The organism is Fusibacillus kribbianus, from assembly GCF_030053595.1.
Classification (GTDB): Bacteria; Bacillota; Clostridia; order Lachnospirales; family Lachnospiraceae; genus Lientehia; species Lientehia kribbiana.
Genome location: NZ_JASGBQ010000022.1, coordinates 1 through 50,811, shown reverse-complemented (window position 1 = coordinate 50,811; position 50,811 = coordinate 1). Strand labels below are relative to the sequence as shown.

The following is a 50,811-nucleotide window of genomic DNA, read 5'->3' as shown; positions in this document are numbered from 1 at the left end:
ATAGGACAGAGGTGGAAGTACAGTAATGTATGGAGCTGACTGTTACTAATCGGTCGAGGGCTTATCCAGGCGGCAAGGGTTTGTTTTGGAAAAGATGTTGACAATGTGTAGTTTTGAAGGTATAGTGTAGATATCAAATGGGTATCTTAACCTTTGAGAGTATTCCTCGATAGCTCAATGGTAGAGCACTCGGCTGTTAACCGAGTTGTTGTAGGTTCGAGCCCTACTCGGGGAGCTAGTGCAGTAAGCGCTGAAGGCTCCACGGAGTTCTAAAACGGAATAAGGCTCCATGGTCAAGCGGTTAAGACACCGCCCTTTCACGGCGGTAACAGGGGTTCAAATCCCCTTGGAGTCACTTAATTTCATATGGCGACATAGCCAAGTGGTAAGGCAAAGGTCTGCAACACCTCTATCGCCGGTTCAAATCCGGCTGTCGCCTCTTTAACCCCAGGAAATTTTCCTGGGGTTTTTGTGTCCCGGAACAGAAAGCTTTTAGAATTGTTTAGGAAATGTTTCTGGAAAAGAGGGAACAATAGACCTATAATATGTAATAAGGAAAGGGCGGGATTTTATGCTGAGAGAGCAGCTTGCGGTACTGGAGCTTTCGAAAAATCTGATTCGGGGAAATACAAACAATACCAGCCGGGTAACTTACAGCCCACAGAAGCCGGCATTTCCCGGGTGGGATGATCCGGGCTGGCGTTTTCCCAGGAGGACGCCGGAGTCCCAGGGGATTGCATCCGGATATCTGGCGGATTTCATTGAGGAACTGGCCGGAAATGAGCGTACCGATCTTCATCATGTGATCGTTGTCCGCCATGGCAATGTGATCGCTGAGACGTCGGTGGCACCTTATGTGGATGGGATGTGGCATGCATCTTATTCTATGTGCAAGACGATTACCGGGCTTGCGGTGGGGATGCTGATGGAGGAGGGGAAGCTGACTCCGGACGATAAGGTTTTGGCGCTTCTGGACAAAAAATCTTTGTTGACCGTCAAGAAAAATCTGACGGTGGAGCATCTTCTGACAATGACCTCAGGAGTTATGTTCAATGAGACCGGGATCGTTTCAGGTGACGATTGGGTATCTTCCTACCTGCAGGCGGGAATTAAGGGAACGCCGGGAAAACAGTTTGAATATAATAGCATGAATACCTATATTTTGTCTGCAATCGTCACAAAGGTGACGGGAGAAACGCTGATGGAATATTTGAGGCCCAGATTGTGGGAGCCGTTGGGAATAACCAGAGTGTTTTGGGAAACCTGTCCCAAGGGAATTACAAAAGGCGGCTGGGGTCTTTTTATCAATACAGAAGACGCGGCAAAAATCGGGCAGCTTTTCCTGCAGAAGGGAATGTGGCAGGGCAAACAGCTGGTTCCTGAGAAATGGATTCTTGAAAGCGTGGAAAAACATATGGATACGCCGGAAAATATGGGGCCTTATGGCTATGGGTATCAGGTATGGAGGAGCGGGCGGCCGGGAAGTTGTACCTTCAATGGTATGCTGGGACAAAATGTGGTCGTGTATCCGGATCTTGATATGGTGATTGCAACCAATGCCGGGAGCGATGAGCTTTTTCAGAACTGTATCCTGTTAAATATAGTGAGAAAGTATTTCGAGGGGGATTTTGTGCCCGACGCGCTTCTTTCTGAGAATCCATCCGGATACCGGAAGCTTCTTGAGACGGAACGGCGGTTTTCCAGAGATGGCCGCTCGAATATTTCCATGAGTAAGGGCATATGCCGGAGCAATGGTCTTGGAATCAGGGAGAGCAGCAGGAGAGGGCGGCAGCCGGCTTCCGGCGGCTGGGGACGGCGGAGCAGAAGCGGCGCAGCGGTACGGCTGTTGGAGGAAGAGAAGCTTAAGCGTCGGCTTGACGGAAAGGTTTATGAGCTGGAGCAGCAGCATGTAGGACTTTGCCCCCTAGTATTTCAGGTGTTCCACAATAATTATACGGATGGCATTCGAAGGGCGGCATTTTATTATGAGAGGAACCGCTTTTATCTGGTTTTGGAGGAAGGGAATGAGCTTCACCGCATGGAGGTGGGCTTTGGCAGAGCTGCAGTGACGGAGGTCTCCTTTCATGGTGAACCGTATCTTTTGGGAGTGGGAGGAGCATTTGCGAAGGATGAAGAGGGAATTCCGGTTCTGAAGCTGGATATTGCTTTTCTGGAAGAAGCAGTTCGGCGCAGGCTGAAATGTCGTTTCCCGGATTTCGGAGAACGGATCGAGCTTTATTGGGATGAAACGCCCGGCGGAAGGATGATTACCGAGGGCTTGGGAGCGTTGGTCGGGGATTCCCTTCCCACCGGTTTAATGGAAGGAATCAGCAGCAGGCTGGGGGTGGATCTGCCGGCGATCCTGGTAGAAAAAACAGTTCATCCCATTGTCACCGGAAAATGGCTCCGTGAAAATGACGGAGAGGCCATGGCAGAGCAGGAGGCAGCTTCAGAGGATTCGGTGATTTCTACAGATACGGCTTCAGATCCTCCCAGAGACTCTCTTCAAGACGAATGATGTTTTCTGCGATATCGCGGGAAGCTTTATCGGCGCTGGTATACTGATTCAGATAGGAACGGAGGGATTTGATGCCTGTGCTGCAGCCGTCTGCGACCATGGAGGCGATTTTTTTATCGGAATCGTCGAGAATGAGGCGCAGGCCGATCATGAGGCGGGCAGAGAGCTTTTCGACAGGTGTCAGATCCCCGGCAGGCTCATTACCCTTGTTTAAAAGGCTGTGAATCCTGTTTCCAAAGCTTATGTGGGCGTTTCTGTATTTTTCAAGGCTTTCTTTGAATTCGCGGTTTCGAATGGAGGGAAGCAGACGGCTGATGGTTTCGGCAGCCATTTTTGTGCCGGAGTCACATTCCTTCAAGAGTTTTTTCGTATCGTCGTTCATGATTGGCTCCTTTCTGGATTAAGAGTTAAAGTTTTTGTTAGTATATGAAAATGAAGGCGATTTATCCTTGACATAAGTTGCATAGTTCTTTATAATAAAAACAGTACCGATTATTGTTTCTTGTTTGGAGGAGCTGCCATGAAAGCTTTAAAGTATAGCAGACAGCGCGAGAGTATTAAAGAGTTTTTGGCTGACCGTCGGGATCATCCGACAGCAGATACCGTTTATATGAATATTCGTAAGCTTTATCCCAATATCAGCCTTGGAACGGTTTACCGTAATCTTTCTTTGCTGGCGTCCCTGGGGGAGATCCGCAAGGTGTCCTGCGGTGACGGGGTAGAGCGGTTTGATCCCAATATTGTACCTCATTATCACTTTGTGTGCCGCGAATGCGGGTGTGTGCAGGATATTCCCATGGAGCCTCTGGACGGGTTGGAAACGATGGCATCCAAGGGGTTTGCGGGAGCAATCGACGGTCATACGGCCTTGTTTTACGGAGTTTGCAATGCCTGTCGGAACAAAGAGGACCAATGAGGGAAAACAAAAATCCGTCAGGAATTGTATGAAAAACAGCTTGACAACCCGATGGTAATGTGGTAAAATTTCAATAACAGTAATTATTACTGAAATTGACCTGAATAATATTTTTATATAAGAAAAGGAGATTACGGAAATGAAAAAATTTGTATGTAGCGTATGTGGTTATGTGTATGAAGGCGAAGCAGCACCTGAAAAATGTCCTCAGTGCGGAGTTCCCGCAAGCAAGTTTGTAGAGCAGAAGGATGAGATGAGCTGGGCAGCAGAGCACGTAGTAGGCGTAGCTCAGGGCGTTAGCGAAGATATCATTGCAGATCTGAGAGCAAACTTCAACGGTGAGTGCTCCGAGGTTGGTATGTATCTGGCTATGGCAAGAGTTGCCCACAGAGAAGGCTATCCTGAGATCGGTCTGTACTGGGAGAAAGCTGCTTACGAAGAGGCAGAGCATGCTGCTAAGTTCGCAGAGCTCTTAGGTGAGGTTGTTACCGACAGCACCAAGAAGAACCTGGAGATGCGTGTAGAGGCTGAGAACGGCGCTACCGCTGGTAAGACTGACCTGGCTAAGAGAGCAAAAGCAGCTGGTCTTGATGCAATCCATGACACCGTTCATGAGATGGCTCGCGACGAGGCTAGACACGGCAAAGCATTCAAGGGTCTGTTAGAGAGATACTTCGGCTAAGCTTCTGGCTGACAAAATTTGAGACAATAAAGGGCTGGAAGAGGATTTATACCCTTCCGGCCCTTTTTTGTTCAGAAAGCGGCGGACGGTTCCCCGTGAAAAATGACAGAACAGAGTGACATATTATGAAATATGTATGTAATGTATGCGGTTGGGTATTTGATGAAGAAGAGGACGGAGAAAAATAGGAAGAGCTTCCGGATGACTTCACCTGTGAGCTCTGCGGCATGGGAAAAGGACTTTACCAAGGAGGACTAAGCTATGAAGATTCGTATTAATAAAGATATCGTTGAATTTACACCGGAACATGCATCTGAAGCTGCTGAACTGGAAGCCCTGTGGGTGAAGATGGGCAATTGTGTGGGAGGCAATAAGTCTCTGTCCCCTATAGGCGTTTATATCCCCAGCGAGAATAAGACTGCCACGTTCCATATCGAAGGTCTGACTGAGCAGGAGGCCAAGGAGGTTCCCGTGATCCGGGCACCCTATGATACCGACGTTTACTGCGTCACCTGCAACAAGACTCAGCACGTTAAGGCCGGCGAGCCCATCCCCTTCTGCTGCGGCCGCCTGATGGAGATTCTTGACTAAGATAAGATGTCAATGATAAGAGAGGGCTGTAAAAACAGCCATAAAGAAAGAACCCTTGCGGCACAAAAGTGCGGCAGGGGTTCTTTTTACTGCTGTAGTCCTTCTCGCGGAATCTCTTGAATTACCATTTTTGCAATATCTGCCGGATATCAGAAGCGGTGTGCAGAGGAAGCCTTCCTTGCCTTTTTAGAAAGAATCACTGCGTAAGCCACGAGGAAGGAACATGCTGCCAGCAGGCTCCACATCCATAGCAGATTGGTGTCGCCGGTTGCAGGCGAATCTGTTTTTCCGGTATTCGAGCCGGCCGGATCGGCAGGCTTGGTCGGATCCGTGGGGTTGTTGCCATTGTCTTTCCTGGTGATCGTAAAGGATGTTTTTGCCTCACCGTTTGAGGAAACAACGGTAAGTACGTGATTTCCTGCATCCAAAGTCTTCAGGTACGAAGCCTTCAGCGTAACAATGGTGCTTCCTTCCGAAACGGTGTAATGGTCGGAGGAAAGAACACTGCCGTCTATCTTCACTGATTCGAACGTGTTAAAATCTGCATCGGAACGGAAGGATAAGGAATCCTTGCTGCCGACCTGCCAGGTCTGATCGGAACCCTCGATGATAGAATATTGTACAAAGCCGCAGACACTGCATACACCGTTCTCAAAGGTATGATCGGTGACAGAGCCGTACTCAAAGGTTTCTTCTCCCTTGTCTTTGCAGGTACAGGATTTGTGGTACACGGCAGGATGTTTACAGTCTGCCGGTGTTTCCAGATATTCCTTTTCGGCGATCTCCTGATCATAGACATGGACATGTTCCTGAGTCATTGTGAAATCGGAAAAGCTTGTCAGGACGAAATCTGCAAAAAACTTTCCGCCGATTTCATGCACGTACGGATGCAGCAGTTCGTGGCTTCCGTCGGAGTGGTAATGGAAGACTACCAGGAAATCCGGATTAATGCTTTCCGGTACCGGAAGAGTAATTTTAACCGGGACTTCCAGATGCTCCGGATCCGGAACGTTGGTCAGGGTCATTGAGAATTTTACAGCAACTGCACTGTCGTAAAGCTCCGGGATCACATGGTCAGCGACAGGCTTGTCAATGACAAGGGTGATCGGATCACTGTCGGAGGTATTGGTGTTTAAGTTGGCACCGACAATGGAGACATCGGACTTCTGGAAGGCGCTCGCGCCGGAAGTAACGGTGATCTGCGCAGGTCCTCCTACCATGTCTTCGATATTTGCAAGCTTGGCAGTAACAGTTGTATTATCCTGATCAGTCACAAGGGCCGTCTTAAGATCCGTGGGAACCAGCGTTTGTACGGCTGCACGGATATCGGCGGCGGAAGCATTGCCGGCATTGCTGATGATCGTATCCAGAGTACTTTCCACGTTCTGCGATATGGTTTCCACATCCAGGGCAGGAGAGAAGTCGGACCATTCGCTGTTGCAGATTGTTTCCACTTCGAGAGAGATCAGTCGAACCCTGAACTTGTAATATCCAACTCCTTTTTGCTGAAGGAAGTGATCTTCCAGAGGGACGGTATCTTCAACAGTTCCCTCCGGATTGGATGAAAATATTCCGCCGAACGGCTCATAGTCTCCGTTTTCTGTAGGGCTGTAATAGAACTGGACTTCGTATCCCACCTTATTTTCAGTGTCTGAGGGCAGAGTATATTGTGCCCAGCTCACAAACTCGTCATTTTTATTGATCCATGCAGGATCCGTACAGGGGGAAAGCTGTGCGGACGGCTTCACATAGGTATAAGTGTCGGATTTTGCAATATCGCTGTTGCGGTAAGTTTCATAATCTCCCATGGACTGGACCGTAAAATAATAGGTTCCGCTGTCCAGATCGCTTAACAGGAAATCATCCATGGACCGCCATTCCGGCTGAAGCTGGGGATCATAACCAGCCCAGCCTTCATGTACGCAGATGTTGTTTTCATCATAGATCTTGATCTGCGCCTGTGCCTGATCGGGCAAGGCTGTCCTCCAGCTCATGATACCGGGCTGAGAGATCGGATCATAACCGGTGATGACATCCATCCCCGCGGTTTCATCGTAATCGATTATCTCATTATATCTTGTCCCCCAGGAAAGGTCGGTCGGCGTTCCAAGCTTGATCAGTCCGGCGGCATTTGTCAGATTCCAGGTGATATTTCCTTCCGGATCGGTCCAGGTTTCTACATCAAAGTCATCCAGCTTCAGTCCGCTTAAGCAGTCATTCAGCGTACAGGAACTGTTGGAATTGATCTGCAGACCTCCGTTTCCGGCATAGGTTCCGCTGCTGCCGAAGGTCAGAATGCCATTGCTGTAGGTATTATGATCGATGATAACGTTTCCGTTATTATCCAGGGTCCCATTGATGATCATCGGTGAACTGATATGCAGTTCTCCCGCCACCGACATGGTGTATCCCTCGGCAACGGTAAAGGAACCGAGATCGTGGAATTCAATCACCACATGTTTCGGAACAACAACATCCGCCTGCAGCGTCATGGCAGCATTGGGATCCTCTTCGCCCCATATGTTTACCCGGTATTCCACACGGGGGTCATCGATATAGCTGGTATTTAACTGAGTGAGGAGACTGGCAAGAGTACCGGCGTTGGCAGTCGTATCAACATAAATGCGCTGCCATTCCTCTGAGAACTGAATGTTTTCCAGTCCCTGAAGCTGTGCCGGGTAGGATAAGGACGTATAGCTTGATTCGGAACAGATCATGGTACCGGTGACTGTCAAAGCACTTCCGTCGTGGATAAATCCGGAAGAGATCATGGTACCATCTACCGTGAGACTTCCGTAGCTGAGATTCGTATCTTCTTCCAGTGTAAATACAGCGCCGGATGCGATGCGGAGATCCTGACCGCCCAGATCAAGATTCACATTTTGAGGAAGCTGAAGATCTTCCGAAATTACCAGTTCTCCTGTACCGTTATAGACAAAAGTGACATGGCTGCCATCATGATTTCCAATCAGCGTCTTCAGTTCGGAAAGGTCAGAGAAGTCGTAAGAGGTGGTGTCTTGGCTGCCGCCCTCTCCGCCGTTTTCAGTGACCTGAATGGTATAGTCTTTTGTCAGGGTTTTGCTGCCATATGCGGCAGAAACCGTTATTTTAGTTTCGCCCAGCGTCTGAGGGTCAAAGACAGCGCAATAGGATACAGGTCCTTCTGAGGAATTCTCAGAATCCAGGGTAAGGATCTGTGTGTCTTCAATCGTGATATCCCAGTTGATGCCATAGCAGAAGGAATTGCCCGAACAAAACTCGATGGCACCTCCATCAAGCGGGATCGGGATCGGGGCGCTTTCGTCAGTTACTTCGGCTGCATAAAATGAGGTGAATTCTGTTTCGTCTGCTTTTCGGGCGGCACCGACGATGCCGCTGTACCCGCTGTATCCTTCAATTTCTTCATAATCAGAAGGGTAGCGGAATGTGAATGAAACTGTTTCGTCGGCCGCCAGATCCATGATATGCCCCTGGAAATCGGAGTGGGGAAGATGATATTCTGCAGAGCCTGTCGAACAACTCAATCCGATGGGCCACTGACTTATATTTTGAAAGTATAAAATATAGGTGCCGGCCTCGGAGGCGGTAAAACGGAAGGTTTCCGTATCCTCCGCATTGGTCAGGGAAAAGGATTTTTCCTCGCCGAGAGCCAGATCGGTGGTTGATTCTGTTGCAAAGGAAGTCGCCGGAATGAGACCGGCAAGGAGAAGAAAGGCGAGCAGGATGCTCAGAAACTTGCGGATTTTTTGTTTCATACTCGATTGCCTCCTGTGGATAAGATGAGCCCATGTCGTTCAGTACGCACAGACTGGGGACGGAAAAATGTTGTAACTATAAGAATACAACAATAGAAACAGGAAAGCAATTAGCTGGCTGCATAGTGTTGGAAAATTCTGTATTTTTTATTGGAAAACAGCGGTTGATGTGTCAATGGGATATCCAGCCTGATTGTCAATGTCAATTCTGTTTCCGGAAAAGACGCTGTTCAAAAAGTCAATGGTGATCGTTCCTTGGAGGCGTGCAAACTGGACGCCGATGTCATTATCCGCGATGGTGCAGTCCGGGAAGACGCTGTTAAAGGACGAATAGACGGAGGAATCATACTTGAAGCCAATCCCGTTGTATTTAAATACGCAGCGCTCCACGCCGATCATTCCGCCGTCCAGTGCCACAGCTCCGATATCCCAGCCGGTAAAGGAACAGCCGCCCATATAGACGGAGGCGGTGGCGGAAAGGCCGATACCGCCGTTCCCTTCAAAATCCAGGTTAAACAGCATCACATTGGAGGGATAATGGGTGTTGACACTTAAGGAGCCGGCAAAGACGGTGCGTCCGCTGTCCTCGGTATTGCCGTAGAGATTCACTGCCCGCGAGAGTATGGTGAGATTGCCGGTATAGGTGACCGGAGGCAGGTAAATGTCCACGATGGTATCCTCCGGGACCTCCTCATTGATCCGTGCAAGGAGCGCGTTCAGATCCTCCAGGGTGTCAAGTTTTGTGTCCTCCGGGGTATAGACCTGATGAACAAGGGGAATCACCTCAAAGGTCTGCCTGAGCCGGATGGTATCTCCATTTTTCATGTGCAGCGTCCAGCAAAGCTCGTTGGTGCCGCTGGCTCCGGTGTAGGTGATATCGCTCTCCCGGGCTGCCGGGAGAAAGTTGGTATTGTAGGTGGGCTCGGAGAGAATCAGAGCCTCATTTTCATTGGGGCTTGCTTCCAGGGTACAGCTTTCCACTTTTGCAAAGAATTCATCGGGATCTGCGATTTCTCCGTTGTGATAAACCCCCAGCATGACAGTCATATTGGAGGCTTCGTCTGTGGACAGGGAAACACTTTTTTCTCCCACGGGCCTGTTGGCTTCAATGTCGCGGGGGTGGAAGGCGGCCAGAAGCTCATATTCTCCGTCCTTATCCGTGTAGGTAAGGTAAGCGCCGCCTTCATAGGTCTTTGAGCGGTGCGTGAGGACGAAGGCGAGAATCAGGCCAGCGATGAGGACCAGGCACAGTGCGGCTGTCACCGCTTTTTTTCTCCACAGGCGAGGCGGCTTAACGACGGTCTTTTCCGTCTGATTCCCGGTACAGTGGGGGCAAAAGGATGCTTCATCCGGAAGCTGGGCACCGCAGTTTTTACAGGTCTTACTCATATGTTCTCCTTACAGTACTTCCATCAGGTGAAGTACATTATGATATCGCTTTTTCGGATTGATTCGGGTACATTTCTGCACCACATGGCCAAGTTTTCCGCCTGCCAGCTCTTTGGAGGGATGTTTGCCTGTGAGCATGATATTTAAAAGTACACCGATGGAATAAATGTCCGCCCGTTCGTCTGTCTGGGAAATACCGTACTGCTCCGGAGCGGCGTAGCCCATAGTGCCCAGGATCAGTGTGTCGCTGCTGTTTTCGTTTTTGAAGATACGGGCGGCGTCAAAATCAATCAGGACCGCAGTGCTGCCCCGAAGGATCACATTTTCCGGCTTGATATCCCGATGGACCGCACCCATGGAGTGGAGGACCCAGAGGGCACTGCAGAGCTGCCGGATGACTGCTCTTGCCTCCGCAGGGGTGAACAGGGCGCCCTCCAGCAGGTGGGACAGGGAATCACCCTGAATATATTCCTCCAGCACCGCCGCCATTCCGTCCTTTTCTGCCGCCTCCATGATCTGCGGCAGGTTCGGGCAGCTGATGCCAAGGAGCTTTCTGTAAACGTCGCAGTTTCCGTGATAGTGGCGAAAGATGTAGGGAGTTTTGCTCTGTTTGTGACGAAGCAGCAGAACCCTGCCTCGTTTACTTTCCTTAATGATCCGGATCTGCTCATATTCTTCATGCAACGCTTTTATCAAATAGTCGTAAATGATCAACACCGCCTCTGATATGCTGACTGCATATTGTGTTTTTTGTATGAATTATGTAAAATATATAATAAATTGAGCAAAAAGTAAAGGCGGGAAAGTCATGAAGAGTACGGATAATCTGCTGCAGGAGCTGATGAGCGCTTCAGATCTGGATCGGTTTCTGTCTGACAATAAGGAAAGCTTTACCGAAAACAATGTGGGGAAGATCTTAAGCGTCCTGCTTCGGAAGAAGGGAATTTCCAAGGCGACCCTTGCGAAACAGTCCGGTATGAGTGAGGTCTACCTGCATCAGGTATTTGCCGGACGGCGAAACCCCTCCCGCAGCCGCCTGATCTCCCTGTGCTTCGGCCTTTCTGCCACGCTGGAGGAAACCCAGGAGCTTTTAAAGCAATGCAGGATGGCACAGCTCTACTCCAGGGACAAGCGGGATGCCATCGTTATGTTCGGACTGATCAACGGTATAAGTCTGTTTGATGTCAACGACAAGCTGTTTTCGGAGGGAGAAGAAACTCTGTATTAGATATAGGTAGGTTTCCTGTCCGCAGGTTTTTCTTATCTTCCATCCATTGTATTCGACGGAAAAATAAGATACAATGGACCTTAAGGAATGGAGGAGGTAAGGAAACATGAAAATTTTGAATTTCGGTTCTCTGAATGTGGATTATGTGTACACCGTGGATCATATGGTGCAGCCGGGAGAAACGCTGGCGTCTCAGAAAATGGAGGTTTTTCCGGGCGGTAAAGGGTTAAACCAGTCCATTTCCCTGGCAAGGGCAGGTGCGGAAGTTTACCATGCCGGCCAGGTGGGAGAGGATGGCCTTTTCTTAAAGAAGCTCTGCGAGGAAAACGGTGTGGACTGCACGTACCTGAAGGAAATTCCCGGAAAGAACGGGAATGCGGTGATCCAGGTGGACCAGAGCGGACAGAACTGCATTCTGCTCTATGGCGGCAGCAACCGGACGCTGACGAAGGAATTTATCGATGAGGTGATCGGTCATTTTGACAGCGGTGATCTGATCCTTCTGCAGAATGAAGTGAACCTGATGGATTATATCATAGAACGTGCTTATGAGCAGGAGATGATCATTGCGCTGAACCCGTCCCCTTATAATGAAGCCATGGAGGCCTGTGACCTGTCTAAGGTGACGTATTTCCTGATGAATGAGATCGAGGGTGGACAGATCACGGGAAAGACGCAGCCGGAGGACATTCTGGATGTGATGCTTGAACGGTATCCGGATGCGAAGGTCGTCCTGACTCTGGGAAAGGACGGCGTGGTGTACCGGGACAAGGAGGAACAGTGCACCCAGGGCATCTTCAAGGTGAAGGCGGTGGATACCACAGCCGCAGGAGATACCTTTACCGGCTACTTCCTGTCGGGAGTTCTGGGAGGAGATCCCGTAGCGGAGGCTCTGTGCATGGCATCAAAGGCGTCTGCCATCGCGGTTTCCAGGCAGGGGGCGAGCCCGTCCATTCCCTGGAAAAAAGAGGTGGAGGAGACGGAGCTGTAAAATAACAGGAATCAGGGAACTGCAGAGAACGGACGGGATCCGGGCTGCGGTTCCTTTTTTGTTTTGGAATCATTAAAAAAGTATGAACAGGGGGAAATCGGATGAAATTAAAAAAAAGCTATGTTATATTATATCAAGAAGACAACTTGCGGAAGGACGTGAAGATATGGAAGTCAGGCTGATTGCACTGGATCTGGACGGCACGGCACTGAAACATCACAGGGATTTCAGTGAGAGGAATGCAAAGGCAGTTTCTGCGGCCCTTAAGGCCGGCATTCTGGTGGTTCCCGCCACCGGCCGATCCTATATTGATATTCCGAAGGGCATCAGGGAGCTCCCCGGGATCCCCTATTTTGTGACCTCCAACGGTGCCAATATCGTAGACGGGAGAACGGGAGAGAGCAGCTTTCATGATCTGATCCCCTGGGAAACGGCGGTGAAGGCACTTCATATGCTGGAGGATTATGAGGTCCAGCCGTCTGTACATATGAACGGAGCCAGTGTGAATCTGAAGACGGCGGATCCGCGGATCGTGGCAAAATACGGCAATTCGGATTATTTTACGCGGCATAGTGCGGACAGCCTCACCGACTATGTGACGGAACAGAAGCAGGGCGTGGAAAAGATCTATGCGGTTCTGTTTCAGCCGGAGGTGAAGCCGGAGCTGACGGCGCGGATCACCTCGGTGCTTCCGCTTTCGGTATCGGCCTCGGGACCGGACAATGTGGAGCTCAACAGTCTTACCGCCTCCAAGGGGCAGGGCCTTTCCCGGCTTTGTGAATACCTTGGGATCCGGGCGGAGGAGACGGCGGTCATCGGAGACAGCATCAATGACATTTCCATGTTCCGCTTTGCCGGCTGCCGGATCGCCATGGGAAATGCGGAGGCCTGTGTGAAGGAGCTTTCCCGGTATGTGACAGGAGATTGTGAGGAGGACGGTGCGGCTCTGGCCATTGAGCGCATTGTGTCCGGAGAATGGAAATAAAGAGTCAGGAGGAACTTGGTGTGGCTGCATTTGTAGAGCTTAAGGGAGTAAAGAAAATCTACCGAATGGGAGAGGTCGTCATCAAAGCGGTGGACAATATGAACTTTTCCATCGAAAAGGGCGAGTTTGTTGTGATCGTGGGGCCCAGCGGGGCCGGTAAGACCACGGTCTTAAATATTCTCGGCGGAATGGATAAGGCCACGGAGGGGCAGGTCCTGGTGGACGGCGTGGATGTGGCAGGATTTGACAACCGCAGAATGACAAAGTACCGTCGGGAGGATATCGGCTTCGTCTTTCAGTTTTACAATCTGGTGCAGAATCTGACGGCACTGGAGAATGTGGAGCTGGCGATCCAGATCTGCAGGGATCATCTGGATGCGAGGGAGATCCTGGCAGAGGTGGGACTCAAGGACCGGATGGATAATTTCCCGTCCCAGCTTTCCGGAGGGGAACAGCAGCGGGTGTCCATTGCGCGGGCGCTGGCAAAGAATCCGAAGCTGCTGCTCTGCGATGAGCCGACGGGAGCTCTCGATTACCAGACCGGCAAGGCCATTCTCAAGCTGCTTCAGGATACCTGCAGGGAGCGGGGAATGACGGTGGTCGTTATTACCCACAATTCAGCCCTGACGCCCATGGCGGACCGTGTGATCAAAATAAAGAACGGACAGGTGTCATCCATGTCCGTCAATGAAAATCCGACGCCGGTGGAAGGGATCGAATGGTAAAGGCTGACGAAGCAGGCGAGCAGAAAGAAAGCGGCAGGAGTGCAGGGTAAATGAAGAAAGCACAGCGTAAGGATTTTTTTGTTGAAATTAAAAGAAGCTTGAATCGATATCTTTCGATTTTGTTTATCGTGGCTCTGGGAGTGGCGTTTTTTTCGGGTATCCGGGCGGCGGAGCCTGATATGCGGCTCTCCGCAGATGCGGTGGCCGATGAAGCGAATTTTATGGATATCCGTGTGATCTCCACCATGGGACTTACGGAAGGAGATCTGGAGGCCATCGGAAAGATCGAGGGGATCACGGCAGTTGAGGGAGAGTATTCCTCTGATTTCCTGTGCGTCCGCGGAGAGAAGGAGCTGGTGCTCCATGTGGCTTCCCTGTCGTCTGAGCTGAATCAGCTGACGGTGAAGGAAGGACGGCTTCCGGAAAAATCCGGCGAATGTCTGATCGATGAACAGCTTCTTCAGGTGACCGAGTTTGCTCTGGGAGACGAGATCACTTTAAACTCCGGTACAAAAGATCCTGTTTCCGACACCTTAAAGCGGGAGACCTATACGGTGGTCGGCATCGGGACCAGCCCCTATTATCTGAATCTTGACAGGGGAAGCTCCCAGATCGGAAACGGTGATGTCAAGGGCTTTGTGATGGTACCGAAGGAGGATTTTGCTCTGGAGGTCTACACCCAGATCTATGCGGCAGCGGATGGGCTGGATGGATTTGTCACAGCAGGGAAGGATTATAAGGAAGGGGCGGAAGCTCTTACGGAGGCCATTGAGGCTATTGCCGGAGAACGGTGTGAGATCCGTCTGGCTGAGATAAAGAAGGATGCTGAAGAAGAGATCGCCGAGGGCGAGGCAGAGCTTGCCGATGCCAGGAAGGAGGCGGAAACAGAGCTTGCCGACGCCAGGGCAGAGCTTCTGGACGGAGAAGAGGAGCTTTCGGACGGACGAAAAGAAATTGAGGACAATGAAAAGAAGCTGGCGGATGCAAAAGCGGAAATTGCCGACGGGGAAAAAGCCCTGGAGGATGGCAGGATAAAGCTGGCTGACGGAGAACGGGAACTGTCGGACGGCAGGGAGGAGCTTGCAGCGAATGAGAGAAAGGTAACGGAGGCAAGGGCTCTTCTCGAGGAGAAGCGGGCGGAATTTGAACAGGCGCAGACGGCTCTGGCGGAGGCAAGAGCTCAGTATGAAGCGGGAAAAGCAGAAGCGGATGCGGGAAGGCAGAGCCTTTCTGAGGCCAGGACAGAGCTTTCCGGAAAGGCGGAGCAGCTGAATGAAGGCTTTGCCGCTCTGGAAGCAGGCAGGAAGGACCTGGAGTCGTCAAGGGAAACCCTCGAAGTAAAGGAAAAAGAGCTGGCTGCGCTCCGGGAAATGCTTCTTGCAGCAGGGATCGATCCGGAGACGAACCCGGATTATACGGCGGGAATGAAGGCTCTGGAGGCCGGGAAAAAGGAACTTGCGGCTGCAGAAGAGCTCCTTGCCGGGAAGGAAACGGAGCTTCTTGCCGGTCAGGAAGAGTGGAACAGGGCAGATGAGCTCCTTGCAGAGAAGGAAAGGGAGCTTGCGGCTGCAGAGGCAACTCTCGCACAGACAGATGCCCTGCTGACCGAAAAAGAGGCTGAGCTTGAGGCCGGACGAAGCGGTCTTTCACAGCTTGCCGCCGGCGTGGCGGAAGGAGAAAAAGCTCTGGAGGCCGGCAGGAGAGAGCTGGCCGCCGGGGAAACCCGTCTGGAGGCTTCCAGGCAGGAGCTTCTTGACGGCGAGAGAGAGCTCGCCGAGGGCCGACAGGAGATCGCTGACGGGGAGGAGGCCCTTGCAGAGGCAAAGGAAACCCTTGCCGATGGGGAAAAGGAGCTTTCAGACGGATGGGAAGCTTATGAGGAGGCGAAGGCGGAGGCAGACGAAAAGCTTGCCGACGGAGAGCAGGAGCTCGCTGATGCCAGGGCAGAGCTGGAAGACCTGGAGATGCCGGAATGGTATGTTCTTGACCGGGATTCTGTTCAGTCCTATGTGGAATTTGACAGCGATGCCGACCGGATCGGCGCCATCGGAAAGGTATTTCCGGTCGTCTTCTTCCTGGTGGCGGCTCTGGTAAGCCTGACTACCATGACAAGAATGGTGGAGGAGAAGCGGACGGAGATCGGTACCATGAAGGCGCTTGGCTACAGTACTATGTCCATCGCTTCCAAATATATTTTTTACGCCCTGACGGCCACTCTTGCCGGGAGCGTTCTCGGTTTTCTTGTGGGAGAAAAGGCGCTCCCGTGGGTGATCATTACCACCTATAAGATCCTGTATACCAATCTGAATGTGATCCGGATCCCATACAACTGGGGCTATGCGCTGGGCGCAGCGGCGATCTCTCTGATGTGCACGGTGGGGGCAACGCTGGCGGCCTGCTTAAAGGCGACCATGTCGCAGCCGTCGGAGCTTATGCGGCCGGTGGCTCCCTTAAAGGGAAAGAAGATATTCCTGGAGCGGGTCCGTCCCCTGTGGCGTCATCTGAATTTCAGCTGGAAGTCGACACTTCGGAACCTGCTTCGTTACAAAAAGCGGCTCCTGATGACGGTGTTCGGGATCGGAGCCTGTATGGCTCTGCTGATCGTGGGCTTTGGGCTCCGGGATTCCATCTATGTGGTTTCCGATAAGCAGTACGGAGAGCTTTGGCGGTACGATGCGACGGCAACCATTGAAAAGGATGCCGGAGAAGCTGAGAAGGCGGAGCTTAAGGAAGCGCTTCTGTCAGACGAAGCTGTCTCGGAGTCTCTGGCAGCCTACACGGCAGTGATGGATGCGGAGGCCAACGGCGTCACCAAGGAGGTCAATCTGGTGGTGCCGGAGGATCTGGAGCGGTTCCCCGATTTCTTTGTCCTTCGGGACAGAAAAACTAAGAAGGGCTACAGCCTGGATGACAGCGGTGTGATCATCAGTGAAAAGCTGGCGAAGTACCTTGATGTGGAGGAGGGCGACACCTTCACCTTAAAGGAGAGCGATGTGAAGGGCATTTCGGTCCGGGTATCGCATATTACGGAGAACTATGTATATAATTATGTGTATGCATCTGCGAACCTTTACCGGGAGCTTTACGGAAAGGAACCGGAGAGCAATGCAGAATATCTGAAGCTTACGGAAGTCCATAAGGACCGGGAGCAGGAGCTGGTGGCAAGGCTTTTAAAGCAGGATGCCGTGTCGGGCGTGACTCTGGTGTCTGATATGAACCAGTCGATCCTGGATATGCTGGGCAGCCTGGATGCGGTGGTCTGGGTCCTCATCATCTCGGCGGGACTTCTGGCCTTTGTGGTGCTTTATAATCTGAACAATATCAACATCACAGAAAGGCGGCGGGAGCTGGCGACCATACGGCTTCTGGGCTTTTACGACATGGAGCTTGCCATGTATGTATACCGGGAAAATATCCTGCTGACCGGGATCGGTATTGTGGCGGGCGTATTCATGGGAAGCATTCTTCACCGGTTTGTGATCCGGACGGTGGAGGTGGATCTGATCATGTTCGGCAGAACGGTACACCCGGTCAGCTACCTGTACGGAGCCGGACTTACGGCGCTCTTCGCCGTGCTGGTCAATGTGACCATGTTTTATAAGCTGCGGCGGATCGACATGGTGGAATCCTTAAAGAGCGTGGAGTAACAACGGGCGACTTTACATAAAATTTACATAAGCATGGTTTTTTCTTGACATAAATTTTGTATAGTGGAAGCTGTACGAATGGAAAACAGGAGAGGGAAAAATCTATGACGTTAAATGATGTAAAGTTGATCTTTGAATTTGTCGGCGGCCTTGGCATGTTCTTGTATGGTATGAACATCATGGCGGATGGCCTTCAGAAGGCGGCCGGAGGCCGTATGAAGCGGATGCTGGGATATATCACCAACAACCGGATACTGGGAATTCTTCTCGGTGCGCTGATTACAGCCATTATCCAGAGCAGTTCGGCGACCACAGTCATGGTGGTCGGCTTTGTGAATGCGGGCATTCTGACCTTGTCCCAGGCGGTGGGCGTTATCATGGGAGCCAATATTGGTACGACCATCACCGCCTGGATCGTTTCCATGAGCGAGTGGGGCGAGGTCATGAAGCCCGAATTTTTTGCGCCTGTGCTCATCGGCATCGGTGCCTTTATCCTGCTGTTTGCCAAAAAGGAAAAGCGGAGGGAAGCCGGCGGGATCCTGGTGGGCTTCGGCCTTCTCTTCATCGGCCTGAGCTTTATGTCGGGAGCGATCAAGCCTTATCGGGATGCTCCTGTCTTTGCTCAGATATTCACCACACTGGGAAGCAATCCGCTCTTTGGTATTCTTGCCGGTATGGCTGTGACGGCCATTATCCAGAGCTCATCGGCATCGGTAGGTATCCTGCAGACCCTTGCCATGAACGGCGTGGTGACCTGGAATTCGGCGGTCTATATTACCCTCGGCCAGAATATCGGTACCTGTGTGACGGCACTTCTTGCCAGCATGGGCGCCCACAAGACAGCCAAGCGGGCAGCTGTCATCCATCTGATGTTCAATGTCCTTGGTGCGGTGTTGTTTGCTGTACCGATGTTTATCTTGTTCCGGCTGAACGGAGCATGGGCATCCTCTGCCATCTCCAGTACCCAGATCTCCATGTTCCATACAGTATTCAATGTGGCCAATACGGTGATCCTGTTCCCCTTTGCCGGGAAGCTGGTCGCCCTGTCAGAGAAGATCGTTCGGGACAAGGAAGCAGAGGTCGAGGAGACGACGGAGCAGCAGATCCTGTCCCATCTGGACAATCGTATTCTCGAAAACCCGTCCTTTGCCATTGAGACTGCCAAGCGTGAGGTCGTCCATATGGGTGAGCTGGCTCTTGACAGCGTGAAGCTGGGGCTTACGGCGGTGGCTACCAACAGCCGGGAGGCAGTGGATAAGATCCGGGCTCAGGAGAAGACCATCGATTTCATGGCCAGCGCATTGAGCGACTATCTGGTGAAGATCACAAATCTTTCCCTGATGGAGGATCAGTCGGAACAGGTAAAGAATCTTCTTTATACGGTCAATGATCTGGAGCGGATCGGTGACCATGCGGAAAATATTGCCGAGCTGGCGGAAAGCAAGATCAAGGGAGAGATCCATTTTTCACCTATGGGTCAGAAGGATCTGGAGCAGATCTATTCCTATGCGCAGGGGGCTGTGGAAAATGCAGTGCTGGCGCGGAAAAATGAGGATGCAGAGAGCATCCGCAAGGTTATCAAATTTGAGGATCTGGTGGACAATGCCGAGGAGGATATGAGGGATAAGCATATTGCAAGACTGGCCAACCATGAGTGCCGGGCATCCCACGGAGTGATCTTCCTTGACCTCATCGGAAATCTGGAGCGTGTGGCGGATCACGCTTACAACATCGCGGGGTATGTAAAGGATGAAATGTGAAAATAACGAACCTGTTACTTATAAAGGTCTGAGGGAATCGGAGGAGATCCGGGCATATATTGCCCAGGGAGACGCCGCCCTGGGGGCGCTGGGCTATACGGAGCACTCGGAAAAGCATGCGGTAAAAACAGCGGAGACGGCCGGAAAGATCTTAAAGGAGCTGGGCTATCCGAAGAGGACTGTGGAGCTGGCGCGCATCGCCGGATATCTTCACGATATGGGCAACTGCGTCAACCGGAACGATCACGCCCACAACGGCGCACTGATGGCTTTTGGAATCCTCAGGGAGCTGGGAATGGCGCCGGAGGAGGTTGCTGTGGTGGTCAGCGCCATCGGCGAGCATGACGAGCATACGGGAACGGCTGTGGATCCCGTATCGGCGGCCCTGATCCTGGCAGATAAGACAGATGTGCGGCGCAACCGGGTACGCAACAAAAAGAAGGAGACCTTTGACAAGCACGACCGGGTCAATTATGCGGCGAAGACGTCGAAGCTGACGGTCCAGACCGATAAAAAGGTCATAACCCTGAATATTGAGCTGGATGAGACCATCTGCTCCATGATGGACTATTTCGAGATCTTTCTGCAGCGGATGCTCATGTGCCGGAAGGCGGCGGAAATGCTGGGGCTGCGCTTTAAACTGACGGCAAACGGCGGAAAAATTGCATAGATGTTCAAAAGGTGCTGTCCATTGCTGATTTGAAATCAGCAATGAAGCAGCACCTTTTTATTGTGTGCAGCTCAGCGTCAGCGGGAAAGCATGCTGCCCTCCGTGCATTGACGCGGATGCCTACTCATGTCTCAGAGCATCAATGGGATTTAAGTTTGCCGCCTTCACCGACGGGATGATTCCGAAAATGATCCCGATGAGGGTGGAGAAGACCACTGCGATGATGATGGCCGGGACGCTGATGGCTACCGGCGCCTGGGACAGACTGGAGATCACATAGGCCAGGCCGATGCCGCCGCCGATGCCCAGGATGCCGCCCAGTCCGGTCAGAACAGCAGCTTCCGTCAGGAACTGTCCGAGGATCCGGGTCTTTCTGGCGCCCAGAGCCTTCTTTAAGCCGATCTCACGGGTACGTTCGGTGACGGACACCAGCATGATATTCATGACGCCGATGCCGCCCACCAGCAGGGAAATGCTGGCGATCCAGATGAGCTGGCGGTTGGTGGCTGCCGAAAGCTCCTGCAGCTTGGCGGCCTGTTCCAGAAGGTCCTCGCCCTTGTAGCGGATGGAGTCGTCGGCTACGGTTAGCCGGCTGTTGAGAATGTCAGCGGCCTTTTCTCCGGCGGCTGTCATATCGTCGGTGGTCACAGCACGAACCACCAGATTCTGGGGCTCGTCGTAACGGTAAAGAATGGGCCAGGTGCTGTCGGGCACGCAGACCATGCCGCTGGAATAATTGGCGGCGTAGCGGTCATAGTCCTCCAGAGAGTTGATGACGGGCTCAAAGCCGGCCTTTTTCGCCACGGTCCCGACAACGGTGTAGGGCTCTCCCTTGATCTCAATGGTTTTTCCGATGGGATCCTCCCCCTGGAACAGATTGGAGGCAGCGATCTTGTCAAGAAGGGCCACCTTGCGGTAATCGGTGAAGTCCTTTTCCGTAAAGCCTCTTCCCCTGGTGATCTGGTAACCGTAGACGTCCAGATAGTGGGAGTCGATGCCGAGGATATTTCCGCCCTCCAGGGTCAGACTGCCGTTAAAAACGGCGTCGTACTCGTTTCTTGTATAATACAGGGAAGCTTCAGCCACCTCCGGAAGGTCCTGGATCTCCTCCAGGGTGCTGCTGTCAATGGCCGGGACACCGTCGGGCGGGGTCTGATAGGTCAGATCCATGGTCCAGTCGCCCTGATAAAGCTGGATCTTGACTGCGTTGTTGCCGGAACCCACCAGGTTCTGCTTGATCTGCTCATTGGTCCCCTTGATGGTGGACACAATGGCGATGATGGAGCCGATGCCGATGATGATGCCCAGCATGGTCAGAATGGAACGGAGCTTGTGGGCCCATATTCCCTGAAAGGATAATCTGATATTTTCAAGCATGAGTCCACCTCCTAATAGCCGTAGTCGTAAAGAGTATCGGCCTGTTCTGTCCGGGCGCCTTCCTTCACGTCTCTTCCGTAGGGGAAGGCGATCTCGTCGTCCATATCCAGACCGGATCTGATTTCAATGCTTCCGTACATGACCTTTCCGGCTTCCACATACTGTTTGGTGAGACGTCCGTCCTCTCCCTTTTTGTAGACATAATAACGGGTGCCTTCCTCCCGGACAAAAGCCTGGGAAAGGAAAATGGCGTTGGGATCATAGGAGGAGGTGAAGCCGTCCATGGAAAGATCCACGCCCTCCCCGTTGCTCAGGTCCGCGTCTCCGCTGATCACTGCGGTAAAGGGGTAATAGGACATGTTGGGATTGCTGCTGTAGTAATTGCCGGAGAAGGGAGAGCTGCTGATGCTGGTAATGGTCGCCTCGTAGCTCATTCCCATATTCCAGGAGGTGACCGTGACGGTCATGCCGGTCTCCACCTTGCCGAGAGCCGTCTCCGAGACAGCGCCGGTCACGTAGAAGCCCTCCTCGCCGGAGACCTTGATGAGGGGAGAACCCTCCAGCTTGGCTGTTTCCTCGTCGATGACGGATTTTACGGTACCGTTTAAGGTGCTTTCAATGACTCCGTCATCCATTTTTTTCTGAAGCTGCCTGAGCTCCAGCTCGGCTGTTCGCTTATTCAGGTCAAGAGTCTTTAAGAGTTCTTCCTTTTCCCGGATCTCCCGCGCCAGCTCCTCCTTGGTGGGACCGGTGGGGATGTCGATGCCGGGGTCGATGATTCCGGGATCGTCCATGCCGGGGTCCTCCGGAGTTTCCGGTGCTTTGCCGTTTAAGGTCCAGGAATAAAGGATCCTGGAGGGATTTTCTGCATCGTCCACGGCCTCAAACACATAGGTGCTCTGGCTGTCCAGAACCATGGACAGAAACTCTGCATCGGCGGGAGCGCCAGGGATACAGAGGATCCGGAAGGGATTTTCCGGGGAGCCGTCGCCTGCTTCGATGCCGGGAATGGCGGAACCGCCCTCACAGGGAAGGTTGTAGGGAAGCGCGTCTGCCGTGATCTCCCGGTATACGGGCTGATTCCGGAGTGCTTCCGGAAGCTCGGTGCCGGTCATGGTCTTTAAAAGCTCTGAAACCGTGTTCCAGTTCATTTCCCAGCTGCTGACGATCCGGCGGGGCGTCTCAGCCTGGTCCACCGTATCAAACACAGCGGTGGTTTTCTCAGCCAGCGCTTTTTTCAGATAATCGGATCTCACAGTGACCGCAGCCTTATCCTTTGCCGGGCAGACATAATAGCGGAAAGGATCCTCGTTTGTTCCGGACCCCTTGTAAGGGACGGAGTCCGCTGTGATCTCACTGTATACGGTGCCTGCAGGGAGAGGTGGATCTGCAGGGTTAGAGGGATCTGCAGGATCGGACGGACCTGCAGGATCCGAAGATTCTCCGGGGGCAGAGGATTCTGCGGGATCGGCTGCGGTTGCCAGAGCCATTCCGGCCAGACCGTTGGGAGAGGCGGAGGCCACCGGCTTTGTCTTTCGAAGCTGTTCCAGCTCGGCGGTCACATTCTGAATGTTGAGGCCGATTCCCTCCACCTCCATCTGTTTCATTTCCAGTTCCAGAGACACCAGCGTGGTGTCATAGGCGATGAGAGGATCTCCGATCCTGACGGTGTCCCCCTCGCTCACAAAGATCTCCGTGATGACGAGGCTTTCGTCATAGAGAATCTCCTGATTCATGTTGGTGGTCACATTGCCGTAGGGGGCCAGGTCGGTGCTGCTGTTCCAGTAGCCGCCGTTATTCATGGCGCTGACCGGTGCCACCTTGACCGGTTTTCCGCTGTTCTTCACGGCAAACAGAATGCCTCCGCCTGCCAGGGCAATGACGAGAACCACGGAAACAATCATGACTGCAAGCTTTTTTCCGGAGGATTTCATACAGACACCTCCCTTTCCTGTGAGCCGTCTGCCAGGGCCCCGGCGGCGCTTCCTGCACCGGTCAGGATACCGTCACGGATGAGGACGGTACGCTTGGCATGGGCGGCGATCTCGGAATCATGGGTGATCATGATCACGGTCATTCCTTCCTTATTCAGCTGCTCGAAAAGCTCCATGACCTGCCGTCCGGAGGCGGAATCCAGCGCACCGGTCGGTTCGTCGGCAAGAAGAAGATCCGGCTCGCCGACAATGGCACGGGCAATGGCGACTCTCTGCTTCTGGCCGCCGGAAAGCTGGGTGGGTTTAAAGTTCATGCGGTCCTCAAGGCCGACCTTCTGCAGGGCACGGACTGCCCGTTCTCTCCGTTCCTTTCCGGGAACGCCTGCGTAGAGCAGGGGGAGGGCCACATTGTCCAGGGCGGACTGCCTGGGAAGCAGGTTGAAGCTCTGGAATACGAAGCCGATGGACCGGTTCCGTATCCGGGACATTTCTTTGTCCTTATGGTGAAGAAGATCGTTTCCGTTTAAGGTATAGCTGCCGGAGGTGGGAACGTCGAGGCAGCCGATGATATTCATCAGGGTGGTCTTTCCTGAGCCGGAGGGGCCCATGATGGCCACATATTCGCCCTTATCCACATGGAGCGTTACGTCCTTCAGCACGGGAACGGTCATTTTGCCCTGGATATAATCCTTGAAAATGTGATCAAGCTCCAGCATCATGACGCATCCTCCATTTCTTTATCGACGGGAATCTCATCCAGGGGCATCTCATCGACAGGCATCTCATCGATGGGCATTTCGTCCACAGGCATTTCATCCATGAGCATTTCGCCGTCAGCCGGCATCATACCGCCCATCATACCGCCGGTATTCTTATAGACGGGAACGCCCTTTTTGCAGTCCTCGCTGGGCCACACGATGTAGTCGCTGGCCTTTAACCCGTCTGTGATCTCCCAGGTATCTGTCTCCTCATCGTAGGAACCGAGAGTTACCGTCCGCTTCTCCAGCCTGTCGTCTTCGCCGGCGGCCCAGACATAGGGATCTCCGTCATCCTGTACGATGTAGGAGCTCATAAGCCACATGCCTTCCTTTGTCTCCTCCTGTCCCAGGTCGGGTTCCAGGAATACGTGCTGTCCCAGCATGAGGCCGTCGCTGGAATCGAGAGTCACATAGAAGGGATACCGGGAGGCCTGCATGTTTTCCTGCCCCTCCATATAGTAGCCGTTGTTGTTGGAGATGGGCTTTTCCATATCAATGCTGTCCACCGTGCCGGTCCAGACAATGCTTTCGTCCACTCTGGAATGGACCAGGATGGGCATGCCGGGATAAAGGTTCATCATATTCGTCTCACTGACGGTGCCCTTAATGCGGTATTTGCCGACAGCCAGAATGCTCATGAAGGGCTGCTGCTCACCGGTGTAGTTGTCGTAAGAGGGAGTTTCGTTGATCTCCTGGACGATTCCGGCGATGGTGGAGTTCATCTGGGAGGATTCCAGAGACTTTTTCAGCCGGTCGATCTCCAGCTCCTTTACCTTATAGTTATATTCCTCCTGCTTGACGCTCATCTGCGCTTCCTGGATCTGGGTGGTGTAGGAAAGCTGCTCGCTCTGGGGAGCCTTCTTCTTTGCTTTGGTAAGCTCATCGATCTGGGTGTTCAGAGTGTCGATGCTGGAGGTGATCTTCTCCAGCTCCAGGTTTGCCTGCTCCAGCTTAAGCCCCATCTCTTCCGTATCATAGGCGAAAAGCGGGGTGCCGACCTCCACAGACTGGCCCTTTTCCACAAAGATCTCCTTCACTGTCTGGCCTGCTTCCAGCTGGATCTTCAGGGTGTTCTGCGCCTCCACCACGCCGGCGAACCGGTTCTGGGTCCCGAGGCCGGTGCCGGTCAGCATGCCGACGGAATCGGCATACAGGGCAGCTTCCTCGCCTGCGGGTTCCCTGTTCCCGGCTGCGGTCTTCCAGATGACCAGTCCGGCGACGACAGCCACAAGGGCAAGGCAGACACCTGCAATGATTTTTTTCTTCATAATTTCTGTTTACCCTCCGTTTTCATATAATGCACAACTCTGTCTTTATTCTAACAGATAACGTATGGCAAGTCTTGTTAAAAATTATTAAGAATTCCGTAATTCCCTGTTAGTATTTGGGAAAGGCGCACTTTTTGACAGAAAATTACGACAGAACGAAGGTGGGACATTGCCAGAGAAGCAAAAAAATGCTATGATTATCTTATTAATTTTATGAACGGGAGGGGATACCCATGGAAGAACAAGAGGTAATGTTGGAAGAACAGACTGAAACGATGGATGATTACAAAGAAGCGATTGATGCCTCCTTCCGGAGCGTGGAGGAAGGCGATATCCTGACCGGAACCGTCATTGGTGTGGATGAGGATGCGATTACCGTGGACCTTCAGTCCTACACGGAGGGAATCATCACGAAGGAGCATTACAGCAATGATCCGGACTGTGTCCTGAAGGATGAGGTTCAGGTGGGAGCTGAGCTTACGGCCACCGTGCTCAGGGCAGATGACGGCCACGGCCATGTGCTTCTGTCAAGAAAGGCAGCCAATGACGCCATGGCCTGGGACAGAATGGAACAGTGCCTGGAAGACAGGACGCCGATCGCGGTCAGGATAGACGGGATCGTAAAGGGCGGCGCAGTGGCCAATGTGGATGGGATCCGCGGCTTTATCCCGGCCTCCAAGCTGGACACCTCTTATGTGGAGAATCTGGAGGACTGGCTGGGACGGGAGCTTTCCGTTCAGGTGGTGACAGCTGACAGAGAGGCGAAAAAGCTGGTGCTTTCCGCAAGAGAGCTGGCTTATGCCAAGGAGATGGAGGAACGCCAGAGGAAGATTGCGGCCTGCGAGGTGGGCGCTGTTTCCGAGGGCGTGGTGGAAACCATTCAGAATTATGGCGCTTTTGTGAAGCTGGACAACGGAGCCACCGGGCTTCTTCATGTGTCTCAGATCAGCGATAAGAGGATCAAGTCGCCGGCGGCGGTACTGTCCGAGGGACAGAGGATCACGGTAAAGATCATTGCCGTCAAGGACGGGAAGCTGAGCCTCAGCATGAAGGCACTTCTCGATGTGGCAGAGCCGGAGGATACCGAGGAGCATGTGGAATACGTGGAGGAGGGACAGGCAGCCACAAGCCTGGGCGCTCTTTTGAAAGGAATCAAACTGAATTAATACGACATCTGGGGGATGGCTTATGGCAATACCGAATTTACCTGAGGAGTATGACCAGCTGGATCAGTGGACAACCTTGATGATGCTTTACAATTCGGCTCTCAAGGAGGTCCAGACAAGGGTCAATATATTAAGCGATGAATTTCAGCACATCAATCATTATAATCCGATCGAACATGTAAAGGCCAGGATCAAGACGCCGGAAAGCATTGTGAAGAAATTAAAGCGCCTTGGCTTTGAGGCAACTATTGACAATATGTACCGGGAGCTTCATGATATCGCAGGTATCCGGATTGTCTGCTCCTTCACGTCGGATATTTATTATCTGGCTGACGCCATTTCCAGGCAGAATGACGTGGAGGTTCTGATGGTCAAGGATTACATTGCGAATCCCAAGCCCAACGGCTACCGAAGCTATCATATGGTTATTTCTGTGCCGATTTATCTGTCCAGTGGACAGGTGGAGATGAAGGTGGAGATTCAGATACGCACCATTGCCATGGATTTCTGGGCCAGTCTGGAGCATAAGATTCAGTATAAGTTTGAGGGGGCGGCTCCCGAGCATATGCGGGAAAGTCTGAAGGAGTGCGCTGATATGGCAGCTGTTCTGGATGAACGGATGCTGGCGCTCAATGAGTCCCTTCAGAGAGAGGAGAAAAAAGTATGAATGGAATGAGCGTATGGATCGCAGGGGCCAGGGGACAGCTTGGCTCTGCAATCTATAAGATTCTTCATGAGAATGTCAATGTGGAGGTTCTGACCTCCGATCTGGATGTGGATGTGAGGAATATGGTGGATGTGGATTCCTTTGCCTCCATGAATCATCCGGATGTGATCATCAACTGCGCGGGAATGACAGATCTTGCCATGTGTGAGAGAAATGTGGAGGAGGCATACCGGGTCAATGCACTGGGAGCAAGGAATCTTTCCATTGCGGCCCGCAAGGTCAATGCAAAGCTGATCCACATTTCCACTGATGATGTTTTTGATGGTACGGCCAAGCAGCCCCTGAACGAGTTTGACAGGACCAATCCGCTGACGGTTTACGGAAAGTCCAAGCTGGCCGGTGAAATGTTTGTCCGCGAGCTGGCGCCCAAGCATATGGTGGTGAGAAGCTCCTGGATCTATGGAAATACGAAGAATAATTTTGTCAGATATATTCTGGAGGAGCTCCTGACCGAGGACACGATCTTTGTGCCGGTGGATCAGGTGAGCACTCCCACCAGCGCCGTTGAACTGGCGAAATTTATTGTAAAGCTGGTCAATTCTTCCGAGTACGGAATCTATCACGCCTCCTGTGAGGGAATGTGCAGCCGGTATGAATTTGCGAAGGAGATCGTAAGATTGTCCGGCAAAAATGTCAATATCGAGCCGCTGACAGCCGGAGAAAACCCTTCTGTGGTGAACCGGCCCAGATATACGCTGCTTGACAATTTTATGATGCGGGTTTCAGGCATCTATGAGATGCCTGACTGGAAGGAAGCCCTGGCGGCCTTTATGGCGGGAAAGGAGAGTGAATAGATGGCGGATAAAAAGAGAAAAAAAGTCGGATTGACAACGAAGATCTTTATCGGTCTCCTCCTTGGCCTTGTGACCGGCGTAGTTTTCCATTATGCAGTTCCGGCAGGCTATGTGAGGGATACGGTGTTTGTGGGCGGCATTTTCAAGGTCCTGGGTGACGGCTTCCTGCGGCTCATGCAGATGCTGGTCGTGCCTTTGGTGTTCTGCTCCCTGATCTGCGGAAGCTCTGCCATCGGCGACACCAAGAGCCTGGGAAAGGTCGGTATCAAGACCCTGGGCTTCTATCTGGTGACTACAGCCCTTGCCATCTCCATCGCGCTGCTGGTGGGTAATCTCATCAATCCCGGAGTCGGTCTGGATATTTCCCAACTGGAGGCGACAGAGGTGAAGACGGCGGAAAGTGTTTCTCTGGCGGATACGCTGCTTAATATTATCCCCAAGAATCCAATCCAGGGTCTGGCCGAGGGCAATATGCTTCAGATCATTCTGTTTGCCCTGCTTATCGGCATCATTCTGGCGAAGCTGGGCGAGCGGGCTGAGGTGGTTTCCAATTTCTTTGCCCAGTTCAATGACATTATGATGGAGATGACCATGATCGTGATGAAGGTGGCCCCCATCGGCGTTTTCTGTCTGGTGGCAAAGACTTTCACCAACATCGGCTTCGGCGCCTTCTTCAATCTGATCAAATATATGGCGGGCGTTATGCTTGCTCTTGTAGTTCAGTGCCTGGTGGTCTATATGGTGATGCTCAAGATATTCACCGGCGCAAATCCCTTCCGGTTCTTAAAGAAATTCGCGCCGGTCATGGGCTTTGCCTTTTCGACAGCCACCTCCAATGCAACCATTCCCATGTCCATTGATACCCTGTCGAGAAAGATGGGCGTGACCAAAAAGATCTCGTCCTTTACCATTCCTCTGGGTGCTACCATCAACATGGACGGTACGGCCATCATGCAGGGCGTGGCAGTGGTCTTTGCGGCCCAGGCCTTCGGAATCCCGCTGGGAATCAAGGAATATGCCATGGTCATCGCCACGGCGACCCTTGCCTCCATCGGTACGGCAGGTGTGCCCGGCGTCGGCCTTGTAACCCTGACCATGGTATTTGCTTCTGTGGGACTTCCTGTGGAAGCCATCGGTATCATCATGGGCATCGACCGGATCCTTGACATGAGCAGAACGGCGGTCAACATCACCGGTGATGCAGTCTGCACCACCATCGTTGCCCATCAGGACGGCGGGTTTGACAGGGAAATATTCAACGATATGACGATAAAATGACAGCGCGCTTCCGAAAGAGGAAAGCGAAAATGACAGGATAGAGGGAAGAATCAATGGAAACAGTGCTTTTGTTACTCACGTATCTCATGTTGCTTTACATCGGAGTCCGGAATCTGGGGGAGGGCTTTGCCCTCCGCCATTTACAGGGAAAAACAGCGGAAAGCCTGAAGGAAAAAATGAAGAAGGATAAGCTGGAAGAGTGGCCGAGGTTCTGTCGGCTGTGGGGGATCGGAGATCTGATCCTCGGCGTGCTGGCCGTGGCTGTGGCTGTGGCAGGCGTATTTCATACGCTGGGATTCTTTTCTCTCTCCTTTGCAGGAGATATTACAAAATGGGTGGCAGGCGTAGCGCTTTTGTTCGTTGTTGTCGGCGTCGCATATACGATGGTTCTCAATAAGAAATATACCGGTTCATTCTGGAGATAAAGAAGGAGGAAGTCTGAATTGAAGACAGCAGGAATCATATGGCTCCTTCTCGGGGTGGTCTGGGGCGTCCGGGCGGTGGGAGAATTCCGTCTCCGGGGCCGTTATGCAGAGCATGCAAAAAAGAAGATACGGGAGGACCGCCAGGGAGAATGGGATATCCTCTGCAGAAAGATGGGAGGCTGCGATCTGGCCTTCGGACTGGTGTTTCTGATCATGGGAAGCGCCTGCATCCTGGATGGCTTTTCCCTCCTTCCGGCAGAAAATATCATCACCCCGGTCATGGCCCTCGGTATTATCGTGTGCCTGGGAATCCTCTTTGCCAGGCTCCTGATGTGGGACGATTACACCCATAAAAAATAGAAGCGTAAATGAGACAATATGAGAAAAGGTACACTTAAAAATCTATAGTTTAAGGGTACCTTTTTTTATATTATTTCGTCGAATTATCCAAAAATGATGTTTTTTTTTGAATACAATTTGGGTGTTGACAGATGGAAGATCCTGAGAAATAATGAGGGTAGACAGTGACACTACATGGGGGTGTAGAGAATACCTGATCTCACAAATTCCTAGAAAGGGAGGATTTTACCATGGGTAATTATAATCCGTATGACAACGTGCTGGCAGTTGTAGAAAACGCAGCAAAGGTACTGGGATATGAGAAGGCTGACTATGAAGCGCTGAAATATCCCGAGAGAGAATTAAAGGTTTCCATCCCGGTGCAGATGGATGACGGAAGCGTCAGAGTGTTTGAAGGCTTCCGCGTACAGCATTCCACCAGCCGCGGCCCGGCCAAGGGCGGTGTGCGTTTCCATCCCAATGTAAACCAGGATGAGGTTAAGGCACTGGCTGCATGGATGACCTTCAAATGTGCCGTAGTAAATATTCCTTACGGCGGCGCCAAGGGCGGCGTGGTCTGCGACCCCACCACCTTATCTGAAGGCGAAATGAGAAGAATCACCAGAAGATTTACTGCTATGATCGCTCCCATCATCGGACCGGAGCAGGACGTTCCCGCTCCCGATGTAGGAACCAATCCCAAGGTTATGGGCTGGATGATGGATACCTACAGCATGCTCAAGGGCCATTGCGTACCCGGTGTTGTTACCGGAAAGCCCATTGAGATCGGCGGAGCTTTAGGCCGCAGCGAGGCTACCGGCCGCGGCGTTATGATCACCACAAAGAATACCCTGGCAAAGCTGGGCATGGAGATGGCCGGAACCACCGTTGTGGTACAGGGTATGGGTAATGTAGGAAGCATTTCTGCCAAGCTGCTTCACGCAGAAGGCATGAAGGTAATCGGTGTCAGCGATGTATCCGGCGGTATCACCTGCAAGGATGGCCTGGATATCCCCGGCATCCTGGAGTTCCTGAAGACACCCAAGGCTCTCCTTAAGGATTACGATGCTCCCGGCGTTGAGCACATCACCAACGACGAGCTCCTGACTCTTGAGACCACCGTGCTTGTTCCTGCAGCTCTGGAAAACCAGATCCGCGGCGACAACGCTGACAAGTTAAACTGCAAGATCATCATCGAGGCAGCCAACGGTCCTACCACCGTAGAGGCAGATGAGATCCTGAAGAAGAGGGGAATCCTTCTGATTCCCGATATTCTTGCCAATGCTGGCGGCGTAGTTGTTTCCTACTTTGAGTGGGTACAGAATATTCAGTCCATGTACTGGACCGAGGAGGATGTCAACAGGAAGCTGAAAGACGTGATGGATCGTGCTTTCGAGTCTGTATGGGAGATCTCCAAGGAGAAGGGCGTAGAGCCCAGAATCGGCGCTTACCTCATCGCCATCAAGAGAACCGTTGATGCAAAGAAGATGAGAGGCATCTGGCCGTAATTGATCAGACATCTACATATTCAACATATTACCTCTAAAAACGGGGCCGGTCGAAAGACCGGCTCTGTTTTTGTACGCAGTATTTACTTGTCCGTGAGTATCACAGAGGCGCAGGACTCAAGCTCTGTCCGGTCCGCATCATCGGGGATGTAATCGGTAATGAGATAATCGATCTCGCCGTTGCAGTCGGCAAACCGGGCCATGTAGGCTTCTCCGAATTTGCTGTGGTCGGCCAGAATAAAGGTCTGCTTTGAGGCGCGGAGCATGGCCTTTTTTATGGCGGCGTCACGGAAGTTGGGGACAGAATAGCCGTAGGAGGGGTCGATTCCGTTGGTGCCGAGAAAGCATTTGTCGACCCGGATGCCGGAAAGCATCTGTTCGGCGATGGCTCCGGCTGCATAATTCATGCCGGAAAACAGTTCTCCGCCGGTGTGAATGACCCTTACCCGGCTTCCGGAAAAGAGGCCGGTCAGATTGAAGGAATTGGTGATGACGGAAATATCCTTAAGGGCACTTTCCCGAATCAGCCGTCCAAGCTCAAAGGTGGTGGTGGAGCTGTCCAGAAGAATGGTGTCGCTGTCGTGAATATATTCCAGGGCGCGTGCGGCAATGCGTTTTTTTTCTACGATGCGGAGAACGGACAGCTCGGAATAATTGAAATCCCGGCTCATTTTATTGTTGGGAACAGCGCCTCCGTGGACGCGCCTCAGCTTGTCCTGCTTCTGGAGCTCCTCCAGATCCCGTCGGATGGTTGCCTCGGTTGCATCGAGAGCCCGGCTCAGCTCCGCCACTTTTACGATCCGGGACTTTTCAAGCATGTCCATAATTTTTCTTTTTCTTTCTTCTGCCAGCATAGGACGCCTCCGTTTTTCCTGATGATTCTCTATCAGTTTAACGGATATTCCATGAAATATCAATAGAAAAGAAGGGAGGGTGCTATTGACAAACCCTTGAAAAACTTCTATAATTCAAACAAAAGCGATAATAAATGATAAAAAACAAAAACAAAAATAAAAGGAGAACAGCTATGGCACTTGAAAAGGTAAGCAGCATTTTAAAAATGGCAGATGAGGCAAACACCTCTGCGATCGCCTTTAACTGTAACGATTACACCATGGCCTATTCGGTAGCAGCAGTGGCGGAGGAGCTGAACAAGCCGGTGATCATCATGCTTTATCCTGCTGACAGTTTTCAGAAAAACTGCTGCAATATAAGCGGCTTTGCGGCAACTGTGCGGGAACTGGCGGATAAGGTGAAGGTTCCCATCGGTCTGCATCTGGATCACTGCAGCGACTTTGATTATATTTTAAACGCCATTAAATGCGGTTTTTCCTCGGTGATGTATGACGGCTCCATGCTGCCGGTGGAGGAAAACATCCGGCTGACCAGGAGAGTGGTCGATGCGGCCCATGCGCTGGGAGCAGATGTGGAGGCAGAGCTTGGACATGTGGGCTTTGCAGCTCAGTCCGACCAGCATAATCTGGATCTGTACACGAGACCTGAGGTGGCGGCCAAATTCTGTGAGGAGACAAAAGTGGACTCGGTGGCAGTCGCCATCGGCAGCGCTCACGGCGTATATCTGGAGACTCCGAAGCTGGATCTTGAGCGGCTGGACGAGATCAATGCGGCAACGGATACACCTCTGGTACTTCACGGAGGCAGCGGGATCCCCAACGATCAGCTGGAACAGGCATTCCGGCGCGGCATCAACAAATTTAATGTGGGGACGGAGTATTTCCAGCTTTATCTGGACAGCATCCGGGAATTCTGCAGCCAGAATCCGGATAAGGGAAGCGTTCTGGATCTTCCCATGTTTGTGCAGGAGAAGCTGAAGGCATATCTGAGGGTGAAAATGCAGCTTTCCAGGCTGTAAAAGAAGGGGAATCTATAAAAGGAACAAAAGGCCGGCATCTGTGTGCTTCCGCATCGGCGCGGAGGATACGGATGCCGGCTTTTTTCTGAAGGGGCTCAAAACCTTTCGTAGACGGAGCGGAAAAACTGTGGTAGAATCTTTGGTGAAGAGCGGCCGGCGGCCGCAGAAGGGCGGGATGAGCAGTGAGAGTATTAAAAACAGCCGGTAAGATTCTGGGGATTCTTCTCCTTCTTATCGTGGTCGCGGTGGTCGGTTATGTGGCCTATATGCAGATCCAGTATTACCGTATTGAGGACAATCTGGTGATCTTTACAGAGAATAATCGGGAGGAGCAGCTGGGAACAGACAGCTCCTATACGATCATGACCTATAATATCGGCTTCGGCGCTTATTCGGAGGATTATACCTTTTTTATGGATACCGGGGAGATGAAGGACGGCACGAAGACGGCCGGAAAGTCCTCCCGGGCAGAGTCGAAGGAGGAAGCCTGTTCCAATACGGAGGGAAGCATCGGCCTGCTTAAAGAGGAGGATCCGGACTTCCTGTTTATCCAGGAGGCAGATGAAAAAGCCACAAGAAGCTATCAACTCAATCAGGTGGAGATGCTTAAGGAGGCTTTTTCCGGATACGGGTCGGCCTACGCCTGCAATTTCCACAGCGCCTATCTGTTTTATCCGATTCTGGAGCCCCACGGCTCTGTAAAGGCCGGAATGCTGACACTGGGTAAGTACCGCATTGAGGAGAGCATCCGCAGACAGTTCCCGGTAGACAATTCCTTCATTACAAAGTTTACGGATCTGGACAGGTGCTTTATGATCAGCCGTGTCCCGGTAAATAATGGGAAGGAGCTTCTGCTCATCAACGTGCATTTGAGTGCCTACGACGAGGGCGGGAAGATCCGGGCCAAACAGCTGGAGCTTCTCAATGAGGTCCTTGCCGAAGAGCGGGAAAAGGGAAATTACGTGATCGTGGGAGGCGACTTTAACCACGATATCGCGGATTCCATCGAGAGCTTTCCCACAGAACAGAAGGTGCCGGAATGGGTGTTTCAGCTGGATGATTCCCAGCTTGCGGAAGGCTATCATTTTGTGAAAGCGGACAATGCAGAGCTGGTGCCTACCTGCCGCGGAGCCGACATTCCCTATGAGGAAGGCGTGACCTATACCGTCATTGTGGACGGGTTCATTGTCTCGGAAGGAGTGAAGGCCCGGGCGGAGAACATCGATGCCGGATTCCGCTATTCGGACCACAACCCGGTGAAGCTGACGTTCACGCTGGAGTAAATGCTCAGGCGATTAATATATGAAAAAGGAGAATATCATTATGGATTATGCAAAGGAGTCCCTGCGCCTTCACGGCGAATGGAAGGGAAAGATTGAAGTGGTGGCTACGGTGCCCGTGGAAACGAAGGACGATCTGTCCCTCGCCTATACCCCCGGTGTTGCCCAGCCCTGTCTGGAGATCCAGAAGGATGTGGACAAAAGCTATGAACTGACCCGCCGCCACAATATGTGTCTGGTGGTGACCGACGGCACCGCGGTGCTGGGTCTCGGTGACATCGGCCCGGAGGCCGGCATGCCTGTTATGGAAGGAAAGTGTGTGCTCTTCAAGGCCTTCGGCGATGTGGATGCGTTCCCCCTCTGCATCAAGAGCAAGGACGTAGACGAGATCGTCAACACCATTTATCTGATCTCCGGTTCCTTCGGCGGTGTGAATCTGGAGGATATCGCAGCGCCCAGATGCTTTGAGATCGAGAAGAAATTAAAGGAAAAATGTGACATTCCGATCTTCCACGACGATCAGCACGGAACGGCCATCATTACCCTGGCCGGTCTGACCAACGCTCTGAAGGTGGTGGGAAAGAAGAAGGAGGAGATCCGGGTCGTCATGAACGGTGCCGGAGCTGCGGCTATTTCCATTGCCAGACTGCTGCTGAAGAGCGGGGTGAAGCATATCACGCTGTGTGACCGCCACGGCGCCATCTATGAAGGCCGGAAGGAAGGCATGAACCCCATCAAGGACGAGATGGCTCTGGTGACCAATCTGGAAAAGAAGGCCGGCTCTCTGGCTGATATGCTGGTGGGTGCCGATGTATTCATCGGTGTATCTGCCCCCGGCGTGGTGACCACGGAGATGGTGAAGACCATGAATCAGGATGCCATCGTATTTGCCTGCGCAAATCCCACACCGGAGATCTTCCCGGATGACGCCAAGGCAGGAGGAGCCCGCGTGGTATCCACCGGACGGAGCGATTATCCCAACCAGATCAACAACGTGCTGGCCTTCCCCGGCGTGTTCCGCGGAGCCTTTGATGTCCGCGCAAGAGATATCAATGATGAGATGAAGCTGGCAGCAGCTTATGCTCTGGCAAATTTGATCTCCGACGAAGAACTTTCAGAAGATTATATTATTCCCCGGGCATTTGACAAGCGTGTCGGCCCCGCGGTGGCAAAGGCAGTGGCTCAGGCGGCCAGAGATACCGGCGTAGCCAGACTGTAGGGCGCATATTGTTTTTTTTAAAAACATTCGGTTTTCCCCTTTTCAATTCCTATATTTTGTTGTATTATTAAATCTGCAACTATATATTGTGTTTCACAACGAAAGAAATATCAACATCTGGTAGGATGCGGGTGAGGAGAATTATGAGTATTGAGGTAAAAAACAGAGTAATCAAGAGAAATGGGGAAGAGGTAACTTTTGATCTGTCCAAGATCGTCAATGCGATCAAGAAGGCAAATCATGAGGTTGACAATATCCACAAGATGAATGATTACCAGATTCTTGCCATTGCCGACAATGTGGCAGACAAGATTCAGGCATCGACCCATGCGGTAAATGTGGAAGATATTCAGGATATGGTAGAAACCGGGATCATGGAGATGAGAGGCTATGAGGTGGCTCAGAAGTATGTGCGCTACCGCTACAAGAGAGAGCTGACCCGTAAGTCCAATACCACGGACAACGGCATTCTCTCCCTCCTGGACAACATCAACGAGGAAGTGACCCAGGAAAATTCCAACAAGAACCCGGTGATCAACTCCACCCAGAGAGACTATATGGCAGGCGAGGTCAGCAAGGATCTGTCCAGACGAGTCCTGCTTCCCGAGGAAGTGGTCCGTGCCCATGAGGAGGGCATCATCCATTTCCACGATACCGATTATTACGCACAGAGAGAGCACAACTGTGATCTGATCAATCTGGAGGATATGCTTCAGAACGGCACGGTCATCAGCGAGACTATGATCGAGAAGCCCCACAGCTTCTTTACAGCCTGCAACGTGACCACCCAGATCGTGGCTCAGGTAGCCAGCAACCAGTACGGCGGCCAGTCCTTCTCTCTGGCTCATCTGGCTCCCTTTGTGGACATCAGCCGCCAGAAGTTAAAAAAGGCAGTGATCGAAGAGCGTCAGGCCTGCGGCGAGTCCATGGATGAAGAGATCATTAACAAAGTGACGGAGCGCCGTCTGAAGGAAGAGATCAAGAGCGGCATCCAGACCATTCAGTATCAGCTGATCACGCTGATGACCTGCAACGGACAGGCTCCCTTTGTAACCGTGTTCATGTACCTGGATGAGGTGCCTGAGGGCCGGACCAGGGATGACCTTGCCATGATCACCGAGGAAGTCCTCCGCCAGAGAATGCAGGGCGTGAAGAACGAGAAGGGCGTCTGGATCACTCCCGCCTTCCCCAAGCTGATCTACGTGCTGGATGAGGATAATATCACCGAGGATTCCAAATACTGGTATCTGACCGAGCTGGCTGCCCAGTGTACCGCCAAGAGGATGGTTCCCGATTACATTTCCGCCAAGAAGATGCGGGAGCTTAAGAAGGGCAATGTCTACACCTGCATGGGCTGCCGTTCCTTCCTGACTGTGGAGGAGAGCCAGAAGAATCCCGACGGAAGCTATAAGTTCTACGGCCGGTTCAACCAGGGCGTTGTCACCATCAATCTGGTGGATGTGGCCTGCTCCTCTCAGGGGGATATGGATAAGTTCTGGGAGATCCTGGACGAGCGCCTGGAGCTTTGCCACCGGGCACTGCGGTGCCGTCATGAGCGCCTTCTGGGAACGGTTTCCGACGTGGCACCGATCCTGTGGCAGTACGGTGCACTGGCAAGACTCAAAAAGGGCGAGACCATCGACAAGCTGTTATACAACGGCTATTCCACCATTTCCCTGGGCTATGCAGGTCTCTACGAGATGTGCATGAGGATGCTGGGCAAGTCCCACACCGATCCGGAGGCGAAGCCCTTTGCCCTGGCAGTGATGCAGCGGTTAAATGACAAGTGTGCCGAGTGGAAGGCTGCGGAAAACATCAGCTATTCCGTTTACGGAACACCGATGGAGTCCACAACCTACAAATTTGCCAAGTGCCTTCAGAAGCGGTTCGGCATCATCAAGGGTGTGACCGACAAGAATTATATCACCAACAGCTATCACGTGCATGTATCCGAGGAGATCGATGCCTTCAGTAAGCTGAAGTTCGAGTCTGACTTCCAGAAGCTTTCTCCCGGCGGCGCCATCAGCTATGTGGAGGTGCCCAACATGCAGCATAATATTCCCGCCGTACTGTCGGTGATGAAGTTCATCTACGACAACATCATGTACGCGGAGCTCAACACCAAGAGCGATTACTGCGAGTGCTGCGGCTATGACGGAGAGATCCAGATCAAGGAGCAGGAGGACGGCAAGCTCATATGGGAGTGCCCCAACTGCGGAAACCGCAATCAGGATAAGCTCTTTGTGGCCCGCCGTACCTGCGGCTATATCGGAACCCAGTTCTGGAATCAGGGACGTACCCAGGAGATCAAGGATCGGGTACTGCATCTGTAAAAACTGAAAATGTTATGTAAATTTACAACTCTAACTGAAACAGAAACAACTATAGATGAAACAGATGGAAAACAGTAAATTTGCTGATTTACAACTTTAGTTAAAATAGAACTAAATAATCAGCATTTAAAGAGGGTAGAGTCGAGACAGAGATGTTTCGGCTCTATTTATTTGCTCGCACGCTTGAAATGAAATAAGAAAATGCTATAATAAAAAATAGAGGAATTTACATCTCTATATGAAATAAATTTTCGATAATCACAACTATATTTGAAATAATAATGCATATTATTTATGCACGAACAAATAAAAAGAGGTGATTGTATGAGTAATCGCCCATCAGCAAAAACAAAAGCCATTCGAAAGATGGGACAAGGAACGGGTGCAGACTATAAGCCTTATATTACGACCAGTGAGTTTAATAGCCAGGGAACCACATCAGTCATCAAGGATTGGAAAACTGGTCGAGCTGTTCACTGCTTATCTCAGGGAGAAATGTATTGGTATTATATCCTTCGCTGGGATGACACAAACGTTGACGTAAGGGAACAATATCCTCTTGATTATACGGAAACAGTTAATATCGCAAATGAGATGGGATTTCCTCCACCAAGAGAAATTATGACTACGGATATGCTGGCAACTAAAAAAGATGGAACAGAGGTCGCATATTCTGTTAAAGCAGACAAACAATTAAGTAAAAGACAAATGCAGCTCTTGTGCATTGAAAAACAGTATTGGCTCAATCAAGGAACTGAATGTCAATTGGTATTCAAGTCTGAGATGAATACAATACTGGCATCAAATATTAGACTTGTTACTGAGTTTTATGACGCGGCACTTGTATTCGATGTGGTTAGTGCGATAAAACACAAAATTGCTATTAAAGAAATAGAGTTCGATATGGGTTTCAAACCTATTGAAAATTCTGATCTAATGAAATTATTGGAGGTGAAAAATGAATAACCTCATTGCAGTAGGGGGCATCCTTAAAGATCCTCAAACACAAACGCGATACAGGATTGTAGATTTATCATATGAGAATGTTGTGCTATGCCAGATGGATACCAATAAGTTTATATTGATGACGCATAGTCTGAAAGCAATAATCACCTTGGTTGTAGATGGCGGGCTGATTGAAGAATCAGAAGACATTATCGTGTTTGATGCTGAACTTTTGAATGGGAGTGTCAAAGAAAAATATATCATGAAACAGGCTGTTGTTTCTGAGACTATGAACATATACGGCAAGCGTCTCACCGATCTATGTGGTAAAAGCCCGAAACCGGAATTAAAGGCGATACTGGAGAAATATTCCATGCCGACATCTTCGTTTTGGAGAATGTTTACAAAATATATTCAAAGTGGAATGAAGGACTCTTCGCTTATCGATAACAGGCATTTTCGTTCAAAGGGAAATACCTATAGTTACACTGTAAAGACAGGGAAACCCTCAGAGTATTTTGGTCGAAGTGGCGTTTTGATTACTGATGAGATCAAGGAATATTTTAATGAAGCGCTTAAAGAATACCGTTCTGGAAGACAAAAAAATTTAAGGGCTTGTTACGACAGAATGAACGCTCTCCATTTTACTAAGACAGAGCTACGCAATGGTATTCCTACGCTTGTTTTATTATCTGAGGCTGAGAGACCGACAATGCGTCAGTTTTACTACTATGCTAACAAGCAGCTTACAGAACAAGAAAAGGACGCTATTAAAACTTCCGCGCAGGAACAACGCAACAACAAGAGGCTTATCACCAGCGACTCTACGTTTGAAGTATTTGGTCCGGGCGATATGGTTGAGATCGACGCTTGTGAAGCAGATGTATCTCTCGTGTCTACATTTGATCCGAATAAAACAATTGGAAGGCCTATCGTTTACTTTATGATAGATGTATTCACCAGAATGATTCTGGCTGTATCAGTTGCTTTTGATAACAACTCGGTATTAGGCATCACAAATCTTTTCCTCAATCTTGCCGATGATAAGCTTGAATACTGTAAAAAATATGGGATGGGCTTTGACAACCCTGCTATGTGGCGGTCGAATATCATTCCCCGCAGATTGAGAGTAGACCGTGGATCGGAGTTTAAGAGCAAAGAGTTTGATCGTATCTGCAACGAACTTGGAATTGAAAAGCAGATAGTACCAGGCGCTTCCGGATCTTTAAAAGGTATCGTTGAACAGTCATTCCATCAGATGCATTCAAAGCAGAACCCACATCTTGAAAACTATGGCTTGATTGAAAAACGATACGATTCGAACCATCACAAGGAAGCTACTCTGAATATCGAGCAGTACACGAAAATGGTGATCAACTTTGTCCTGACACATAATCAGGAATATGATTCCTCCTACCCTGTCACCAAAGAGATGATTGAACAGGGAATCAAACCTATTCCGTGCCTTTTATGGGATTATGGTGTAAAAAAGTACGGCAATCCCAGGCCCATTCCTGTTCGCGAGCAGTATCTTTTTGATCTGATGATTCCTGTGAAAGCAAAGGTTGATAGGCGGGGAATATCTTACAAAAACCTTTACTATTTGTCAGATAACGACACTGAACTTTCAAAGGCAATGTTTAAGGCGGGAACGAAGAAAGTGTCGTTTGACGCCAGAATGGATATGCGTGATGTTGGTCATATCTATTATTTGTGTAACGGAAAGCTCATTGACGCTCCGTTGAATGAAAGACTTTCCGGCAATGCAGATTTCAAAGGTTTGACTATGAAGCAATATGAAGATTATCTCAAGAAAAAAAAGCAGATGGATGCAGAAGGACGGGTTCATAACCAGGAACTTTCAGCATTTAATTATGCGGTGAACGCGGCGGTTGTGGACGAGGCAAAGAAAGAAACAATCTCCGATCCTAAGAATATGCGGCCTGCAAGGGAACTGGAAAAGCAGACCGTTTCACATGAAGGAAGTATTACGGCAAGAATCGAAACGAGCTCAGAACTTCCCCGAAAAGAACCGGCTGCACGTCCTGACAATGCGACCGTCAATAACGGAAAAGATTATGATAACTTTGAGGAAGCCCTTGAGGATTTCTGGGAGAATAATTAGTGGAGGAACCGTCCGTGGATTATGAATATACACAGTGCGAAGAAGGCGCTTCGCAATATGACGATTATGACCTGAATGAAACAAATATTGTCGACGCCATTTATATTCCTGCCAGAATGGATATAGATAAGGGAAATCCGTATATTGAGGCTCTTCCAAATCCGAGAGACGATTTTGGTATCAGAAGAGCTTATACAAGGGAACTTCCCGGATATAGCTATGACAAGGTTAAGGATATGTCTAAGCTCGACAAGATGCTTGCAGTTGGCACATTGAGAGAACTGAGGTTCCCGTTGCCATTCAACAGGGATTTGGAATTTTCACTTTATAATGCTCTGCTCACTTCGTACAGAGCAAGAAAGCAGATGAAATCTGATAACTCACGGATAGAATTGACGGTAGATAATACCAGCAAGACGACGAATCTTATTCTAAGCGGAGATTCCAGCGAGGCCACAAATGCCGGATTTTCCCTAATCGGATATTCAGGCTGCGGGAAGAGCTCAGCTATCAGCAATCTTGTGAATTATTATCCGCAGGTAATCATACATACCGATGAAAACGGGGGCTATTTCCCGCAAATTACATACCTTGTGGTCAACTGTATTCCAAACAGCAACTTTTCTGCCTTGTATGAAGGCATTGGCGATGCTATAGATAAGGCCCTGAACAATATCACGCCCGTTTACGCAAAAGCAATCTCAAGAGCAAAGGGTCTTGGAAAGAAGGCGGAACTGGTTAAGGAGTATGTAGAGAAGTTTGGCATCGGTATCATCATCCTTGATGAGATTCAGTTCATAGATTTTGAACACACCAGAGAAAACACATTCAATTCTCTTCTGACCCTGTCGAATAGAACAAAGGTTGCCATAGCAGTTGTTGGAACCGAGGACGCCAGAGACAAGATGTTTCGAGAACTCAGGACATCGAGAAGAATCGGGGTAATGATCAACGGTAATCTTTACTGTGAGAATAAGGACTACTTCAAACACCTTGTTAAATCGCTTTTCAGGTATCAGTGGTTCGATACTCCAGTTGAGGCCACAAACGAGCTTATAGATGCCTTGTACGACGTCACAAAAGGTATTGTAGACCAGCTTGTCGCTGTATATTCGTGTATGCATTACGATTATCTGAGCAAAAAGAAAAAACCGACGGTTGATGATAAATATGTGAGGACTGTTGCAAATAAGTTCTATCCTGGCATTCAGGACGTTTTGGCTAATCTCGAATCTACTGAGAATACGGTCGAACTCCACAATATCAGGGGAGAGGCAGAAACGAAAATAGATGCTCTTCTTGATGCTGCAAAACAAGAAACTGAGATGCAGAAGCTCATCAACATGGATACTTCCATGGAAACGATTCAGTTATCCAATGTCGTGTCGATTATAAGAGCTTTGTATGACGAGTATTCGGATGCGCAGATTGAGACAGCATACAACAAAGTAATTAGAAGAAAATCTGCGCAGGGAAAGACTGAAAAGGAAATCAGTCGCCTTGTCGTTGAACAGCTTCAGAGGGCTCCAAAACGGAGCAATATGAAGAATAAACTTGAAACGCCCGACATGCAGCATATGCGGGATTTTCTGGGCATAAAGGAGAATTAACACATTGGGATTCATTCCGGTAGGCAAAAAACCGTATCCAGACGAACTGTTATATTCATGGATACATCGTCTTGCAGCAGCAAATGGCTTGTTAGTGAAAGACTTTTTAATTGAATATCTTGGTGTAAAAAATGCCACCATCAATTCGTTCCGGCCGGATGTCAGGCGGGAATTTGTCGGGTTATACGACAGTCTTCTGAAAAAGCCTGATATGGTCGAATTGTTCTTATCTGTCAGTACGTTTCCGTTTGAAGCAATGTTTATGACGGAAGGTCAACAGACGAAATACGTTAACAATGTCTTCATGGAGAAAAGCAGCGTAAACACTACCTCGAATGGTATATTTCAGCAATTACATGTGTGTCCGGAATGTGCTAAAGAAGATATTGCAATGTATGGAGAGGCATATCTGCATCGGATACATCATCTTTCAGGCATAAGGGTGTGCCCAAAACACCACTGTGCTCTGATGCGTTTTGATGGAACCAAGGGTCGTGCCTGCGATTACGATTGGACCGCTTATTCTACATATGAATTGATCTCGACATCAGATGCTGTGTATGCAGATTATGCAAGAGAGATCTTTGATGCAGGTGTTACAACGGATATTAAAGCACTAAAAGGTATTCTGTACAGCACTTTGAAAGATAGAGGATATTCTGTTTCGGATGCATATGCCTCTTTTAATAGTGATCTGCACAGCTGGCAGTATGCAGATCTGCTCAAAATGGATATTCCACATTTCCTGAAAGTGAAAATGATTAAAGCTGAGTATGTCTCTCCTGAGGAATTAATGCCGCTCTTTATGTTCTTGTATCCTGACGCAAATGAGATGATATCACTCATTCAAAGGGCGGATAGCAATCCGTTGCTTGAGATATATCATTGTGATACATGTGGTCGGAATTATATATCGACCCCATTTGCTGAGCTAAATGTCTTTGGTTGTGGTTTGTGCAATGAATCTCTGTCGGAAAGCGACTTTGCTAACAGAGTGTTTGAAACAAATGGATATAGTGCGAGCTCTGCATTTAAATCTATGAACCGGAAAATAGATCTGATTCATCATAAATGCGGTCATCATACAGTTGTAACGCCAAGAGGCTTCATATATGAGGGCGTTCGTTGTATGTGTGAATCAGTGATCACCGAAGCAGAGGCCAAGAAGACGATATCTGAGCTCGGAAATTATGATTTGTGTGAGTTTACTTCGGCTGAATCACTATGCAAAATACGAGCACGGGATTGTGGTCATATCTTCGAAGCAAGATACAGGAAGTTTGTTCGTTCGCCTCATTGTCGTATCTGTTTCCCTCACAACATGACTACGGAGTACCTTCGAGACAGGATCGCCAGGGAATCTAATGGGGAGTATGAAATGGTTGGAGATTTTGTGAACCAGAACACTAAAATATCAATTCTTCATCATGTTTGCGGACGAACTACGGAATATAGCCCGAAGTATTTTTATATGGGGGCCAGATGTCCTTTCTGTAACAGTTCTTTTGCGGATCAGTGGGAAAGAATGTATGCGCTGTTATTGGACTATAAGGCAGAGCATGGCAACATAACTATTCCAAAAAGAGACTTATATAAAGGAGAAAACCTTGGACTATGGTGCCAACGCCAGCGGGATAACTACAACTGCAATAAACGGACAATGACACCAGAAAAGGTAAAGAAATTATCTGATATCGGATTCGATTTCGACCCAAAAGAAACGGAATGGAACAGACGGTATGAGCAGTATCTTCGCTATATCGAAGAAAAAAGTACGACATATATATCAAGGAGAACAGATTACGAAGGCGAGCATCTTGGTGCGTGGGTCGAGACCCAGAGAAAATGGTATAAAACAGGGAAAATGAGCGATGAGCGCAAGGAAAAACTTCTAAAAGCAAATCCATTATTCTTTGTAAGTTGATGTTGGAATCTGTCATAATAAAACGTGGTTTAGAGAAGAAAGGTGTTGACGAAACATCACAAAAAACGTATATTATTATTGAATAGTGATGCTAGATAACGAAAAGTGTCGCTTAAACAATACGACGATAAGGAGGCCGTTCTGTGGCTGGTTTAATAGATATCAACTCATATCCAATCAAAGAGCTGCTACCACTGCTCTTGCAGGACAAGACGACAAAGAAAAACATCATATGGGCTACAGATGCGTACACGAATCTCGGTCCAGGATACGGCGACAAGAACATCATATCGCCGGAACTGCTCGGAGGCGCATTCGTATTGCAGCCTCGCATCAGCAAGACGCTGGAGGAACAGCAGGAACGTACTCGTAAGAAAGCAGAGGTCATGACTCCAGTGTGGCTTTGTAACAAAATGAACAACTACGCTGATGAGCAATGGTTTGGTCGGAAGGACGTCTTCAATCACGAGAACGACGACAATACTTGGACGGTTACGGAGGATAATATTGCTTTCGGAGATAAGTCATGGAAAAGCTATATTGATTCAAAACGGCTTGAGATCACCTGCGGTGAAGCTCCTTATCTCGTCTCACGTTACGATACAACGACAGGAGAACTGATCGTGCCTCCCATCAAGCGCATCGGAATGCTCGACCGTAAACTCCGTGTGGTGAATGAGAACACGGATACCAAAGAAAACTGGATCAAATGGGCAGAACGGGCCGTGCAGAGTTGTTACGGTTATGAATATCAGGGCGATAACCTGCTCATTGCCAGGATCAACTGCGTTTTAACCTACTGCGACTACTATGATGAGCGATTCGGTGAAGATCCAGATATGAAATTACTAAAGCGAATAGCGAACATAGTGACATGGAATATTTGGCAGATGGATGGCCTGAAAGATACGGTTCCGCTTGGAAAACCGCACGAGGCGTACCATCAGATGTCGCTTTTTGATATGTTTGAAGAGCCGGAACCGGAAGACGTGGCACTTCCGTGTAAGATTAAAAATTGGCGTTCGAAAGAAATGATTATATATAAAGATTTAAAAAAGGGGATGTGAGAATATGGGAAAAAAGTTGTTTGATTTTGTCATAGGTAATCCGCCATACCAGGAAGTGACTGATTCTGACTCAACAAGAATGCCACCAGTATATGATCGCTTCATGGATGAGGCGAATCAAGTTGCTAATGTAGTTGAACTAATTACACCTGCCCGTTTTCTTTTTAACGCTGGACAAACACCAAAAGCATGGAATAAAAAAATGCTGGATGATTCACATTTTAAAGTTCTGCTTTATGAACGAGATGCATCAAAGATCTTTCATAACACGGATATAAAGGGTGGTGTAGCTGTTACTTATCGAAGTTCAAATGAACATTATGAACCTATTCGGGTTTTTGTACCATATAAAGAATTAAAAACGGTACTTAAAAAGGCAGGAGCTGAATGTGTTGAGGACAGTTTGACAGATATAGCTGACAGTTCTAATACTTATGATTTAAACAATATATACTCTGATCATCCTGATTATACTAAATACATTGGAGATGGAGGGAGACATAGTCAGTTAAAAACCAATGTTTTAAATATCAATCCTATTTTCACAGATGTGCCGACCGAAGACGATGACTATTCAGTTTATGGCTTGGTCAACGGCAAAAGAGGAAAAAAGTACTGTCACCGACGATATTTAAAATCCAATCATAAAAGCCTTTATAAATATAAAGTACTTGTACCTAAAGCTACTGGTTCAGGTAAATTTGGAGAGGCATTTTCCGAAATGATAGTGGTTCAGCCTAACGTTGCTTTTACTCAAACCTATATTTCTGTTGGAACGTTTGATGAAGAAACAGATGCAATCAATCTTTTAAAATACCTCAAAACAAAATTTTGTCGCGCATTATTATATGTTCTGAAAGTAACACAAGATAATTTACCAGCTGTTTGGCGTTATATTCCTAAACAAAATTTCACGAATCATTCAGATGTAGATTGGTCTAAGTCTATTTCCGAAATTGATCAACAACTTTATAAAAAATATAAGCTAACAGATGATGAAATTCTATTTATTGAATCCAATGTAAAGGAGATGGTATAAAATGGCAAAAATCAACTTAAATACTGCCGAGAAGGTTGTGCCGATGATTTATGCCTATACCACTCCGGAGATCCGGCGACATGATGGCTGGACGAAGATCGGATATACAGAGCAGAGTGTTGATAAACGACTGGGTCAGCAGATGCACACTGCAGATGTGGAGTATAAGTTGGAATGGAAGGGAACAGCCATCTATGACGATGGATCCGGAGATATTTTCCATGATTCTGATTTTCACGCCTATCTTTCCAAAAGTGGAATTGAGCGAAAGCCAAAAACAGAATGGTTTAAGATTCTTCCAGCCCTGAGCCGCACGATGTTTTACTCATTTAAAGCGGATCGTGGTCAGCTCCAGGGAACGGAAGTCATTGACTATGCGCTCCGACCAGAGCAGGAAGAAGCCGTAAGCAGTGCGATTAATTATTTCAAGCTGCATGAACATGGTCAATTCCTATTCAATGCAAAACCGCGTTTCGGAAAAACGCTTGCTACCTATGATCTTTGCAAGCGCTTAGGAGCTATCAATATTCTGATCGTCACGAACCGGCCTGCCATTGCCAACAGCTGGTATGAGGATTATGAGAAATTTGTTGGTGTGAAGTCCGGATATCATTTTGTCAGTACCGTAGACGGGATCCAGGGAAAACCCTATGTCATTTCTAGGGATGAATACAAAAAGATCGGTGCTCATGTGAAAGATGACGAATTTTGCGGTTGCATTGAATTTGTGTCTCTCCAGGATTTGAAAGGCTCCCTGTATTTCGGCGGTCAGTATGATAAACTGCACGAGATCTGCGGTGACAAGGATCATCCGATGGTCTGGGATATCCTTGTGATTGACGAGGCCCATGAGGGTGTCGATACCTACAAAACCGATGTAGCCTTTGACCGGATCCATCGGAAATACACGCTGCACCTTTCCGGAACCCCGTTTAAGGCTCTGGCAAATGATAAGTTTGATCAGAAGGCAATTTACAACTGGACCTATGCGGATGAGCAGAAAGCAAAGCGGGAATTTAAGGCAGAACCTGGACAGGAGAACCCTTATGGAAAACTCCCACAGCTTAATATGTTTACCTATCAGATGTCGGAAATCATTAAGGACGAGCTGTCTCAGGGAAAGGCACTGGACGGTGAAACGGTTGAGTATGCCTTTGATCTGAATGAGTTCTTTTCCACCAATACATCCGGAAAATTTGTTTACGATGAATCTGTTGACAAGTTTCTGGATGCCATGACGGAACAGGAGAAGTTTCCATTTTCCACTCCGGATTTGCGTGATGAGTTAAAACATACCTTATGGTTATTAAACCGTGTTGATTCCGTAAAGGCCCTGGCGAAAAAACTGCACGATCATCCGGTTTTTAAAAATTATGAAATTGTCCTTGCGGCAGGAGACGGAAGACTGGATGAAGACCAGGAAGCCGACGATAAAGAGATTAAGAAAGCCTACGATAAGGTTACGAACGCGATTAAAAAACACGATAAGACCATTACGTTGTCCGTTGGTCAGCTCACAACCGGTGTCACGCTCCCGGAATGGTCGGCAGTGTTGATGCTATCTAGTTTGAAAAGCCCGGCCCTGTATATGCAGGCTGCTTTCCGTGCCCAGAACCCGTGCCTTTTCTCTAATGGCAAGGAACAGTACCGGAAGAAAAATGCTTATATCTTTGATTTCGATCCGGCCAGAACGTTGATTATCTATGAACAGATTGCAAACGGTTTGTCTGAAGATACATCCGGCGATAAGGGAGATTCCGATATCAGAAAGCAGCATGTCCGGGAACTGTTAAACTTCTTCCCGGTTGTCGGTGAGGATGAAAACGGTGAAATGATCCAGCTGGATGCGGAAAAAGTGCTTTCCATCCCGCGTAAACTGAAATCCAAGGAAGTTGTTCGCCGTGGCTTTATGTCTGATTTTCTTTTCCAGAATATCGGCCATATCTTTAATGCTCCGCAAGCTGTCATTGATATTCTGACTAGCATGGAAGCCGTAAAAGAACCGACGACACCACTTGGCGTGAATCCGGATACCGCGGAAGAATTGTCCGTAAATGATTCCGGTGAGGTTGAGATGGATATTGGTTATGTGATCGGAAAATCGGCAGAGCTGTTCGGTGCAAAGATTTTCGATACGGATTCTATTGGAAACAGGGTAGAGGAAGCGATTGCCAATTATGACGTAAAGAAATCGGATAAGAAGCCAGAGGACGTCCTGATCGAATCTCTTTCCAAGACCTTTAAAACCGAAGTAACCGATCATGTCATTCAGAAGGCTGTGGAAGAATATGGAAAAGACCTTTCTGTATCAACTAAGAAAAATCTGGAACGAAAACTGCAGACAGAAACCCATGCCGTAGTAGGCAAAGCTGTTGGTGATTTCCAGATCCAACAGAAGATCCTGGAGAAAGAGCGAGAGCAAAAACTTGCGGAAGCAACGACCAGAGAAGAAATGCAGGCGGTGAATCAGCACATTGATAAGCAGAAAAAGCAGGCGGTTGAAACGCTTCAGCAGACCATCAAGGAATCCGTGAACAGTTTTATCGATACGGCAGGTCAGACGGTTGTGGAAACGGTAGAGACGGAAAAACGGGAGCAGAAGAAGCGGACCATTGAGGACGGAATCAAAGACCATCTGCGCGGATTTTCCCGGACAATCCCCTCCTTCCTAATGGCATACGGGGATGATGGTACAACACTAGAAACTTTTGACCAAATCATTCCAGATGTAGTATTCCGGGAAGTGACCAGTATCTCTTTAGAGCAGTTCCGATTGCTTCGAGATGGCGGTCAGGTGTTGAATCCGGAAACCGGTCAAATGGAAGATTATTACGGCCATCTATTTGATCCGGTCGTATTCAATGATTCTGTTCGGGAATTTCTGGCGAAGAAAGTAGCCTTGGCAGATTACTTTAATCCAGAAACCACAGAGGATATTTTCGATTACATCCCTCCGCAGAAAACCAATCAGATCTTTACCCCGAAGTGGGTTGTAAAAGATATGGTTGATCGGCTGGAAAAAGAAAATCCTGGCTGCTTTGATGACCCGAATAAGACATTCGCAGACCTGTATATGAAGTCAGGTATGTACATCACTGAAATCGTGAAGCGGCTGTATCAGAGTGGACGCATGAAGGCACTGTTCCCTGATGGAAACGAACGCCTCCGCCATATCTTTGAAAAGCAGGTATTCGGCCTCGCGCCGACCGAGATTATTTATCGGATCAGCCTGTCGTACATTTTGGGCTTCAAGGATGAGGTGGACATTGAAAAGCATAACATCAGACCGTGTGATTCCCTTCAGTATGCCAAAGATGGCACTTTGGAGGCTAAACTGATTGAGCTGTTTGGCGATGTGCTTGGGGAGGTGTAACTATGCCGAGACCGAAAAAGGAATATACACACCTGAATATAAAATTGGATAAAGAAGTCTCAGATATACTTGATGCTTATTGTGAAGAGACGGGAGCAACAAAGACTGCCGCTGTAGAGATAGCAGTGAAGCGTTGTTTCGCCTCGTATGTTCAGAATGATGATGTAGAAACGGGAACAGGAAAATAACTAGAGTATTATTTCGGATGTGGTACTTTGGATTAGCACCGCATCTGAGATAGAGGTTGAATGGTTGATAGTTTTGTGGTATACTTGACAGATCAGAAAGTAAGTTTTCATGACAGAGTTAATACTCATATTCCATATAAAGTTGTAACAAAATTAATTGTTAAATATGAGTAAAATAATATATTTCAATTAAAGTTGTCGAGGAATGCCAAATTTCAGCTAAAACCCCCATGAGTTTGTTTCAAATAAAGTTGTAAAAGGACATGTTACAACTTGTTTACGGGGCTGTTGCAAAAGTAGAGTAATAATCTACGGAGCAGCAGCTCCTTTTTTGTACGAAAACAGAAAACGGGCCCCAAAAGGACCCGCATCCGTGGTATAATTAAGTATGTCAAGTACAAAAA

Annotated in this window: 39 protein-coding genes and 3 tRNA genes; 33 read left to right on the top strand and 9 right to left on the bottom strand. The window is 49.5% G+C overall.

From position 1 onward, the window contains the following. Positions 1 to 163: 163 nt before the first annotated feature. From QJ036_RS10920 to QJ036_RS10905, 4 genes are all read left to right on the top strand, one after another. A tRNA-Asn gene (locus QJ036_RS10920) sits at positions 164 to 235 on the top strand. 48 nt (positions 236 to 283) lie between these two features. Then, positions 284 to 355, top strand: a tRNA-Glu gene (locus QJ036_RS10915). A gap of 13 nt (positions 356 to 368) precedes the next feature. Further along, positions 369 to 439, top strand: a tRNA-Cys gene (locus QJ036_RS10910). A gap of 132 nt (positions 440 to 571) precedes the next feature. Continuing rightward, positions 572 to 2,518, top strand: coding sequence for a serine hydrolase domain-containing protein (locus QJ036_RS10905; protein ID WP_283231418.1), 1,947 nt, complete (start codon positions 572 to 574; stop codon positions 2,516 to 2,518). Here the strand turns inward: QJ036_RS10905 and QJ036_RS10900 are convergent. Next, the gene (locus QJ036_RS10900) at positions 2,469 to 2,900 is read right to left on the bottom strand and encodes a hypothetical protein (RefSeq protein ID WP_283231417.1); all 432 of its coding nucleotides are present in this window, start codon (positions 2,898 to 2,900) and stop codon (positions 2,469 to 2,471) included. The genes QJ036_RS10905 and QJ036_RS10900 overlap by 50 nt on opposite strands. Before the next feature lie 138 nt (positions 2,901 to 3,038). Between QJ036_RS10900 and QJ036_RS10895 the strand changes: the two genes are divergently transcribed. The 3 genes from QJ036_RS10895 to QJ036_RS10885 all read left to right on the top strand — a co-directional run bounded on the left by QJ036_RS10895 (position 3,039) and on the right by QJ036_RS10885 (position 4,707). After that, the gene (locus QJ036_RS10895; RefSeq protein ID WP_283231416.1) at positions 3,039 to 3,434 is read left to right on the top strand and encodes a Fur family transcriptional regulator; all 396 of its coding nucleotides are present in this window, start codon (positions 3,039 to 3,041) and stop codon (positions 3,432 to 3,434) included. 139 nt (positions 3,435 to 3,573) lie between these two features. After that, positions 3,574 to 4,116 (top strand): NADH peroxidase, encoded by a 543-nt coding sequence (locus tag QJ036_RS10890; RefSeq protein WP_283231415.1) that lies wholly within the window; start codon positions 3,574 to 3,576, stop codon positions 4,114 to 4,116. Positions 4,117 to 4,377: 261 nt separating this feature from the next. After that, positions 4,378 to 4,707: a hypothetical protein gene (locus QJ036_RS10885; protein ID WP_283231414.1), complete on the top strand. Its 330-nt coding sequence runs from the start codon at positions 4,378 to 4,380 to the stop codon at positions 4,705 to 4,707. 149 nt (positions 4,708 to 4,856) lie between these two features. On the opposite strand, the gene QJ036_RS10880 is transcribed toward QJ036_RS10885, so the two are convergent. From QJ036_RS10880 to QJ036_RS10870, 3 genes are all read right to left on the bottom strand, one after another. Continuing rightward, positions 4,857 to 8,462: a X2-like carbohydrate binding domain-containing protein gene (locus QJ036_RS10880; protein WP_283231413.1), complete on the bottom strand. Its 3,606-nt coding sequence runs from the start codon at positions 8,460 to 8,462 to the stop codon at positions 4,857 to 4,859. Between the two features lie 147 nt (positions 8,463 to 8,609). Beyond that, on the bottom strand, positions 8,610 to 9,851 hold the full coding sequence (locus tag QJ036_RS10875) for a zinc-ribbon domain-containing protein (RefSeq protein WP_283231412.1): 1,242 nt from the start codon (positions 9,849 to 9,851) through the stop codon (positions 8,610 to 8,612). A 9-nt stretch (positions 9,852 to 9,860) separates the two neighbouring features. Continuing rightward, the gene (locus tag QJ036_RS10870) at positions 9,861 to 10,568 is read right to left on the bottom strand and encodes a serine/threonine protein kinase (protein WP_283231411.1); all 708 of its coding nucleotides are present in this window, start codon (positions 10,566 to 10,568) and stop codon (positions 9,861 to 9,863) included. 91 nt (positions 10,569 to 10,659) lie between these two features. On the opposite strand from QJ036_RS10870, the gene QJ036_RS10865 reads away from it, so the two are divergent. The 7 genes from QJ036_RS10865 (at position 10,660) to QJ036_RS10835 (ending at position 19,857) form a co-directional block, all read left to right on the top strand. Further along, positions 10,660 to 11,079 carry a helix-turn-helix domain-containing protein gene (locus QJ036_RS10865; protein ID WP_283231410.1) on the top strand — a complete coding sequence of 140 codons (420 nt, stop codon included), beginning with the start codon at positions 10,660 to 10,662 and terminating at the stop codon, positions 11,077 to 11,079. A gap of 106 nt (positions 11,080 to 11,185) precedes the next feature. Beyond that, a complete protein-coding gene (locus tag QJ036_RS10860; protein ID WP_283231409.1) occupies positions 11,186 to 12,070 on the top strand; it encodes a ribokinase in 885 nt (294 codons plus the stop codon). A 166-nt stretch (positions 12,071 to 12,236) separates the two neighbouring features. Continuing rightward, positions 12,237 to 13,055 carry a Cof-type HAD-IIB family hydrolase gene (locus QJ036_RS10855; protein ID WP_283231408.1) on the top strand — a complete coding sequence of 273 codons (819 nt, stop codon included), beginning with the start codon at positions 12,237 to 12,239 and terminating at the stop codon, positions 13,053 to 13,055. 20 nt (positions 13,056 to 13,075) lie between these two features. Next, positions 13,076 to 13,780 (top strand): ABC transporter ATP-binding protein, encoded by a 705-nt coding sequence (locus QJ036_RS10850; protein WP_283231407.1) that lies wholly within the window; start codon positions 13,076 to 13,078, stop codon positions 13,778 to 13,780. A gap of 50 nt (positions 13,781 to 13,830) precedes the next feature. Further along, on the top strand, positions 13,831 to 17,427 hold the full coding sequence (locus QJ036_RS10845) for an FtsX-like permease family protein (RefSeq protein ID WP_283231406.1): 3,597 nt from the start codon (positions 13,831 to 13,833) through the stop codon (positions 17,425 to 17,427). Between the two features lie 104 nt (positions 17,428 to 17,531). Further along, positions 17,532 to 19,187: a Na/Pi cotransporter family protein gene (locus tag QJ036_RS10840; RefSeq protein WP_283231405.1), complete on the top strand. Its 1,656-nt coding sequence runs from the start codon at positions 17,532 to 17,534 to the stop codon at positions 19,185 to 19,187. Further along, positions 19,177 to 19,857, top strand: coding sequence for an HD domain-containing protein (locus QJ036_RS10835; protein WP_283231404.1), 681 nt, complete (start codon positions 19,177 to 19,179; stop codon positions 19,855 to 19,857). Before QJ036_RS10840 ends, QJ036_RS10835 begins: the two co-directional genes overlap by 11 nt. A 120-nt stretch (positions 19,858 to 19,977) precedes the next feature. Here the strand turns inward: QJ036_RS10835 and QJ036_RS10830 are convergent, their stop codons facing one another. Genes QJ036_RS10830 through QJ036_RS10815 form a run of 4 tightly spaced genes read right to left on the bottom strand, consistent with a single transcriptional unit; the run spans position 19,978 to position 25,194 of the window. Further along, positions 19,978 to 21,234, bottom strand: coding sequence for an ABC transporter permease (locus tag QJ036_RS10830; protein WP_283231403.1), 1,257 nt, complete (start codon positions 21,232 to 21,234; stop codon positions 19,978 to 19,980). A gap of 11 nt (positions 21,235 to 21,245) precedes the next feature. Continuing rightward, on the bottom strand, positions 21,246 to 23,168 hold the full coding sequence (locus tag QJ036_RS10825; RefSeq protein WP_283231402.1) for an HlyD family efflux transporter periplasmic adaptor subunit: 1,923 nt from the start codon (positions 23,166 to 23,168) through the stop codon (positions 21,246 to 21,248). Next, entirely contained in the window at positions 23,165 to 23,887 is a 723-nt protein-coding gene (locus QJ036_RS10820; RefSeq protein WP_283231401.1) for an ABC transporter ATP-binding protein, read from the bottom strand. The genes QJ036_RS10825 and QJ036_RS10820 overlap by 4 nt, the downstream gene beginning before the upstream one ends. Continuing rightward, positions 23,884 to 25,194 carry an efflux RND transporter periplasmic adaptor subunit gene (locus QJ036_RS10815; protein ID WP_283231400.1) on the bottom strand — a complete coding sequence of 437 codons (1,311 nt, stop codon included), beginning with the start codon at positions 25,192 to 25,194 and terminating at the stop codon, positions 23,884 to 23,886. The genes QJ036_RS10820 and QJ036_RS10815 overlap by 4 nt, the downstream gene beginning before the upstream one ends. A gap of 233 nt (positions 25,195 to 25,427) precedes the next feature. Here QJ036_RS10815 and QJ036_RS10810 point away from each other — a divergent pair, with 233 nt between their 5' ends. The 7 genes from QJ036_RS10810 to QJ036_RS10780 all read left to right on the top strand — a co-directional run bounded on the left by QJ036_RS10810 (position 25,428) and on the right by QJ036_RS10780 (position 31,431). Further along, on the top strand, positions 25,428 to 26,360 hold the full coding sequence (locus QJ036_RS10810; protein WP_283231399.1) for a S1 RNA-binding domain-containing protein: 933 nt from the start codon (positions 25,428 to 25,430) through the stop codon (positions 26,358 to 26,360). Between the two features lie 22 nt (positions 26,361 to 26,382). Further along, positions 26,383 to 27,027, top strand: a complete 645-nt coding sequence (locus tag QJ036_RS10805; RefSeq protein ID WP_283231398.1) for a GTP pyrophosphokinase — start codon at positions 26,383 to 26,385, stop codon at positions 27,025 to 27,027. Next, on the top strand, positions 27,024 to 27,881 hold the full coding sequence (gene rfbD, locus QJ036_RS10800) for a dTDP-4-dehydrorhamnose reductase (protein WP_283231397.1): 858 nt from the start codon (positions 27,024 to 27,026) through the stop codon (positions 27,879 to 27,881). The genes QJ036_RS10805 and rfbD overlap by 4 nt, the downstream gene beginning before the upstream one ends. Next, positions 27,882 to 29,159, top strand: a complete 1,278-nt coding sequence (locus QJ036_RS10795; protein WP_283231396.1) for a dicarboxylate/amino acid:cation symporter — start codon at positions 27,882 to 27,884, stop codon at positions 29,157 to 29,159. A gap of 53 nt (positions 29,160 to 29,212) precedes the next feature. Next, on the top strand, positions 29,213 to 29,584 hold the full coding sequence (locus QJ036_RS10790) for a hypothetical protein (protein ID WP_283231395.1): 372 nt from the start codon (positions 29,213 to 29,215) through the stop codon (positions 29,582 to 29,584). A gap of 18 nt (positions 29,585 to 29,602) precedes the next feature. Next, the gene (locus QJ036_RS10785) at positions 29,603 to 29,944 is read left to right on the top strand and encodes a hypothetical protein (RefSeq protein WP_283231394.1); all 342 of its coding nucleotides are present in this window, start codon (positions 29,603 to 29,605) and stop codon (positions 29,942 to 29,944) included. A 230-nt stretch (positions 29,945 to 30,174) separates the two neighbouring features. Continuing rightward, entirely contained in the window at positions 30,175 to 31,431 is a 1,257-nt protein-coding gene (locus QJ036_RS10780; protein WP_283231393.1) for a Glu/Leu/Phe/Val family dehydrogenase, read from the top strand. 83 nt (positions 31,432 to 31,514) lie between these two features. On the opposite strand, the gene QJ036_RS10775 is transcribed toward QJ036_RS10780, so the two are convergent. After that, entirely contained in the window at positions 31,515 to 32,285 is a 771-nt protein-coding gene (locus tag QJ036_RS10775; protein WP_283231392.1) for a DeoR/GlpR family DNA-binding transcription regulator, read from the bottom strand. Positions 32,286 to 32,458: 173 nt separating this feature from the next. Between QJ036_RS10775 and QJ036_RS10770 the strand changes: the two genes are divergently transcribed. The 12 genes from QJ036_RS10770 to QJ036_RS10715 all read left to right on the top strand — a co-directional run bounded on the left by QJ036_RS10770 (position 32,459) and on the right by QJ036_RS10715 (position 50,407). After that, on the top strand, positions 32,459 to 33,304 hold the full coding sequence (locus tag QJ036_RS10770) for a class II fructose-bisphosphate aldolase (protein WP_283231391.1): 846 nt from the start codon (positions 32,459 to 32,461) through the stop codon (positions 33,302 to 33,304). 182 nt (positions 33,305 to 33,486) lie between these two features. Next, entirely contained in the window at positions 33,487 to 34,587 is a 1,101-nt protein-coding gene (locus QJ036_RS10765) for an endonuclease/exonuclease/phosphatase family protein (RefSeq protein ID WP_283231390.1), read from the top strand. 40 nt (positions 34,588 to 34,627) lie between these two features. Continuing rightward, complete coding sequence (locus QJ036_RS10760) at positions 34,628 to 35,803, top strand: NAD(P)-dependent malic enzyme (protein ID WP_283231389.1); 1,176 nt, start codon at positions 34,628 to 34,630, stop codon at positions 35,801 to 35,803. A 143-nt stretch (positions 35,804 to 35,946) separates the two neighbouring features. Next, entirely contained in the window at positions 35,947 to 38,136 is a 2,190-nt protein-coding gene (gene nrdD, locus QJ036_RS10755; RefSeq protein ID WP_283231388.1) for an anaerobic ribonucleoside-triphosphate reductase, read from the top strand. Positions 38,137 to 38,460: 324 nt separating this feature from the next. After that, positions 38,461 to 39,102: a TnsA endonuclease N-terminal domain-containing protein gene (locus QJ036_RS10750; protein ID WP_283231387.1), complete on the top strand. Its 642-nt coding sequence runs from the start codon at positions 38,461 to 38,463 to the stop codon at positions 39,100 to 39,102. Then, on the top strand, positions 39,095 to 41,206 hold the full coding sequence (locus QJ036_RS10745) for an integrase catalytic domain-containing protein (protein ID WP_283231386.1): 2,112 nt from the start codon (positions 39,095 to 39,097) through the stop codon (positions 41,204 to 41,206). Before QJ036_RS10750 ends, QJ036_RS10745 begins: the two co-directional genes overlap by 8 nt. Positions 41,207 to 41,220: 14 nt before the next feature. Continuing rightward, on the top strand, positions 41,221 to 42,816 hold the full coding sequence (locus tag QJ036_RS10740) for an ATP-binding protein (RefSeq protein WP_283231385.1): 1,596 nt from the start codon (positions 41,221 to 41,223) through the stop codon (positions 42,814 to 42,816). A gap of 4 nt (positions 42,817 to 42,820) precedes the next feature. Beyond that, on the top strand, positions 42,821 to 44,740 hold the full coding sequence (locus QJ036_RS10735; RefSeq protein ID WP_283231384.1) for a Helicase associated domain protein: 1,920 nt from the start codon (positions 42,821 to 42,823) through the stop codon (positions 44,738 to 44,740). 143 nt (positions 44,741 to 44,883) lie between these two features. Continuing rightward, on the top strand, positions 44,884 to 45,807 hold the full coding sequence (locus QJ036_RS10730; RefSeq protein ID WP_283231383.1) for a restriction endonuclease subunit M: 924 nt from the start codon (positions 44,884 to 44,886) through the stop codon (positions 45,805 to 45,807). Positions 45,808 to 45,811: 4 nt separating this feature from the next. Continuing rightward, positions 45,812 to 46,846, top strand: a complete 1,035-nt coding sequence (locus tag QJ036_RS10725; protein ID WP_283231382.1) for an Eco57I restriction-modification methylase domain-containing protein — start codon at positions 45,812 to 45,814, stop codon at positions 46,844 to 46,846. A 1-nt stretch (position 46,847) separates the two neighbouring features. Further along, entirely contained in the window at positions 46,848 to 50,219 is a 3,372-nt protein-coding gene (locus tag QJ036_RS10720) for a DEAD/DEAH box helicase family protein (protein ID WP_283231381.1), read from the top strand. A 2-nt stretch (positions 50,220 to 50,221) separates the two neighbouring features. After that, positions 50,222 to 50,407 (top strand): hypothetical protein, encoded by a 186-nt coding sequence (locus QJ036_RS10715; RefSeq protein WP_283231380.1) that lies wholly within the window; start codon positions 50,222 to 50,224, stop codon positions 50,405 to 50,407. Positions 50,408 to 50,811: the final 404 nt, after the last annotated feature.

Excerpts from the sequence above, each read along its gene's own strand:
- QJ036_RS10745 (WP_283231386.1), top strand. The coding sequence starts at position 39,095 with ATGAATAACCTCATTGCAGTAGGGGGCATCCTTAAAGATCCTCAAACA.
- QJ036_RS10885 (WP_283231414.1), top strand. The coding sequence starts at position 4,378 with ATGAAGATTCGTATTAATAAAGATATCGTTGAATTTACACCGGAACAT.
- QJ036_RS10770 (WP_283231391.1), top strand. The coding sequence starts at position 32,459 with ATGGCACTTGAAAAGGTAAGCAGCATTTTAAAAATGGCAGATGAGGCA.
- rfbD (WP_283231397.1), top strand. The coding sequence starts at position 27,024 with ATGAATGGAATGAGCGTATGGATCGCAGGGGCCAGGGGACAGCTTGGC.
- QJ036_RS10780 (WP_283231393.1), top strand. The coding sequence starts at position 30,175 with ATGGGTAATTATAATCCGTATGACAACGTGCTGGCAGTTGTAGAAAAC.
- QJ036_RS10790 (WP_283231395.1), top strand. The coding sequence starts at position 29,213 with ATGGAAACAGTGCTTTTGTTACTCACGTATCTCATGTTGCTTTACATC.
- QJ036_RS10840 (WP_283231405.1), top strand. The coding sequence starts at position 17,532 with ATGACGTTAAATGATGTAAAGTTGATCTTTGAATTTGTCGGCGGCCTT.
- QJ036_RS10855 (WP_283231408.1), top strand. The coding sequence starts at position 12,237 with ATGGAAGTCAGGCTGATTGCACTGGATCTGGACGGCACGGCACTGAAA.
- QJ036_RS10860 (WP_283231409.1), top strand. The coding sequence starts at position 11,186 with ATGAAAATTTTGAATTTCGGTTCTCTGAATGTGGATTATGTGTACACC.
- QJ036_RS10905 (WP_283231418.1), top strand. The coding sequence starts at position 572 with ATGCTGAGAGAGCAGCTTGCGGTACTGGAGCTTTCGAAAAATCTGATT.
- QJ036_RS10845 (WP_283231406.1), top strand. The coding sequence starts at position 13,831 with ATGAAGAAAGCACAGCGTAAGGATTTTTTTGTTGAAATTAAAAGAAGC.
- QJ036_RS10890 (WP_283231415.1), top strand. The coding sequence starts at position 3,574 with ATGAAAAAATTTGTATGTAGCGTATGTGGTTATGTGTATGAAGGCGAA.
- QJ036_RS10715 (WP_283231380.1), top strand. The coding sequence starts at position 50,222 with ATGCCGAGACCGAAAAAGGAATATACACACCTGAATATAAAATTGGAT.
- QJ036_RS10810 (WP_283231399.1), top strand. The coding sequence starts at position 25,428 with ATGGAAGAACAAGAGGTAATGTTGGAAGAACAGACTGAAACGATGGAT.
- QJ036_RS10880 (WP_283231413.1), bottom strand. The coding sequence starts at position 8,462 with ATGAAACAAAAAATCCGCAAGTTTCTGAGCATCCTGCTCGCCTTTCTT.
- QJ036_RS10835 (WP_283231404.1), top strand. The coding sequence starts at position 19,177 with ATGAAATGTGAAAATAACGAACCTGTTACTTATAAAGGTCTGAGGGAA.
- QJ036_RS10875 (WP_283231412.1), bottom strand. The coding sequence starts at position 9,851 with ATGAGTAAGACCTGTAAAAACTGCGGTGCCCAGCTTCCGGATGAAGCA.
- QJ036_RS10815 (WP_283231400.1), bottom strand. The coding sequence starts at position 25,194 with ATGAAGAAAAAAATCATTGCAGGTGTCTGCCTTGCCCTTGTGGCTGTC.
- QJ036_RS10820 (WP_283231401.1), bottom strand. The coding sequence starts at position 23,887 with ATGATGCTGGAGCTTGATCACATTTTCAAGGATTATATCCAGGGCAAA.
- QJ036_RS10795 (WP_283231396.1), top strand. The coding sequence starts at position 27,882 with ATGGCGGATAAAAAGAGAAAAAAAGTCGGATTGACAACGAAGATCTTT.
- QJ036_RS10825 (WP_283231402.1), bottom strand. The coding sequence starts at position 23,168 with ATGAAATCCTCCGGAAAAAAGCTTGCAGTCATGATTGTTTCCGTGGTT.
- QJ036_RS10720 (WP_283231381.1), top strand. The coding sequence starts at position 46,848 with ATGGCAAAAATCAACTTAAATACTGCCGAGAAGGTTGTGCCGATGATT.
- QJ036_RS10895 (WP_283231416.1), top strand. The coding sequence starts at position 3,039 with ATGAAAGCTTTAAAGTATAGCAGACAGCGCGAGAGTATTAAAGAGTTT.
- QJ036_RS10900 (WP_283231417.1), bottom strand. The coding sequence starts at position 2,900 with ATGAACGACGATACGAAAAAACTCTTGAAGGAATGTGACTCCGGCACA.
- QJ036_RS10805 (WP_283231398.1), top strand. The coding sequence starts at position 26,383 with ATGGCAATACCGAATTTACCTGAGGAGTATGACCAGCTGGATCAGTGG.
- QJ036_RS10865 (WP_283231410.1), top strand. The coding sequence starts at position 10,660 with ATGAAGAGTACGGATAATCTGCTGCAGGAGCTGATGAGCGCTTCAGAT.
- QJ036_RS10775 (WP_283231392.1), bottom strand. The coding sequence starts at position 32,285 with ATGCTGGCAGAAGAAAGAAAAAGAAAAATTATGGACATGCTTGAAAAG.
- QJ036_RS10725 (WP_283231382.1), top strand. The coding sequence starts at position 45,812 with ATGGGAAAAAAGTTGTTTGATTTTGTCATAGGTAATCCGCCATACCAG.
- QJ036_RS10830 (WP_283231403.1), bottom strand. The coding sequence starts at position 21,234 with ATGCTTGAAAATATCAGATTATCCTTTCAGGGAATATGGGCCCACAAG.
- QJ036_RS10750 (WP_283231387.1), top strand. The coding sequence starts at position 38,461 with ATGAGTAATCGCCCATCAGCAAAAACAAAAGCCATTCGAAAGATGGGA.
- QJ036_RS10760 (WP_283231389.1), top strand. The coding sequence starts at position 34,628 with ATGGATTATGCAAAGGAGTCCCTGCGCCTTCACGGCGAATGGAAGGGA.
- nrdD (WP_283231388.1), top strand. The coding sequence starts at position 35,947 with ATGAGTATTGAGGTAAAAAACAGAGTAATCAAGAGAAATGGGGAAGAG.